The 55684-nt window shown below is 60.1% G+C and carries 55 protein-coding genes, 2 tRNA genes and 3 pseudogenes (1 of these 60 only partly in view); 23 read left to right on the forward strand and 37 right to left on the reverse strand.

The features are described from left to right. Positions 1-131: 131 nt before the first annotated feature. Positions 132-572: a peptidoglycan-binding protein LysM gene (gene lysM, locus OK411_RS02455; protein ID WP_071174080.1), complete on the forward strand. Its 441-nt coding sequence runs from the start codon at positions 132-134 to the stop codon at positions 570-572. Positions 573-682: 110 nt separating this feature from the next. Here the strand turns inward: lysM and yrfG are convergent, their stop codons facing one another. Continuing rightward, positions 683-1345, reverse strand: a complete 663-nt coding sequence (gene yrfG / locus OK411_RS02460; protein ID WP_071174081.1) for a GMP/IMP nucleotidase — start codon at positions 1343-1345, stop codon at positions 683-685. An 88-nt stretch (positions 1346-1433) separates the two neighbouring features. Here yrfG and nudE point away from each other — a divergent pair, with 88 nt between their 5' ends. Together nudE and cysQ are read left to right on the forward strand one after the other, a co-directional pair. After that, positions 1434-2003: an ADP compounds hydrolase NudE gene (gene nudE, locus OK411_RS02465; protein ID WP_264364364.1), complete on the forward strand. Its 570-nt coding sequence runs from the start codon at positions 1434-1436 to the stop codon at positions 2001-2003. Positions 2004-2010: 7 nt separating this feature from the next. Next, positions 2011-2838 carry a 3'(2'),5'-bisphosphate nucleotidase CysQ gene (gene cysQ, locus OK411_RS02470; protein ID WP_264364452.1) on the forward strand — a complete coding sequence of 276 codons (828 nt, stop codon included), beginning with the start codon at positions 2011-2013 and terminating at the stop codon, positions 2836-2838. A gap of 203 nt (positions 2839-3041) precedes the next feature. Here cysQ and OK411_RS02475 read toward each other — a convergent pair whose 3' ends face one another. Genes OK411_RS02475 through rfbC form a run of 4 tightly spaced genes read right to left on the reverse strand, consistent with a single transcriptional unit; the run spans position 3042 to position 7269 of the window. After that, a complete protein-coding gene (locus tag OK411_RS02475; RefSeq protein WP_125917390.1) occupies positions 3042-3497 on the reverse strand; it encodes a thioesterase domain-containing protein in 456 nt (151 codons plus the stop codon). Further along, positions 3494-4876 (reverse strand): sigma-54-dependent transcriptional regulator, encoded by a 1383-nt coding sequence (locus OK411_RS02480; protein ID WP_016772163.1) that lies wholly within the window; start codon positions 4874-4876, stop codon positions 3494-3496. Before OK411_RS02480 ends, OK411_RS02475 begins: the two co-directional genes overlap by 4 nt. Further along, positions 4873-6681, reverse strand: coding sequence for a sensor histidine kinase (locus OK411_RS02485; RefSeq protein ID WP_136492435.1), 1809 nt, complete (start codon positions 6679-6681; stop codon positions 4873-4875). The genes OK411_RS02480 and OK411_RS02485 overlap by 4 nt, the downstream gene beginning before the upstream one ends. Positions 6682-6723: 42 nt before the next feature. Beyond that, positions 6724-7269 (reverse strand): dTDP-4-dehydrorhamnose 3,5-epimerase, encoded by a 546-nt coding sequence (rfbC, locus tag OK411_RS02490; RefSeq protein ID WP_016772161.1) that lies wholly within the window; start codon positions 7267-7269, stop codon positions 6724-6726. A 161-nt stretch (positions 7270-7430) separates the two neighbouring features. Here rfbC and OK411_RS02495 point away from each other — a divergent pair, with 161 nt between their 5' ends. From OK411_RS02495 to OK411_RS02535, 9 genes are all read left to right on the forward strand, one after another. Then, positions 7431-10343 carry an aminotransferase gene (locus tag OK411_RS02495; RefSeq protein ID WP_264364365.1) on the forward strand — a complete coding sequence of 971 codons (2913 nt, stop codon included), beginning with the start codon at positions 7431-7433 and terminating at the stop codon, positions 10341-10343. A gap of 305 nt (positions 10344-10648) precedes the next feature. Then, on the forward strand, positions 10649-11527 hold the full coding sequence (aguB, locus tag OK411_RS02500) for an N-carbamoylputrescine amidase (RefSeq protein WP_016772158.1): 879 nt from the start codon (positions 10649-10651) through the stop codon (positions 11525-11527). After that, positions 11527-12633, forward strand: coding sequence for an agmatine deiminase (gene aguA / locus OK411_RS02505; protein ID WP_264364366.1), 1107 nt, complete (start codon positions 11527-11529; stop codon positions 12631-12633). The genes aguB and aguA overlap by 1 nt, the downstream gene beginning before the upstream one ends. 245 nt (positions 12634-12878) lie before the next feature. Continuing rightward, on the forward strand, positions 12879-13091 hold the full coding sequence (locus OK411_RS02510; RefSeq protein WP_016772156.1) for a hypothetical protein: 213 nt from the start codon (positions 12879-12881) through the stop codon (positions 13089-13091). Between the two features lie 461 nt (positions 13092-13552). After that, positions 13553-14857: an OprD family porin gene (locus tag OK411_RS02515; RefSeq protein ID WP_056787155.1), complete on the forward strand. Its 1305-nt coding sequence runs from the start codon at positions 13553-13555 to the stop codon at positions 14855-14857. 231 nt (positions 14858-15088) lie between these two features. Beyond that, entirely contained in the window at positions 15089-15835 is a 747-nt protein-coding gene (locus OK411_RS02520) for a 2OG-Fe dioxygenase family protein (RefSeq protein ID WP_016772154.1), read from the forward strand. 79 nt (positions 15836-15914) lie between these two features. Next, positions 15915-16292, forward strand: coding sequence for a GNAT family N-acetyltransferase (locus OK411_RS02525; protein WP_008080517.1), 378 nt, complete (start codon positions 15915-15917; stop codon positions 16290-16292). Further along, complete coding sequence (locus OK411_RS02530) at positions 16289-17005, forward strand: AzlC family ABC transporter permease (RefSeq protein ID WP_016772152.1); 717 nt, start codon at positions 16289-16291, stop codon at positions 17003-17005. Before OK411_RS02525 ends, OK411_RS02530 begins: the two co-directional genes overlap by 4 nt. Next, the gene (locus OK411_RS02535; RefSeq protein ID WP_041477503.1) at positions 16984-17301 is read left to right on the forward strand and encodes an AzlD domain-containing protein; all 318 of its coding nucleotides are present in this window, start codon (positions 16984-16986) and stop codon (positions 17299-17301) included. Before OK411_RS02530 ends, OK411_RS02535 begins: the two co-directional genes overlap by 22 nt. Here the strand turns inward: OK411_RS02535 and OK411_RS02540 are convergent. Further along, on the reverse strand, positions 17218-18144 hold the full coding sequence (locus OK411_RS02540; protein WP_016772151.1) for a LysR family transcriptional regulator: 927 nt from the start codon (positions 18142-18144) through the stop codon (positions 17218-17220). The two genes, OK411_RS02535 and OK411_RS02540, sit on opposite strands and share 84 nt — an antisense overlap. Positions 18145-18456: 312 nt before the next feature. Here OK411_RS02540 and OK411_RS02545 point away from each other — a divergent pair, with 312 nt between their 5' ends. Both OK411_RS02545 and OK411_RS02550 read left to right on the forward strand, forming a co-directional pair. Then, on the forward strand, positions 18457-18864 hold the full coding sequence (locus OK411_RS02545) for an MbcA/ParS/Xre antitoxin family protein (protein WP_264364367.1): 408 nt from the start codon (positions 18457-18459) through the stop codon (positions 18862-18864). Further along, entirely contained in the window at positions 18861-19541 is a 681-nt protein-coding gene (locus tag OK411_RS02550) for an RES family NAD+ phosphorylase (RefSeq protein WP_136492432.1), read from the forward strand. Before OK411_RS02545 ends, OK411_RS02550 begins: the two co-directional genes overlap by 4 nt. Here the strand turns inward: OK411_RS02550 and OK411_RS02555 are convergent. Further along, positions 19532-20326, reverse strand: coding sequence for a lipopolysaccharide biosynthesis protein (locus OK411_RS02555; RefSeq protein ID WP_413694490.1), 795 nt, complete (start codon positions 20324-20326; stop codon positions 19532-19534). The genes OK411_RS02550 and OK411_RS02555 overlap by 10 nt on opposite strands. 301 nt (positions 20327-20627) lie before the next feature. Then, entirely contained in the window at positions 20628-20756 is a 129-nt protein-coding gene (locus OK411_RS27025) for a DUF3077 domain-containing protein (RefSeq protein WP_125917576.1), read from the reverse strand. Between OK411_RS27025 and OK411_RS02565 the strand changes: the two are divergent. Then, positions 20725-20838 (forward strand): annotated as a pseudogene (locus OK411_RS02565) (helix-turn-helix domain-containing protein); the annotation flags it as partial. The gene OK411_RS27025 and the pseudogene OK411_RS02565 sit on opposite strands and share 32 nt — an antisense overlap. A 73-nt stretch (positions 20839-20911) precedes the next feature. Here OK411_RS02565 and OK411_RS02570 read toward each other — a convergent pair. The 6 genes from OK411_RS02570 to OK411_RS02595 all read right to left on the reverse strand — a co-directional run bounded on the left by OK411_RS02570 (position 20912) and on the right by OK411_RS02595 (position 25630). Beyond that, positions 20912-20987 (reverse strand) — tRNA-Thr (locus OK411_RS02570). Positions 20988-21415: 428 nt separating this feature from the next. After that, positions 21416-22651, reverse strand: coding sequence for a methyltransferase (locus tag OK411_RS02575; protein ID WP_136492430.1), 1236 nt, complete (start codon positions 22649-22651; stop codon positions 21416-21418). Next, positions 22632-23321: an ABC transporter permease gene (locus OK411_RS02580; RefSeq protein ID WP_016772145.1), complete on the reverse strand. Its 690-nt coding sequence runs from the start codon at positions 23319-23321 to the stop codon at positions 22632-22634. The genes OK411_RS02575 and OK411_RS02580 overlap by 20 nt, the downstream gene beginning before the upstream one ends. Further along, positions 23318-24013, reverse strand: coding sequence for an ABC transporter permease (locus OK411_RS02585; RefSeq protein ID WP_016772144.1), 696 nt, complete (start codon positions 24011-24013; stop codon positions 23318-23320). Before OK411_RS02585 ends, OK411_RS02580 begins: the two co-directional genes overlap by 4 nt. A gap of 77 nt (positions 24014-24090) precedes the next feature. Next, entirely contained in the window at positions 24091-24843 is a 753-nt protein-coding gene (locus OK411_RS02590; protein WP_264364369.1) for an ABC transporter substrate-binding protein, read from the reverse strand. 13 nt (positions 24844-24856) lie between these two features. Then, the gene (locus OK411_RS02595; protein WP_024011209.1) at positions 24857-25630 is read right to left on the reverse strand and encodes an ABC transporter ATP-binding protein; all 774 of its coding nucleotides are present in this window, start codon (positions 25628-25630) and stop codon (positions 24857-24859) included. A gap of 543 nt (positions 25631-26173) precedes the next feature. Here OK411_RS02595 and gabP point away from each other — a divergent pair. Next, the gene (gabP, locus tag OK411_RS02600) at positions 26174-27565 is read left to right on the forward strand and encodes a GABA permease (protein WP_125917402.1); all 1392 of its coding nucleotides are present in this window, start codon (positions 26174-26176) and stop codon (positions 27563-27565) included. A 78-nt stretch (positions 27566-27643) separates the two neighbouring features. Here gabP and vapC read toward each other — a convergent pair whose 3' ends face one another. The 18 genes and pseudogenes from vapC to OK411_RS02690 all read right to left on the reverse strand — a co-directional run. Then, positions 27644-28042, reverse strand: a complete 399-nt coding sequence (gene vapC / locus OK411_RS02605) for a type II toxin-antitoxin system tRNA(fMet)-specific endonuclease VapC (RefSeq protein WP_016772140.1) — start codon at positions 28040-28042, stop codon at positions 27644-27646. Further along, positions 28042-28272: a type II toxin-antitoxin system VapB family antitoxin gene (gene vapB, locus OK411_RS02610; protein WP_076565118.1), complete on the reverse strand. Its 231-nt coding sequence runs from the start codon at positions 28270-28272 to the stop codon at positions 28042-28044. The genes vapC and vapB overlap by 1 nt, the downstream gene beginning before the upstream one ends. 165 nt (positions 28273-28437) lie before the next feature. Continuing rightward, positions 28438-28890 carry a hypothetical protein gene (locus tag OK411_RS02615; protein ID WP_016772138.1) on the reverse strand — a complete coding sequence of 151 codons (453 nt, stop codon included), beginning with the start codon at positions 28888-28890 and terminating at the stop codon, positions 28438-28440. 6 nt (positions 28891-28896) lie between these two features. After that, the gene (locus OK411_RS02620; protein WP_016772137.1) at positions 28897-29310 is read right to left on the reverse strand and encodes a hypothetical protein; all 414 of its coding nucleotides are present in this window, start codon (positions 29308-29310) and stop codon (positions 28897-28899) included. A 28-nt stretch (positions 29311-29338) separates the two neighbouring features. After that, complete coding sequence (locus OK411_RS02625) at positions 29339-30259, reverse strand: alpha/beta fold hydrolase (RefSeq protein WP_413694486.1); 921 nt, start codon at positions 30257-30259, stop codon at positions 29339-29341. A 130-nt stretch (positions 30260-30389) separates the two neighbouring features. Then, positions 30390-31439 (reverse strand): annotated as a pseudogene (locus tag OK411_RS02630) (PDDEXK nuclease domain-containing protein); the annotation flags it as partial. A gap of 281 nt (positions 31440-31720) precedes the next feature. Further along, positions 31721-32065 (reverse strand): hypothetical protein, encoded by a 345-nt coding sequence (locus OK411_RS02635; protein ID WP_110602162.1) that lies wholly within the window; start codon positions 32063-32065, stop codon positions 31721-31723. Between the two features lie 22 nt (positions 32066-32087). Further along, positions 32088-33566: a PLP-dependent aminotransferase family protein gene (locus OK411_RS02640; RefSeq protein ID WP_264364371.1), complete on the reverse strand. Its 1479-nt coding sequence runs from the start codon at positions 33564-33566 to the stop codon at positions 32088-32090. Positions 33567-33593: 27 nt separating this feature from the next. Then, positions 33594-35018, reverse strand: coding sequence for an L-lactate permease (locus OK411_RS02645; protein WP_264364372.1), 1425 nt, complete (start codon positions 35016-35018; stop codon positions 33594-33596). A 15-nt stretch (positions 35019-35033) separates the two neighbouring features. Next, entirely contained in the window at positions 35034-35648 is a 615-nt protein-coding gene (locus tag OK411_RS02650; RefSeq protein ID WP_264364373.1) for a glutathione S-transferase family protein, read from the reverse strand. Continuing rightward, positions 35645-37426 (reverse strand): FAD/NAD(P)-binding protein, encoded by a 1782-nt coding sequence (locus OK411_RS02655; RefSeq protein ID WP_264364374.1) that lies wholly within the window; start codon positions 37424-37426, stop codon positions 35645-35647. The genes OK411_RS02650 and OK411_RS02655 overlap by 4 nt, the downstream gene beginning before the upstream one ends. After that, on the reverse strand, positions 37420-38451 hold the full coding sequence (gene sbnB, locus OK411_RS02660) for a 2,3-diaminopropionate biosynthesis protein SbnB (protein ID WP_264364375.1): 1032 nt from the start codon (positions 38449-38451) through the stop codon (positions 37420-37422). The genes OK411_RS02655 and sbnB overlap by 7 nt, the downstream gene beginning before the upstream one ends. Before the next feature lie 5 nt (positions 38452-38456). Continuing rightward, positions 38457-39431, reverse strand: a complete 975-nt coding sequence (gene sbnA / locus OK411_RS02665) for a 2,3-diaminopropionate biosynthesis protein SbnA (protein WP_160768518.1) — start codon at positions 39429-39431, stop codon at positions 38457-38459. Positions 39432-39834: 403 nt separating this feature from the next. Beyond that, positions 39835-39910, reverse strand: a tRNA-Phe gene (locus OK411_RS02670). A 91-nt stretch (positions 39911-40001) separates the two neighbouring features. Beyond that, positions 40002-40274: an oxidative damage protection protein gene (locus OK411_RS02675; RefSeq protein WP_016772129.1), complete on the reverse strand. Its 273-nt coding sequence runs from the start codon at positions 40272-40274 to the stop codon at positions 40002-40004. Next, positions 40271-41338: an A/G-specific adenine glycosylase gene (gene mutY / locus OK411_RS02680; RefSeq protein WP_039756580.1), complete on the reverse strand. Its 1068-nt coding sequence runs from the start codon at positions 41336-41338 to the stop codon at positions 40271-40273. Before mutY ends, OK411_RS02675 begins: the two co-directional genes overlap by 4 nt. Beyond that, positions 41335-43551: an AsmA family protein gene (locus OK411_RS02685; protein ID WP_264364376.1), complete on the reverse strand. Its 2217-nt coding sequence runs from the start codon at positions 43549-43551 to the stop codon at positions 41335-41337. Before OK411_RS02685 ends, mutY begins: the two co-directional genes overlap by 4 nt. Before the next feature lie 78 nt (positions 43552-43629). Next, positions 43630-43847 (reverse strand): annotated as a pseudogene (locus OK411_RS02690) (acetyl-CoA sensor PanZ family protein); the annotation flags it as partial. 228 nt (positions 43848-44075) lie between these two features. Here OK411_RS02690 and OK411_RS02695 point away from each other — a divergent pair. From OK411_RS02695 to OK411_RS02725, 7 genes are all read left to right on the forward strand, one after another. Beyond that, entirely contained in the window at positions 44076-45740 is a 1665-nt protein-coding gene (locus OK411_RS02695; RefSeq protein ID WP_024011221.1) for an OFA family MFS transporter, read from the forward strand. A gap of 273 nt (positions 45741-46013) precedes the next feature. Beyond that, positions 46014-46607 (forward strand): imidazoleglycerol-phosphate dehydratase HisB, encoded by a 594-nt coding sequence (hisB, locus tag OK411_RS02700; protein ID WP_016772125.1) that lies wholly within the window; start codon positions 46014-46016, stop codon positions 46605-46607. Further along, positions 46607-47245, forward strand: a complete 639-nt coding sequence (gene hisH / locus OK411_RS02705) for an imidazole glycerol phosphate synthase subunit HisH (protein WP_016772124.1) — start codon at positions 46607-46609, stop codon at positions 47243-47245. Before hisB ends, hisH begins: the two co-directional genes overlap by 1 nt. Beyond that, complete coding sequence (locus OK411_RS02710) at positions 47246-47509, forward strand: DUF2164 domain-containing protein (protein ID WP_264364377.1); 264 nt, start codon at positions 47246-47248, stop codon at positions 47507-47509. Positions 47510-47604: 95 nt separating this feature from the next. Next, positions 47605-48354: a 1-(5-phosphoribosyl)-5-[(5-phosphoribosylamino)methylideneamino]imidazole-4-carboxamide isomerase gene (gene hisA, locus OK411_RS02715; protein ID WP_076565146.1), complete on the forward strand. Its 750-nt coding sequence runs from the start codon at positions 47605-47607 to the stop codon at positions 48352-48354. A gap of 93 nt (positions 48355-48447) precedes the next feature. Beyond that, a complete protein-coding gene (gene hisF / locus OK411_RS02720) occupies positions 48448-49218 on the forward strand; it encodes an imidazole glycerol phosphate synthase subunit HisF (RefSeq protein WP_264364378.1) in 771 nt (256 codons plus the stop codon). Positions 49219-49291: 73 nt separating this feature from the next. Then, positions 49292-50047 carry a substrate-binding periplasmic protein gene (locus tag OK411_RS02725; protein ID WP_123444045.1) on the forward strand — a complete coding sequence of 252 codons (756 nt, stop codon included), beginning with the start codon at positions 49292-49294 and terminating at the stop codon, positions 50045-50047. On the opposite strand, the gene OK411_RS02730 is transcribed toward OK411_RS02725, so the two are convergent. From OK411_RS02730 to gpmI, 5 genes are all read right to left on the reverse strand, one after another. Then, positions 50028-51404, reverse strand: a complete 1377-nt coding sequence (locus OK411_RS02730) for a Vps62-related protein (RefSeq protein WP_264364379.1) — start codon at positions 51402-51404, stop codon at positions 50028-50030. The genes OK411_RS02725 and OK411_RS02730 overlap by 20 nt on opposite strands. Positions 51405-51521: 117 nt before the next feature. Beyond that, positions 51522-52298: a divergent polysaccharide deacetylase family protein gene (locus OK411_RS02735; RefSeq protein WP_264364380.1), complete on the reverse strand. Its 777-nt coding sequence runs from the start codon at positions 52296-52298 to the stop codon at positions 51522-51524. A gap of 2 nt (positions 52299-52300) precedes the next feature. Next, positions 52301-53620 carry a S41 family peptidase gene (locus OK411_RS02740; RefSeq protein WP_039756590.1) on the reverse strand — a complete coding sequence of 440 codons (1320 nt, stop codon included), beginning with the start codon at positions 53618-53620 and terminating at the stop codon, positions 52301-52303. Between the two features lie 31 nt (positions 53621-53651). Further along, the gene (locus OK411_RS02745) at positions 53652-54938 is read right to left on the reverse strand and encodes a murein hydrolase activator EnvC family protein (RefSeq protein WP_016772118.1); all 1287 of its coding nucleotides are present in this window, start codon (positions 54936-54938) and stop codon (positions 53652-53654) included. A gap of 313 nt (positions 54939-55251) precedes the next feature. Continuing rightward, positions 55252-55684, reverse strand: partial view of a 2,3-bisphosphoglycerate-independent phosphoglycerate mutase gene (gene gpmI, locus OK411_RS02750; RefSeq protein ID WP_016772117.1) — the final stretch only. It continues 1097 nt past the right edge of the window; the window shows 433 of its 1530 coding nt (coding positions 1098-1530); its start codon lies off the right edge, out of view — the gene reads right to left on this strand; the stop codon is at positions 55252-55254.

A 55684-nucleotide genomic window follows, 5' to 3' on the forward strand; every position in this document is an offset into this window, starting at 1 on the left:
CCGGGCGGTTGGCGGGGTGTGGCGATTCTACCGCCTGCGGCGCGGCAGCGTCATTGGTCGGACCGGAACCGGGTTTGGCTGGGGTGGTCTAGGCTTGGACGACTGACCCTTTATTACATGGAGTGAATGCGATGAGCCTTTTGAGTTTTGTCAAAGAAGCCGGTGAGAAACTGCTTGATCTGTTGACTCCCGGAAACGCCAATGCCAGCGAGCAGTTGAAGGAACATATCAGCAAGGTCGGGCTGGGCAATCCCAACGTGCAGGCGACCGTGGATGGCGACAAGGTAACTGTCACCGGTGAGGTGGCGAGCCAGGAAGAGAAGGAAAAGATTCTGCTCGCGGTGGGCAACATTGCCGGAGTAGGCAGCGTGGATGATCAGATCACTGTGACCGGACCGGTCGTCGTGGCTGCCGAGTTTGTCGAGGTCAAGGCAGGTGACACGCTCAGTGCGATCTCCCTGCGCGTCTATGGCAATGCCAACCAGTACGAGAAGATTTTCGAAGCCAACAAACCGATGCTCAAGGATGTGAACAAGATTTATCCGGGGCAGAAGCTGCGCATTCCCAAATAACACAGTCATGTAGGAGCTGCCGAAGGCTCGGGCCGCGATCGGACGATCTTTTGAATTTGACTTTAAAAAAAGCAAATCAAAAGATCGCAGCCTTCGGCAGCCTACAGGGATCAGAGCCCGGCAATGAGATCGCGGTAGTCTTCGACTGCGGCAAACTCCGCTGTGTCCTTCGGCCCTTTGCGGCTGTCCGGTTCTTTCACCGCCAGCAAGTGCGCCACGCCAAAATCCCGTGCACTGCGCAGGATTGGCAAGGTGTCATCGATAAACAGGCTGCGCGCCGGATCAAAACCGATGTCCGCCTGCAAGGCATCCCAGAACTGCGGGTTCTCCTTGGGATAGCCGTAGTCATGCGAGCTGATCAGCCGCTCGAAGTATGGTGCGAGTTCGATCCGTTCCAGTTTCAACGACAGCGAATCGCGGTGCGCATTAGTGATCATGATCACCCGTTTGCCGGCGCGTTTGATTGCATCGAGGAAGGTATCGGCATCGGCGCGCAGGGCGATCAAGTGGGCGGTTTCCTGTTTCAGTTCACGCACCGACAATTTCAGTTCCGCGCTCCAGAAATCCAGGCAGTACCACTGTAACTGGCCGGCGTGGCGCTCGAACAATGGCTGCAATTCCAGCTCGGCCATGGCCCGGCTGATGCCGTGCAGCTCGGCGTAGCGCTGGGGCAGGTGTTCGAGCCAGAAATGGTTGTCGAAGTGCAGATCCAGCAGCGTGCCGTCCATGTCGAGCAGAACGGTATCGATGTCGGACCACGGTAAAGAAGGCATGGCAACGTCTCGAACGGTGAAAGGATATCCGACGCAAACAATCGGGAAAGCCGCGTTATAGTAGCGCGTTCACGCCAAGGAGCTTTGCATGCGCCAGAAACCCACCGTACTCGCCCGCGAGATCATCGCCACCAGTCGCCTGTTTCGCGTCGAAGAACTCAAGCTGCGATTTTCCAATGGCGTGGAGCGTACTTACGAGCGTCTGGTCGGCAAGGGCGCGGGTTATGGCGCGGTGATGATCGTCGCGATGCTTGACGCCGAACACGCAGTGTTAATCGAGGAATACTGCGGCGGCACCGACGAATACGAACTGTCTCTGCCCAAAGGCCTGATCGAGCCGGGCGAGGACGTGCTGGCGGCGGCCGAGCGGGAACTCAAGGAAGAGGCCGGTTATGGCGCGCGTCAACTGGAGCATCTGACCGAGCTGTCGCTGTCGCCCGGTTACATGAGCCAGAAAATCCAAGTGGTGTTGGCCACCGACCTGTATGAAGAGCGGCTGGAAGGTGATGAGCCGGAGCCGATGCGGGTCGACAGGGTCAACCTGCGCGAACTGTCGGCGCTGGCGCAGAATCCGCAATTTTCCGAGGGCCGCGCCTTGGCGGCACTGTATTTGACCCGTGACCTGCTGAGCCAGCGCGGGGTGTTCAGCTATGAGTGAGACGTCGATGAATTTTCCCCATCCGCTGATGGCACCTGTGGTTACGCTGGCTTTACAGGCTGGCGAGGCGATTCTGCCGTTCTGGCGTGCAGGCGTCGAAGTCACGGCCAAGTCCGATGATTCGCCGGTGACGGCTGCCGATCTGGCTGCGCATCACCTTATCGTTGCCGGGCTGACGGCGCTGGATCCGAGCATTCCGGTGCTCTCGGAAGAGGACGCCGATATCCCGCAGAGCGTGCGCGCCGGTTGGCAGCGCTGGTGGCTGGTGGATCCGCTGGACGGTACCAAGGAGTTCATCAGCGGTAGCGAGGAATTCACTGTGAACATCGCGCTGATCGAAAACGGCCGGGTGGTATTTGGCGTGGTGACGATGCCGACCAACGGTCGTTTTTATGTCGGCGGTGCCGGATTTGGAGCCTGGCGTGGCGACGAAGGTGGTACTCCGACGGCGATTCAGGTGCGTGATGTGCCTGCGCCGGGCGAGGCGTTTACCGTGGTGGCCAGCCGTCGCCATTCCAGTCCCGAGCAAGAGCGTTTGCTGGCCGGGTTGAGCGCGAGCCTTGGTGAGTTGCAACTGGCCAATATCGGCAGCTCCTTGAAGTTCTGTCTGTTGGCCGAAGGTGCTGCTGATTGCTATCCGCGACTGGCGCCGACTTCGCAGTGGGACACGGCGGCAGCGCAGGGCGTGCTGGAAGGCGCGGGGGGCGAGGTGCTGGATCTGAGCGGCGAGGCGTTCAGTTATCCGCCGCGAGAATCACTGTTGAACGAGTTCTTTCTGGCGCTGCCGGCGAAGGCTGCGTGGCGCGGACGGTTGTTGGAGTTGGCCCGAGGCTAACTGCCTGATCCGCAATTCCCCTCACCCCAGCCCTCTCCCCCAGGAGAGGGAGCCGACCGAGTTGTCTGGCGCTATGCATCGACCCGGAGAATCGAGTCGATTGTGGATTCGGCGAAGCAGTTTCAGGTCGACGTAAATCTGTAGCATCCCCGTATCGGTTCCCTCTCCCTCGGGAGAGGGCTAGGGTGAGGGGCTGTTGATCTTCAACGGTGCAAAACGTACTGCCCGGTAAATCTCACCGCCTCGTCCTCGCTTCCCGCATTCAGGATCCGCGTATCCAGCGTCAACCGCGCCCGTCCGTATCGCCGATACATCGCCACAAAGCGCTTCCACACCGCGGCATCCGGTGCCGGGCAGATCGCCACGGCGTCCCCGGTCACCGGCAGCGGATAACTGATCTGCCCTTCCTGAATGACGATGTGTCCGTCGGTAATCCCTTCTTCCTTCAAACGTAGATGCAACCAGCCCCAGCCGGCCAGCACCGCGCCGCAGTAGAGGCTGCCGCCAAACATGGTGCTCTTGTGATTGACGTTGGGCGCAAGCGGCAGGTGCAGGCTCAATTGCTGCTCACTCCACTCGAGCACTTTGAGGCCCATCTCGGCGGTCAGCGGAATGTCGTGATGCAGCACCGTTTGCAGGTATTCGCTTGCGCTGCTCATTCGTTGTCTTCCCCGTGGCTGCTGTCGCCGAAATTCAGACCGTGTTTGCGCAGCTTGTCATGCAGGGTCTTGCGCGGAATACCCAAGGCTTCGGCGAGGCTGCGCACCGAGCTGTGCGAGCGCGCCAGCTCGGCGGCGATCAGCGATTTCTCGAAGTTTTCCACTTGCTCGCTGAGGCCGCCACTGACCACTTCTACCGGCGTGCCGCCGCTGCCATCAGCGCTGTTGTCCAGTGCCAGTTCAAGCCCGAGGGCGAAGCGTTCGGCGGCATTTTGCAGTTCACGCACATTGCCCGGCCAGGTGTGGCGCAGCAGCAGGGCGCGGTGTGCCGGTTGCAGCTCGTGGGGCGGCAAGCCGTGGCGGGCGCTGGCTTCATCGGCGTAGTGCTGGAACAGCACCAGTGCGTCTTCGCCGCGTTCGCGCAACGGTGGGATGCGCAGCGGCGCGACATTGAGGCGGTAATACAAGTCGGCGCGGAAGCGACCCTGATCCGCCGCTTGGCGCAGATCTTCCTTGGTCGCGGCGATGACGCGGATGTCCAGCGGGATCAACTGATTGCCGCCCAGGCGTTCGACGACGCGCTCCTGCAGCATGCGCAGCAGCTTCACTTGCACGTCCATGCTCATGCTTTCGATTTCGTCGAGAAACAGCGTGCCGCCGTTGGCGAATTCGAATTTGCCGATGCGGCGTTTCTGCGCGCCGGTGAAAGCACCGGGCTCGTGACCGAACAGCTCGCTTTCCACCACCGATTCCGCCAGGGCGCCGGCATTGATCGCCACGAACGGGCCGTTGCGACGGCTCGACAAATCGTGCAGCGCGCGGGCCACCACCTCTTTGCCGGCACCGGTTTCGCCGAGGATCAGCACGTCAGCCTTGGTCGCTGCCAGCGCACCGATCTGCTCACGCAGACGCAGCATCGGCGTCGAATGGCCGACCAGTCGCGCGCTCAATTCGTTGCGGTCGCTCAAGGCCAGACGCAGGCTGCGGTTGTCCAGCACCAGCCGCCGTAGCGCGAGGGCGCGACGGACGCTGTCGAGCAGCGCATCGCTGGCAAAGGGTTTTTCCAGAAAATCGTAAGCGCCGGCGCGCATCGCCTGCACTGCCAGCGGTACGTCGCCATGGCCGGTGATCAGCAGCACCGGCAGCTCCGGATCCTGTGCATGCAACTCGCTCAACAGTTCCAGGCCGTCCATGCCCGGCATGCGGATGTCGCTGACCACCACCCCCGGCCAGTCACGCTCGAGTTGCGCGGCCAGGCCCTTGGCTTCGGACAGCGGCAGGATTTTCAGGCCGGCCAGGTCCAGCGTCTGGCCGAGGGCCTGGCGCAAGTGCGGATCGTCGTCGATCAACACTACCTGGATGCGATTGTCGATGGTCATGCACTTCGATCCTCTGACGGTTGCAGGCTGACTCCGGGCGCGCCGGCGCGCAGGCGCAGGGTGATCAGGGCGCCGCCTTGCTTGTGGTTGGCGAACGACAGCTCGCCACCAAAGGCGCGCATCAGCGTTTCACAAATCGCCAGCCCCAGGCCCAGACCCTGGGTGCGGGTCTTGGTGGTGTAAAAGGGCTCGCTGGCGCGGCCAAGAGCTTCCATGCAGAACCCGGGGCCGTTGTCGCGAATGTACAGATTGACGCCGTCGGCGGTGGCTTCGGCACTCAGCCACAATTTGCGCGGCGGGCCTTTTTCGGTGAGCGCATCGAGGGCGTTGGCCAGCAGATTGCCCAGCACCTGACGCAAGCGGGTTTCGCCGGCCTCGACCCACAGCGTGGCTGCGGGCAAGTCGCGGATCAGTTCGACTTCCATGCTGCGCCGACGTTTGGCCAGCAATGCCAGCGCATCATCCAGCGCCGGTTGCAGGGCAACGCTTTCCGGTGCGTGGCGATCACGGCGGGCGAAGGCGCGCAGGTGGGCGATGATCGAGGCCATGCGCCCGGTCAGTTCGCTGATCAGCTTGAGGTTGCCGCGCGCGTCCTCGGTGCGCTGATGATCGAGCAGTACTTCGGCGTTTTCCGCATAGCTGCGAATCGCCGCCAGCGGTTGATTGAGTTCGTGACTGATGCTCGCCGACATGGTCCCCAGCGCCGACAATTTGCCGGCCTGGACCAGATCGTCCTGGGCGCGTACCAGCTCCTGCTGCGCATGCTCACGCTCGAGCACTTCCTGCTTCAAACGCCGGTTGAGGCCTTCCAGATCGCTGGTACGTTCAGCCACCCGGCCTTCCAGTTCGCGGCGCGCTTTGGCCTCGAACGCGATGCGCTCCAGATAATGCCGGCGACGTTGCATCATCAAACCCACCAGCAGCATCACCACCAACAGCGTGGCGCCGCCGATCGCGACCACCGTGCGCACCGGACGATCGATCAGCGTGCGCGGGGCGAGGATGCTGACGCTCCAGCCGGTTTCGGCGATGTCGTGAGTCTGCGTCAGCCAGGCGTCGGCGCTCAGGTTAAGCGGTCGGGGTTCGCGGGTCGGGTAGGGCTGGATCGCAGTGATCGCGGCGCGCTCGGCATCGCTCAACTCGCGGGTGGAACGGAAACGCCATTCCGGGCGCGACGTCAGGATGACCACGCCGTTATGGTCGGTCACCAGCAATTGTTCCGGGGTTTTGCCCCACAGGCTTTCGGTGTGGTCGAGGTCGACCTTGATCACCAGCACGCCGATGATTTTCTCGCCGCTGCGCACAGCAGCGGCGAAGAAGTAGCCGCGTTTGGCCGAAGTGGTGCCGAGGCCGAAGAAGCGTCCGAGGCGCCCGGCCATGGCTTCGCTGAAATACGGGCGGAAGGCGAAGTTGCGGCCGACGAAGCTGTCGCGTTTGTCCCAGTTCGACGCCGCCAGCGTCTGGCCGGACGTGTCCATCAGGTACATGACTTCAGCGCCGGTCTGCGCGGCGATGTTTTTCAGCAGGCGATTGGCGTTGCCTTGGGTCACGCCGTCGTCCGGCGCACCGAGCACCGCGCGCAGGGCCGGCAGGTCGCCGAGAATCTGCGGCAACACTTCATAGCGATGCAGGGTGCCGAGCAGGTTGGCCACGTACAGATCGAGGGTCTGGCGATTCTGCCCGGCGAGCTCGCTGCGGTAATAGCGCTCGGCGAGGTGTTCCAGCGGCCACAGCAGCGGCGCCAGGCACAGGGCCAACAGTGCGAGGCTGCGCCAGCGGGGTCTGCGGGGGAGCGGTGGTTTCATGTGCCGGATACGCCTGTAGGGACAGGCGCATTATGCCCGGCCTCAGGCGAAGACGTCAGCGTCCTTGAGCAGCGCAGCCGCCTGGTCCTTGGCCGACAGCTTCGGCGCTTCGTCCAGTTGCCAGTCGATGCCCAGCGCCGGGTCGTCCCAGCGAATGCTGCGCTCGGAAGACGGGTCGTAATAATTGGTGGTCTTGTAGAGGAACTCGGCGAACTCGCTCAACACCACGAAACCGTGAGCGAAACCTTCCGGTACCCATAGCTGACGATGGTTTTCCGCCGACAGGCGCACCGCCACCGATTTGCCGAAATGCGGCGAGCTGCGACGGATGTCCACCGCCACATCGAGCACTTCACCCGCGGTCACACGAACCAGCTTGCCCTGGGTGTTCTGCAACTGGTAATGCAGACCACGCAGCACGCCTTTTTGCGAGCGCGAATGGTTGTCCTGCACAAACTGCGTTTCCAGACCGGTAGCGTCCTGAAACGCCTTGGCATTGAAACTCTCGTAGAAAAAACCACGCTCGTCGCCGAACACCTTGGGTTCGATGATCAGAACACCGGGCAGATCGGTGGTGATGACATTCATGGGGATTTCCATAGACAGGTTTGAATGGGCGACATTCTTGCGCAAAGCGCTGCGGGGCGCGAGTGTTGGGTTTGAATTGGAGCGTTCATTGAAGCCGGGGGTTGCGTAACCGCCAAGGCAATGGCGATATAAGCGCCTAATAAAATTTCAGGGGTCGTTTCATGCCGCTCGCCACGTTGATTCATCGCGCCAGTTTGCCCGGTCCGCAGGTTTCAGAGGCGCAGGCGCTGCAATGGCTGGCCGAATATTACGGGTTCAGCGGCACGTTGCAGGCGCTGGGCAGCCAGCAGGATCTGAATTATCGCGTCGACGGTGGCAGTGGGCGCTTCGTGTTGAAAGTCTGTCGTGGCGACTACGCTCTTGTGGAGCTGCAAGCCCAGCACGCAGGCCTCAATTATCTGGCCGAGCACTCGGCGATCAAGGTGCCGCGCGTCATCGCAGCCAATAACGGTGCAGATCTGTTGTCGCTGCAAGCCAATGGCGAAACGGTGCATGTGCGGTTGCTGGAGTATATCGACGGCCAGCCGTTGACCGATTTCGATCATCTTGGCCAGGACGTGGTCGCCGGGTTTGGCCGACTCTGTGGCGAGATGGATTTGGCGCTGGCCGGCTTCGATCACCCGGGCCTTGAACGCACCCTACAGTGGGACGCGCGTCACGCCAGCACGTTGATCAATCATCTGTTGCCGGTGATCACCGACGCGCAGCAGCGTGCGGCGATCAGCGCTGCCGCCGAGCAGGCCGAGCGCCGTTTGCAGCCGCTGCTGGACAAACTGCCGGTGCAGGCGATTCACATGGACATCACCGATGACAACGTCGTCTGGGCGCGTGATGCCCAGCGGCATTGGCAGTTGCAGGGTGTGATCGACTTCGGCGATCTGGTGCGCACCTGGCGTATCACCGATCTGTCGGTGACCTGTGCGGCTTTGCTGCATCACGCCGATGGCGATCCGTTTGTCATCCTGCCGGCGGTCAAGGCTTATCACGCGGTCAATCCGTTGCAGTACGCTGAGCTGCAAGCGCTGTGGCCATTGATCGTGGCGCGGGCGGCGGTGCTGGTGCTCAGTGGCGAGCAACAGGTGAGCATCGACCCCACCAATACGTATAGCCGCGACAATCTCAGTCACGAGTGGGAAATCTTTCGCGTCGCGACCTCGGTGCCACTGGCGCTGATGGAAGCGGCGATTCTCACAGCCGTGGGCCAGACCGTGCCGAAGGTCGAAAAACCGGAATTTGCGCCATTGCTGCCCGGATTGGTCGGGCGCGAATTCGCTCTGATCGATCTGGGCGTGTTGAGCCCGCACTTCGAGGCGGGTAATTGGGAGCAGCCGGGCATTGATCAGCGCTTGCTGACAGAAGCCGCAGCGGTCCATGGGCTGGCGGCGACGCGTTATGGCCAGTACCGCTTGTCACGCACCCGCCCGGACAGTGCGACTGAACCGGATACGTTCCCGTTGCATGTCGAATTGCGTGTGCCGACCGGAACCGAAGTGCAAGCACCGTTCGCCGGCATTCTGAAGCAAGCGGCAAACGGTGCGCTGCAACTCGATGGCCCACAGTTCAGCGTTCGCCTGTGGGGCGTGACGCCTGTTCTTGAACATGGGGTGGCAGTGGATAGAGGCCAGAAACTCGGTGAAGTCACTGGGCCGCTGATTGTGCAGTTGTGCCGAGAAGCAGAGCTCGACGCGCCGCTGTTCTGCACGCCGTCCCGTGCATCGGCGTGGCAGGCGTTGTGCCCGTCACCGGCGATGCTGCTCGGGCTGGCCTGCGACGCCGAGCCTGAGCTGGACGCGAAAACCCTGCTCGAACGCCGCGATGCCAGTTTTGCCCGCACGCAAAAACACTATTACGTTGACCCGCCGCGCATTGAACGCGGCTGGCGCAATCACCTGATTGATATGCAGGGCCGATCCTATCTGGACATGCTCAACAACGTCGCCGTGCTCGGCCACGGTCACCCTCGGATGGCGGCGGTCGCGGCGCGGCAGTGGTCGTTGCTCAATACCAATTCGCGTTTCAACTACGCGGCGGTCGCCGAGTTTTCCGAGCGCTTGCTCAAGCTGGCGCCGGAGGGCATGGATCGCGTGTTCCTGGTCAACAGCGGCAGCGAGGCCAATGACCTTGCGATTCGCCTGGCCTGGGCCTTCAGCGGCGGGCGCGACATGATCAGCGTGCTCGAGGCGTATCACGGCTGGACGATCGGCGCCGATGCGGTATCGACGTCGATTGCCGACAACCCGAAGGCCCTGGAAAGTCGCCCGGACTGGGTGCACCCAGTGCCAGCGCCGAACACGTATCGCGGCGAATTCCGTGGCGCCGATTCGGCGCCGGATTACGTGCGCAGCGTCGAGCATCATCTGCAAAAACTGGCCGAGCAAAAGCGGCAACTGGCCGGTTTCATCTGCGAGCCGGTCTACGGCAATGCCGGGGGTATTTCTTTACCGCCGGGCTATTTGCCGCAGGTGTATGAAAAGGTCCGCGCGCAGGGCGGGGTGTGCATCGCTGACGAAGTGCAGGTCGGTTACGGGCGCATGGGTCATTTTTTCTGGGGCTTCGAAGAGCAGGGCGTGGTGCCGGACATCATCACCATGGCCAAGGGCATGGGTAACGGTCAGCCACTTGGCGCGGTGATCACTCGCCGGGAAATCGCCGAGGCGCTGGAGGCCGAAGGCTATTTCTTCTCGTCGGCGGGCGGCAGTCCGGTCAGCTGTCAGATCGGCATGGCGGTGCTCGATGTGATGGAAGAGGAAAAGCTCTGGGAGAACGCCCAAGTCGTCGGCGGCCACTTCAAGGCGCGCCTGGAAGCGTTAATCGATGAACATCCGTTGGTCGGCGCAGTGCACGGCTCCGGGTTTTATCTCGGGCTGGAACTGATCCGCAATCGGCAGACGCTAGAACCGGCAACTGCCGAGACTGCATTGCTGTGTGATCGCCTGCGCGAGTTGGGGATCTTCATGCAGCCGACGGGCGATGACTTGAACATCCTCAAAATCAAGCCACCGATGGTGACGTCGCGCCAGAGCGTGGATTTCTTTGTCGATATGCTGGATCGGGTGTTGAGCGAAGGACTGTAAGCAAGGCACATCCCCTGTGGGAGCGAGCCTGCTCGCGAAAGCTGCGTATCAGTCGCCACATGCGGTGACTGACACAGCGCATTCGCGAGCAGGCTCGCTCCCACATTTGTTTTCGGTCTTAAGTCCGATTTGTATCGATTTAATTGGCGTTCGAAAAGAGAGATTCCTTCTTTTCGGCTTCTAAAGCCGATATTTATCGGTTATAAAGTCGCCATTGCTCCGGCATGGTGATCTCTTGTCCGGTGCGCGCGTTTTCTTTTCGGTTGAATTCTTCGACCGTCAAAGCACTAGCCCGGAGATGATTCATGAGCCGTATCGTTACCGTCGCCGCCACGCAGATGGCCTGTTCGTGGGACCTGGAAGCCAACCTCGAAACCGCTGAAAGACTGGTCCGCGAAGCCGCCGCCAAAGGCGCGCAGATCATCCTCATCCAGGAACTGTTCGAGGCGCCGTACTTTTGCCAGAAGCCCAATCCGGATTACCTGCAACTGGCAACGACGGTTGAAGAAAACGTGGCCATCAAGCATTTCCGGAAAATCGCCAAAGAGCTGCAAGTGGTGCTGCCGATCAGCTTCTACGAACTGGCAGGGCGTGCACGCTTCAACAGCATCGCGATCATCGACGCCGACGGCAGCAACCTCGGGATTTATCGCAAGAGCCACATCCCCGACGGCCCGGGCTATCACGAAAAGTATTACTTCAACCCGGGCGACACCGGCTTCAAGGTATGGAACACCCGATACGCAAAAATCGGCGTGGGCATCTGCTGGGACCAGTGGTTCCCGGAAGCGGCGCGCAGCATGGCCTTGCAAGGCGCGGAAATTCTCTTTTATCCGACCGCGATCGGCAGCGAGCCGCACGACAAGACCATTTCTTCGCGCGATCACTGGCAGCGGGTGCAGCAGGGCCATGCCGGCGCCAACCTGATGCCGCTGATCGCCAGCAACCGCATCGGCAACGAAGAACAGGACGGCTACGACATCACCTTCTATGGCTCTTCATTCATCGCCAACCAGTTCGGCGAAAAAGTGCAGGAGCTGAATAAAACCGAAGAAGGTATTCTTGTGCACACGTTCAACCTCGACGAGCTGGAACATATTCGCAGCGCGTGGGGTTCATTCCGCGACCGCCGGCCGAATCTGTACGGCGCGTTGAAAACCCTCGACGGTTCCCTGGAGTCCTGATGACCACATTGAAAAGTACCCCACGCGCCGATGGCTTCTACATGCCGGCCGAGTGGGAGCCACAAACCCAGACCTGGATGATCTGGCCCGAGCGCCCGGACAACTGGCGTCTGGGTGGCAAACCGGCGCAGGCCGCGCACGCCACAGTGGCCAAAGCCATCGCCCGCTTCGAGCCGGTGACCGTTGCCGTCTCCGCCGCCCAATACGAAAACGCCCGCGCGCGCCTCGATGTGCCGAATATCCGCGTGGTGGAAATGTCCAGCGACGACGCCTGGGTTCGTGACAGCGGCCCGACCTTTGTTATCAATAACCATGGTGAAGTGCGCGGTGTGAACTGGGATTTCAACGCCTGGGGCGGTTTCGATGGCGGCCTGTATGCACCGTGGAACCGTGATTCGCAGGTCGGCGGCAAGATCCTCGAGATCGAGCGCAGCCCGCGTTACCGCACCGAAGGTTTCGTGCTCGAAGGCGGTTCGATTCATGTCGACGGCGAAGGCACGCTGATCACCACCGAAGAATGCCTGCTGAACCGCAATCGCAACCCGCACCTGAGCCGCGGAGAAATCGAAGCCGTACTCAGCGACAATCTGTCTGTGGACAAGATCATCTGGTTGCCGGATGGCTTGTTCAACGATGAAACCGACGGCCATGTGGATAACTTCTGCTGCTACGTGCGTCCGGGCGAAGTGCTGCTGGCGTGGACCGATGATCCGCAGGATCCGAACTACCCGCGCTGCCAGGCGGCAATGAAAGTGCTGCAAAGCAGCACCGACGCCAAGGGCCGCCCGTTCACGGTGCACAAAATGCCGATTCCGGGGCCGCTCTATGCGACCGAAGAAGAGTGCGCCGGCGTCGATGCGGTGGACGGTTCGCAGGAGCGCAATCCTTCCGTGCGTCTGGCCGGTTCCTACGTGAACTTTCTGATCGTCAACGGTGGCATCATCGCGCCGAGCTTCGACGACCCGATGGATGCCCCGGCCAGGGAAATCCTGCAGAAGCTGTTCCCGCAACACGAAGTAGTGATGGTGCCGGGCCGCGAACTGTTACTGGGTGGCGGCAATATTCACTGCCTTACCCAACAGCAGCCAGCGCCGCACAAAGAGTGAGTTGAGTCGTAACAGCTTGAGTTGATTCACAAATCAGCCAGGCAATGATTAGCTCGCTCAGTATCAAAGCAAGCCCTCGGCCCGTCAGGACCGCGGGCTTGTTTGTATCCGCCGGTCGACATTCGAGTCGCCTTGGCATAGCTCTTGTATTGCTCCTGATGCACTAGGGAGGGAGGGGAACTTCAACAGTTCTGTCACAAACCTTGGATAACGTAGCCGCTCACGAACGGGGAGAGAGCGCTGAAATGAACGCCGAAGTGAACGTAATCAGCGAGCGGACTGTGCATCCCATGGCCGTCAACGGCGAATCGCTCCAGCTTGTCGCGCACTGGTTGAAGTCCAATGGAACGCGTCAGATCAGACAACCTGATCCGCGCCGGATGATGATCGAGCGTTACCCCGCTGGCCTGTTCAGCGAGGCCGAGCTGGAAGCCTTGTGGGATGTGATGGAAGGATAGGAACAACAGGGATTGGTAAAAGCGCTGCCGGGATGGCGGCGCTTTTTTTCGCCTGATTTTTATCCACAGGTATTCAAAAGTAGGAGCGAGCCTGCTCGCGAAGACGTCAGCCCTGCCAATGACTTTGTTGACTGATCCAGCGCTTCGCGAGCAGGCTCGCTCCCACAGTTCAAACTCCCTGTTTAATCCGTTTTTTCTGCAACCGCCCAGCAAAAAAATTACGTTTCTTAGACGTTTTTCGCCTATTTAAAGACGATTCTTGAAATTGACACACAGTTCAGGGCGCGGCTACGATTCGGCCCAACGCCTGTGGCTAACCGCCATGACTCAAAATAAGGAGCAGGCCCGCCATGACGTTAACGTCGGCGGGCTTTTTTGTTTCGGGGTGAATACAAGAGTGCAGAAAGCGCCGTTTCAGCCGTTCGACACAGCGCGTTTCAACCCGTAATAAGGAAAACAAAATGTTGAACAAGCGAATCAGTCTGATCGCACTGGGGATGTTGAGTGCTACACAGGCCATGGCTAACGACCAGGCCGAATCCAAGGGTTTCGTTGAAGACAGCAGCCTGAAAGTACTGTTGCGCAACGCCTACATCAATCGTGATTACAAAGACGGTAACAAGGACAAGGCCGAATGGGGCCAAGCGGCCATCGGTACGTTCTCGTCGGGCTTCACTCAAGGCACCGTCGGTGTCGGCGTCGACGCTTTCGGTCTGTACGCATTGCGCCTGGACGGCGGCAAGGGCCGTAGCGGCGCCGGCGGCATCGACTTCTTCAAACAGGAAAATGACGGTCGTGCGAACCACGACATCGCCAAGGGCGGCGCAGCGGTCAAATTCCGTGTTTCCAACACCGTGTTGACCTATGGCGACCAGATGCCGGCCCTGCCGGTGCTGAGCTACGACAACGTGCGTCTGCTGCCGGAAAGCTATACCGGTACGTTGATCACTTCCCGTGAAATCCAAGGCCTGGAATTGAACGCCGGCCGTTTCACCGCCGAATCGCGCAAGAGCGATGAAGGCCGCGACAGCGGCGGTCTGAAGTCGATCAACGTGTTGGGCGGCAGCTATCAGTTCACCGAACACTTCAAAGGCGCGCTGTATGCGTCCGACGTTGAAGACGTCTTGAAGAAACAGTACGTGAATGCCAACTATGTGATTCCGTTCAACAAGGATCAGTCCCTGACCCTGGATTTCAACGGCTATCGCACCAAGCTGGACAGCTCGTACGTACGCGAAAACACCGTGCCGGGCGAAAGCATCGTCACTGGTCGCGACAACAAGATCTGGAGCCTGGCAGCCACTTTCGCCACCGGCCCGCACTCGTTCACCGTGGCGCATCAGCGTTCCACTGGCGACAGCAACCTGGGCTACGCCTATGGCGGCTACCAGAAAGACCAGGGTCGTGTCGGCGACGGTGGTAACTCCATCTACCTGGCCAACTCCTACTGGTCTGACTTCAACGCCGAAGACGAACGCAGCTGGCAGCTGGGTTATGGCCTGGACTTTGGTTCGTTCGGCGTTCCGGGTCTGAGCTACAACTTCGCTTACGTGCGCGGCGACAACATCACCACGTCCACCAGCGAAGGCGGCACCGAGCGCGAGATCTTCAACCAGTTCAAGTACGTCGTGCAAAGTGGCCCGGCCAAAGACCTGAGCGTGAAGTTGCGCAGTTCGATCCTGCGCGTGTCGCAGAAATCCAGCGAGTACAACGTCAGCGGTAACGAGCTGCGTGTATTCGTGGACTATCCGATCAACATCTTCTGATGATCGATCCGCTGTAAGAAAAATGAGAAAACCCCGATTCGTTCGGGGTTTTTTTTCGGCGGTTTTTCAGCGCAAACCGCAAATAACCGGTGTTTTTGTCATGTAAAAGTCGTTTTTCAAGCGCTGCAGATTCCGTTTCAAGCAGTGCTTCAAATGCCTGAAATTCTTTCTCATGGACGCAAATTCTCCACCCAATAGATTAGGGCGTTCAACGCAGCGGAGAATTTGGTAATGATCGTTTTGAACAGAGAAGTGGGCGAATCGCTACGGCGCGACAAGTTTGTCAACGTCCAGGGTGGTGACTTCAATCTCTACGGTCATTTTGCCGACTTCGTCAGACTGACCAAAAGTTGGGAAAACATGGAGCCTGACAGCTACTACGGTCAGGCCGAAGCCGGCATGCGTTACCGTCGTTACAGCGACTTTGAATACAACCCGAAAACCCGCGAGCTCAAGCAACTTGAGCATCGCGCCTATGTGCAATCGAAAGAGAACAACGCTTACGTCGGCGGCGTGGTGCGCCACTTCCAGGACTTTTCCGAGGAAGTGATCTCTTCGCCAGTGATGCGCAGCCTGATCGACACCGATTTCGAAGTGTACAAAAGTGTGCTGCCAGAAGAGTTGCACGATGAAATCTGGCAGTGCCAGATCCATCAGATCCGCATCGAGATCAAACCCGGCAAACAGCTGGAAATCACCCCTGAAGGCATTCACTGCGACGGCTATCCGTTCAGCGGCGTGCACTTCTGGGGGCGCAATAACGTCGAGGGCGCAGAGAGTCGTTTGTATGACATTCATCAGCAACAGCTGGCGGCGACCACCTACGAGGAAATTCTCGATACCACCTACTTCCTCGACCGCGACATGCGCCATTACGTGACCCCGGCGCGCAACACCCACACCCATGCCATGGCGTACCGGCAGATTCTGGCGATTTCCTTCTCGCGGCCCGGGACCGCTTTCGACATTGTTCGCTAATCAGATCACCCTAATCGACGGCGTCGAGTGCTCGACGCCAGTGGTGCTGCGCCGCGCCACCGCCAAGGATGCGCAACGCATGGAGCGCTTCTTCCGCCAGTTCGACGAAGTGTCGTTCTGCGAATGGCAGGACGCCAAATGCCTGCGCGGCGTGTTGATCCAGAAAACCACCACGGCGTATCTGGCGTTCGATGTGGCTGGCGAGATCGTCGGCGCGGTGCTCGGCGGCATGCTCGGCAGTCGCGGCACGATCAACCATCTGGCCGTGAGCCCGCGTTACCGCAGCCAGGGCGTGGGCCAGCGTTTGGTCGAAGCAGCGTCGTCCGACATGAAACGGGTCGGGGTGCTGCGGATGTTTCTGTTCGTCGACGATGCTAACCTCGCGGGCAAGCGATTCTGGACCGCCCAGGGTTTTTGCGAGCCTCACGGCGAACGAACATTTGAGAGGGATCTATGAATGAAAGGTCCGGCAGCGCGCCGCTGATGGCGACTCATCAGCCGTCGCGCACGTTTGCCGAAGCCAGCCCGGTGGTCGCCGGGTATTTCACCGTGTCGTTTGTCTTCGGGCTGATGGCGGTCAACGCCGGCCTGCCGATGTGGCTGCCGGTGGCGATGTGCTTGTTTGTCTATGCCGGCGCTTCGCAATTCGCCGCGCTGGCGCTGATCTCCAGCGGCGCATCGCTGACCACCATTGTGCTGACCACGTTTCTGATCAATGCGCGGCACATGCTGATGTCGGTGTACATGGCCAAAGCCCTGCGTGCATTGGGCTTGAGCCGCATGGAGCGTTGGGCTTACGCCGGTGGCCTGACGGATGAATCCTTCGCCTTTCATAGCGTCAAGCTCGGCACGGGCGCACCGGTCAACGTGCGTTACCTGATCGGTTTCAATCTGTTCTGCCACACCTCGTGGGTGCTCGGCGGTTTGCTCGGTGCGGTCTGCGCGCAGTACGCGGCGCACTTGATCAAATATCAGCTCGATTACGCGCTGACGGCGATGATGCTCTACGTGCTGGTCTCGCTGTGCAACACGCGTAACAAATTGATTGCGGCCGCTGCTGCCGTGGTCTGCATGGGCGCGCTGAGCCTGATCGGCAGTTCGCCCTTCAACGTATTTATCGCCACGTTTGTGGGCTGCGGAGTGGGTGTATGCCTGACCAAACGTTCCTGATTCTGGTGGTGGTGCTGATGATGGCGGTGACCTTCCTGCCGCGCGCCTTGCCGCTGCAGATCAACACCGACCACTGGCCGCCCTTCGTGGCGCGGGCGCTGGAATATCTGCCGGTGGCGATCGTCGCTGCGATCAGCCTCACGCCCTTGTTGATCAAGGACCGGCAGATCCAGCTCGATCGCCCGGAATTCTATGCTGCGATTCCGACGTTGCTATGTGCGTATTTCAGCAAAAACCTCTTTCTCAGTGTGGCGGTGGGGACGGCTGCGTACATTGCGCTCGGCTCGTTCATGTAGGGGCAGATCAACGACGTCGTTCAGCGCCTGGTGCGACAGCTCCGGATTGTTTACCGCCAGGCGCACTTCGAGGAAATCCTCGAAACCGGGAAAAATCGTCAGACCGTTCTTCTGCGCCGCTTCACGCGAGACCATGCCGACCGCATCCATCTGCGTGATCAACGACAGCGTCAGGGTTTCGCTGCAGGAATAGACCATGCGCTGGCCGTTCTCGTGATTGCCCAGTCCGGCGTCGAGAAAGCGCAGAAAACTGTGGGAATACGGACAATCTTCCGCAGGACGCACCTGAAACTTGTTGCCCAGCAAGGTCAGCGGATCGTTTTCCTGACCGCAATGCGCACCGACCACCTGCACCTGCACATCCGGCAGGACGATGCTCGGCAGCCCCGGCCGCTGCGGGCCGATCAGCACGGCAAGGTCGAAATCTTCGTTCTTCAGCTTGCTGAGGTTTTCCATCGACTCGGCGTAGCTGAACTCCATCTGATAATCGGGAAACACCTCGATCAGGCGTCCGATCATGCGCCGGTTGAAATCAGGCGACAGGGTGTTGTTCAACGCCACCTTCAATGTTCGCTGCCCGGGTACCTTCAGCGCTTCGACCTTTTCTTCCATCTGTCGCGTGGCGATCAACACTTTGTCGATGTAAGGCGTGAGCTCCGTGCCTTGCGGCGTCAGCGTCAGGCCCTTGTTGGAACGGCGAAACAAGCGGAAACCGAACTGCTCTTCGACCTTGTTCAACTGTGCGGCCAACGCCTGCACGGTCAGGCACGAATGCTCGGCTGCGGCCGACAACGAGCCGGTCTGCACGATGCGCATGAGGTTGCGTAAGGTCCTGCTATCCATGGGTAATGCCCTCTGAAGTGGGCTGGGTATTGTTGTTTACGAAACGACCGAAACGGCGCCATATGCCGGCTATATTCCTGCACCTGAGCATAGTTGTCGCGGATTTAGTAGCGAATTGATTTCCCCGCCGATGGCTGGAGGCTGACAGAGGATCGGGATTTTTGCTGGGATGGGGGTGATGGAGATCAAAAAATGTGTGCAAGCAGTATGGATTTTTCAGTCTGCACGGTTGTTCATCAGTGTATTAATTTTGAGTAAATGTACAGATATGTACTAACCTCAAGGCATGATGATTTCTCTGGAGGCGGCCAAATGCCAACTTCATCTACTGCGTTAAACCCACGCGAACAACTCGACGCCCCCGAAGCCGGGCGCGTTGCGTTGAAGTTCTTCTTCAACCTCATGGAGCACTGGGGCTGCAACGCCGAGCAACAACGCACCCTGCTCGGAGGAGTCGGTAACACCACGTTCTATAAATACAAACACCTGCCAAAAAGCCGCCTGCCCCATGACACCCTCGAGCGCATCTCTTATCTGATGGGCATTCACAAGGCGCTGAGCATCATCTTCAGCAATAGCCGCGAGCGCGCCTACGATTGGGTCAGCAGCCCCAACACGGCGGCACCGTTCAATGGCAAAACCGCCCTGGATTACATGCTGGCAGGCCGGGTGGTCGATATCGCCGATGTGCGCCGCTACCTCGACGGAGTGCGCGGTTGAAAGCGCCGGCGCCGGTGGATGTGCCATGGCCGCGGGCGTATCGCATCGTCAACAGCAGCTTCCCGCCGATTGCACTGTTCGAAGACGTCCTCGACCCCGAGGACCTCGAAGTTGCCTACGCCATCGAAGCACTAACCAATGATCGGCTGGTCGAACAGGCCGGCGTCCTTGCCCGCGTACGTCCCGAAGATCGCCTGTCCGGCCCCGGTTCCAGCCCGGTGATGGCCGCGTTCACTCACGTCGGCAAACGCAGCCGTTTCAGTGACGGCACCTTCGGCGTCTACTACGCCGCCAGCAGCCAGGCTGCGGCGATCGCCGAAACCTGTTTTCATCAGGAACGTTTTCTCGCGGCGACCCGGGAAGCCGATCTCGAATTGACCATGCGTACTTACTTCAATCAGGTGATCAGGCCGCTGCATGATATTCGCCATGGCTTTGATCATCTGCATCAGCCTGTTCCTGAAGCCTATGGCCCATCACAGCTGTTCGCGCGACAACTGCGCGACGCCGAGTCGTGGGGCTTGCTCTATAACAGCGTGCGGTTGCCCGGGCATGAATGCGTTGCGGCGTTTCGGCCGCCGGCGGTATCGATTCCGAAGCAGGGCAAGCATTTGCGCTATGTCTGGAGCGCAAGTGAGGGCAGAATTTCGTTTGTATTCGAGATCAGTCAGGTCTGAATTATCGCTTTGACTTCGTCGAGCGTTGTGACGGGAATGACGCTGGATGGAATTCGCGAAGAGGGCGACAAGTTGTACACGGCAAATTTACTGTCGATGACTTTGTCGGACATGAGTTTCAGAGATGGAAGAATTCTGGAATGAAAATGCTGGTCCAGCCCGCACGGGGAGATAGAGCTTCCATCAGTCTCGTAAAAACGCCCGGCCGACTGGTTCATATCCGCTCCCACCAAAATCACCTTTGAAAAGCCTGCGTGATAGGCAAGTTGGAGTGCGAGATACAAGACTGTGCGGGCATCAAAAAAACCATGGGTCAGGTTTTTGCTGAACCCGATACTGCGGTTTCGACTACCCCAAACAGCTCGATTACGTACCAGATCCTGGTTGTTGCGAAGTAGCCATTCAGTCAGGGTTGGTTTGGGCGCTTTCTTCAGAAGATAGAGATCACCTGTCGGTTCAACGGCCAGTTCCTGGGCCTGGCGAGCCCAGAGAGCTACTCGCTGACTGGTGCGCATCGCATAGGCAAACAAGTCAGGCTGTTGTAGCGAAAAACTGGTGTCGGTGCATGCGTAGAAGAACGGCTTGATGCCTGTTCCCATGAACATGGATATCGCGCCGTTCACCGTGATCATCGGGATATCGGCAAACTGTTCAATGGGAAAGTCCTTCGCGGAGTTACCCGACGCGATAATGAATACAGCGCCTTGAGCAATGTTTCGACAGTCAGAAAAGTCCCTGATTTGCGAACGTGCGGAGCCGTTTGGCGTTTCTGATGTTGAGTTCATCGATGGTCTCTTGGTCCATGTCATGCATTCAGTCCGTTGTGCTGACGTGATGAAGCGAGATGACTCTTCTATAGCGCCGCGCTTTGTAAGTGAGTGTTGCGCTCGGCGTTAGTTCCCGTTTGGCTGCTGGGCAGCCGATGGGTTGGCAAAGAACGCTCCAGTGGCTGGCGGGTTATCTGGATAGATGCAGGAGGGAAGTCGGATATGTCCGCGCACCAAGGGGCTTGAGGAAGGCCGGCATGTTTTCGGCAGGCCTGAAATGCAAAAAGCCCTCGCATCAACGAGGGCTTCAAATGGCGGTTTACATCAATGCCTTGTCTGGTGGCGCATCCATTACTTTCACCACATCATCAACCAGTGCCTTGCTTAACTCCTGCAGATACTGCGAGGCATAAGCGCGGACTTTGCAGGATTGGGAGCAGGGGCGCAGGCAACCGACGGGTGCAGTGCAGACTCTCTTGCGGGTCGCAAGTCAGCATCCTGAGGCGTTGCGGGATTTGTATCCTGCCTGATCCCCATAGTTGACTTCTTGGCTGACCCAGAAACAACAAAGCCCCTGCATTTCTGCAGGGGCTTTGTTTTGTATGGTGCCGGCACCAGGAGTCGAACCCGGGACCTACTGATTACAAGTCAGTTGCTCTACCAACTGAGCTATACCGGCGTGTGGGCGACGATTATAGCGATTGGGTAGATCCTGTAAACCCCTGAATTCAGACTATTTTTGCATTCCGGAAAAATCAGGCCCTGCGCAAATTAATGCGCAGCTTTTGTACCTCAAGCGCAGTAAGGCATTTATGCAGGGCGTACGGTTGAGTCTGGGCTTTCGGGACCCTGCAGTTATTCACTCGGCCAGCCCAATATTCGTCGGTTATGTCCTTTTGGTTGGCAGCTTATGCACAACTGAGGGGCGCTAGGACTGCTTGGGGCGAGGTTTTGTGAAGCCATTCTCATCTTGTTCGCAAATCCCTGTTTTACAGGTTTTTATTTATGTGAACAAAAAATGACCAGTGTTGTTAAGGCGACGAAACATGCGCAGATATTGGATCCACGGAAAATCCATCAACAGAGTTATCCACAGGCTGTAACGTTTTAAGCGCGTTCGGCGAGCAGCAGTAAGTTACGCGGTGTAAGTGAGGTATCGCAAAAGGTGCCGAGGCGTACGACGTATCCCTGTTCTGCGAGGAAAAGCGCCCGATCCAGATTCAGCCAGAGCTCCAGCGGTCGGCGGAACAATCCGCGAAGCAATTCCAGGTTGCGCACTTCGGCCAACCGCTGCCAACCGGCGGCTTCGAGTGTCGACCAGTCTGGCGAGCCGACTGTGGATAACTCCTTCAGCGCTGCTAGATCGAGACAATAGTCCGCAAACGGTTTATCCAGCCAGGCGCTGGGCAGGGAGGGCGTTGGCAGGTATTCATCGACGCCGCGCACTTGCCGTTGCAGCAGGTCGAAAGCCAGGCGACGAGCCATCGAGGTGTCGCGCTGACGTCGGACGCGCGCACCGGCGGTGACGGTTTCGCTCATCGGCAACGCCAGATCTTCCAGCGACAGGTGTAGGAGTGATGCCGATGCTGCGCAGGACAAGGCCTGATATTCGTGACGACTGGTGCGGTTGTAGCAGCAGGGCGCGATCGCCATTTGCCGGCAACCTGCGGCACTGGCCAGTTGCATCAAGCGCACATGAAGATCACCGCACGCGTGGAGGGCGATGGGGGTGTGGGCGGCGTTCAATACGGCCGGGGCGTCTGCCGCGAGTACATCCTGTTCGACATGCAGGGCTTGCAAGTGATGACGCTGACTCAGTGCCTGACCGCTGGCGACCAGCACCGGATCGTATTCAACGCAAGTCAATTGTTGCCCGGCACCCAACAGGCGCCGTCCCAGATGCCCTTTGCCGGAGCACCAGTCCAGCCAATGCGTCGGCTGCGAGGCAAAGGATAAGCGACCGGCAAACGCCTCGATCTGCTGCCACTTGCGCCCGGGCACATCGACATTCAAGCGATGTCCGGCAGCTTCAAGCGCACGCCCCGGCAACTCACCGACCGCACTCAACTCTGCCGACAACTTCGCCAATGAAGCGAACGGCTCCGGCGCATCGACAAGATCAGCAGGATGGTTATGCGCGCGTTCTGCATCTTCCAGCGACCGCTCGCGTAGCCACGCAGACAACTCCGGGTAGGACGCTTCCCATGGAAGTTGTAGGTGAGTGAACGGTCGAGGTTTCCACAGCGCCTGATGCTCAATCAGAAAAGCATCCAGCGCCGTGAAACGGGCGAGTAGGGCCTCGCCCGTCAGCACGTGGGAAGTATCAGCGGCCTTGGCAGGCATCGACGCGCAGCCAGCGTTCCAGCAGCTTGAAGCCGCGTACCAGCACGTAAGCCATGACCAGATAGAACACGCCGGCGGCGAAGAAGATCTCCACCGGCAGATAAGTGCGGGCGATGATCGTGCGGGCCATGCCGGTCAGTTCCAGCAGGGTCACGGTGCTGGCCAGGGCGCTGGCCTTGAGCATCAGGATCACCTCGTTGCTGTAGGCCGGCAGGCCGATGCGCGCGGCACGGGGCAGGATGATATAGAACATCGCTTTGGGCCTGGACATACCCAAGGCCCGCGCAGCTTCGATTTCACCGGGTGGAATTGCCTGAATGGCTCCACGCAGGATTTCGGCGATGTACGCCGCCGTATGCAGCGTCATGGTCACCGTTGCACACCAGAACGGATCGCGCAGGTACGGCCACAAAGCGCTTTCACGCACGGCGTCGAACTGCGCCAGACCGTAATAGACCAGGAACAGCTGCACCAGCAGCGGCGTGCCGCGGAAAAAGAAGATGTAGGCGTAAGGCAGCGAGCGCACGTACCAGCGCTTCGAAGAGCGCGCGATGCCCAGCGGAATGGCGAGCAGCAGGCCGGCAATGACCGCGATGGCGACCAGTTCCAGCGTCAGGGTCGCGCCCTGTGCCAGTTTTGGCAGCCACTTGATGATGACTTCCCAGTTCATTGCGCGCTCCTCGCAAAGCCGCGAGCGGCGCGTTTTTCCAGCAGGTGCATGCCGGTCATCGCCAGCACCGTCAGGCCGAGGTACATGATTGCCGCGACCATATAGAAGGTGAACGGTTGTTTCGACACGGTCACGCCAATCTGCGCGTGACGCATGATTTCTTCCAGACCGATGACCGATACCAGCGCGGTGTCCTTCATCAGGATCATGAACAGATTGCCCAGGCCGGGCAGGGCGATGCGCCACATCTGCGGCATGATCAGCCGGGTGAAGATCCGCCACTTCGACAGGCCCAGGGCCTGGCCGGCCTCACGGTGACCCTTGGGAATGGCCAGCAGAGCGCCGCGAAACACTTCCGTGGCGTACGCGCCGAAACACAGGCCCAGCGCGATGACACCGGCGGCAAAGGCGTTGAGTTGCAGGTCGGGATTGCCGAAGTACTCACCGAGGGCGCGCATCAGGTTGACTGTACCGAAGTAGATCAACAGCACCCAGAGCAATTCCGGGACGCCGCGCACCAGCGTCGAATAAGTGCCGCCAAGCCATTGCAGCGGCTTGTATGGGGAAGTCTTGGCCAAGGCGCCGAGCAGGCCGAGCACCAGGCCCAGGCACAGAGCGGTGAGGGCCAGTTGGACGGTCATCAGCGCACCAGCGGCGAGCGCCGGGCCGAATCCGTAGAGGTCGATAATCATGGGTTTCTGTTCAAATTGCGGCAGGCAAAGTCGGGAGCCGGCGCCGCTTGATCACGGCGCCGGTCCCACAGGTCAGATCAATAGATGCTGAACGGGAAGTACTTGTCGTTGATTTTCTTGTAGGTACCGTCAGCGACGATTTCCTTCAGCGCGGCGTTCAGCTTGTTGCGCAGTTCGTTGTCGCCCTTGCGCACAGCGATGCCGATCTTGTCGCTTTCTACGACCGGATCACCTTTGAACTCGTAGTTATTGCCGGCGTCGGTTTTCAGCCAGTCATAGTTGGCGTACTTGTCGGCAAGGATCGCGTCGACGCGACCGGAGGTCAGGTCGAGGTAGGCGTTTTCCTGGGTGTCGTAGAGGCTGACCTTGATGTCGTCACCGTAGGTGTCTTCCAGCCAGGTGCCGGCCAGCGTTGCGCGCTGGGTGCCGATGGTCTTGCCCTTGAGCGAGTCCTTGTCGGTCTTGAAGTCGACGTTTTTCGGCGCGATGAACTGCAGCTTGTTCGAGTAGTACGGGTCGGTAAAGTCCACCGCGGCTTTGCGCTCTTCGGTGATCGACAGCGAGGAAATCAGGAAGTCGAATTTCTTCGCGTTCAGCGCCGGAATGATGCCGTCCCAATCAGAGGTGACGACGGAGCATTCGGCTTTCATCTTCGCGCACAGGGCGTCGCCGATTTCCTTGTCGAAGCCGACCACTTGGCCGCTGGCGTCTTTATTGTTGAACGGCGGGTAGGCCGCTTCGATGCCCATCTTCAGGGTTTCAGCCATGGCACCGGCGCTGAACGCGAGGGTGACGGCGGCGGCCAGGAAGACCTTTTTGAAATTCTGCATGCATGTTGCTCCGTTAGCGGTTGCTGGACATGAATTGTTTGCAGCGCGCCGAAAGCGGGTTGTCGAACACCTGCTGTGGCGATCCTTGCTCTTCTATAAGGCCCTGATGAAGGAACACCACTTCGCTGGAGACCTGGCGGGCGAAGCCCATTTCGTGGGTCACGAGCAGCATGGTGCGGCCTTCTTCGGCCAATGCGCGGATGACACTAAGTACTTCCTGAACCATTTCCGGGTCAAGCGCGGAGGTGGGTTCGTCGAACAGGATCACCTTCGGCTGCATCGCCAGCGTACGGGCGATGGCTGCCCGTTGCTGCTGGCCACCGGACAATTGCGCCGGATAGGCGTGGCGCTTGTCGGCGATGCCGACCTTGGCCAGCAACGCTTCGGCGACTTCGATGGCCTCGGCCTTGCTCTGGCCGAGCACGCGGCGCGGGGCCTCGATGACGTTGTCGAGCACGCTCATGTGCGGCCACAGATTAAAGTTTTGAAATACAAAACCAATTTCCGAGCGCAGGCGATTGATCTGTTTGCCGTCGGCGGCGACCAGTTCGCCGTTCTTCGCGGCCTTGAGCTTGAGTTCTTCACCGGCCACGAGGATCTGGCCCTGATGCGGGTTTTCCAACAGGTTGATGCAGCGCAGGAACGTGGACTTGCCGGAACCGGAAGAGCCGAGGATCGAGATCACGTCGCCGTCGCGGGCGGTCAGCGAGATGCCTTTGAGCACCTCCAGCTGTCCGTAGCGTTTGTGCAAGTTGCGGATTTCAAGCGCGGGCGTGGCCTCAGCCATGTGCGTTCCTCATATATGTTGCGCTCCTGCTGTTGGCGGGCCTTCCTGGCGAGGCGGCCAAGCTAGCATAGCGTTTCAATGGCAGCCAACAGCGCTACGAGCGGTAAACGGGTGGCATGTGGCGGGTTGTCGCATCGGCGCAGCAGACTGTCGCCCCATCAACAACCGAACGGGTGTTTGATCATGCAAACCCGTGGGTGCCGCGTAAAAAAAGGCGCGATGTTGCCAGCTTTGGCGGGGTGTTGGAAGCGCTATCCGGCCGAACGTTCCTTATTCGCCCTTTTTCTGTGCGTCGCACACTTTTTCTGTGTGTTTCTGGTGCGCGGATTCGTCTTGAAAGTGAGTCGCCGGGTAACGTTCTGGCGAATAGCCATTAAAGTCAATGACTTGCATCGGATGCCGGAGCCCCCGGCCCTCAAGGACTTGAAACATTTTGGCGCAAATATTGCGTGCAGAATAAGGAACAGGCCGTTGGATTCTTTTTACGAGAAAGAATTTTCAGACGCGCCGGACGCACTCGCTTTTCTTGCAAAGGTAGTCTCTATGAGCAGTACCCCAAGCTCCACAGGCCTCGAACAGGGGCTCAAACCGCGTCATGTGACCATGTTGTCGATCGCCGGTGTGATCGGCGCCGGTCTGTTTGTCGGCTCCGGCCACGCCATTGCTGCCGCCGGCCCGGCCGTGCTGCTGGCTTACGCCGCCGCCGGTACGTTGGTGGTGTTGGTGATGCGCATGCTCGGCGAAATGGCCGTGGCTTCGCCGGACACCGGTTCGTTCTCGACTTACGCTGATCGCGCGATCGGTCACTGGGCCGGTTTCACCATCGGCTGGCTGTACTGGTGGTTCTGGGTCCTGGTGATTCCCCTGGAAGCCAACGCCGCCGCGACCATCCTGCATGCGTGGTTCCCGGGCGTGGACATCTGGGCTTTCGCGCTGGTCATCACCATGCTGCTGACCGTGACCAACCTGTTCAGCGTGAAGAACTACGGCGAGTTCGAGTTCTGGTTCGCCCTGATCAAGGTGCTGGCGATCATCGGCTTCATCGGCCTCGGTCTGGCGGCGATTTTTGGCTTCCTGCCGACCAGTCAGGTCAGCGGTGTGTCGCATCTGTTCGACAGTGGCGGCTTCTTGCCCAACGGCATGGGCGCTGTGCTGGGCGCGATCCTGACCACCATGTTCTCGTTCATGGGCACCGAGATCGTCACCATCGCGGCGGCGGAATCGAAGGACCCAGGCAAGCAGATCTCCAAGGCGACCAACTCGGTAATCTGGCGGATCGGCCTGTTCTATCTGGTTTCGATTTTCATCGTGGTGGCGCTGGTGCCGTGGAACGATCCTACCCTGGCCAACCTCGGCTCCTATCAGACCGTACTTGAGCGCATGGGCATTCCCAACGCGAAGATGATCGTCGACATCGTCGTACTGGTGGCGGTGACCAGTTGCCTGAACTCGGCGCTGTACACCTCGTCGCGCATGCTGTTCTCCCTCGGCAAGCGCGGCGATGCCCCGGCCATGTCGACCCGCACCAACAAGAGCGGCACGCCTTACTGGGCGGTGATGCTGTCCACCGGCGCTGCGTTCCTCTGCACCTTCGCCAACTATGTGGCTCCGGCAGCGGTGTTTGAGTTCCTCCTGGCCAGCTCCGGCGCCATCGCCCTGCTGGTGTACCTGGTGATCGCCTTCTCGCAACTGCGCATGCGCAAACAGCGCATGGCGCGCGGCGAAAAAATCGTCTTCAGCATGTGGCTGTTCCCGGGTCTGACCTGGGCGGTGATCATCTTCATTGTCGCCGCGCTGACCATCATGCTGTTCCAGGAAGCCCACCGCGTGGAAATCCTCGCCACCGGTCTGCTGAGCCTTATGGTGGTAGCGGCTGGTCTGCTGGTGTCGCGCCGTCGCAAGCTGGAGAAGCGTGGTGCGGTGGCGTTGAACTGAGTCGTAACGCGTGATGTAAAAACGGCCGCTGTCAGGGATGACTAGCGGCCGTTTTTGTTTCTGAGCTTTCCAGTCAGGTTAAACCCAGTCCTCGATTCGCAAACCGGAAACGCGTTGAAACTCCCGTACGTTGTTCGTCACTACAATGAGTCCAAGTGAGCGTGCGTGGCCAGCGATCATTTGGTCGTATGGCCCGATCGGCGTTCCAGCCTTCGCGAGTTCAGATCGAACCATCCCGGCCTGTGCGGCTGCGTCGTTATCGAAAGGCAAGACATCCAGTCGCGCGACAAATCCTTCAACAATTGCCAGATTTTTCTCCGGGGCCGCCGACTTTTCAGCACCGTAAATAAGCTCCATAAGCGTGATAGCGCTGATGCACAACTGCCCGGAATGTCGATTGAAGGCTTCCCGGACAATTTGTGGTTTGTTCTTGATGGTGAAGATGCAGATATTTGTATCCAGCATGTACTTGATCATCAGAACGACTCGCGCTCCTGTTCAGTGGGTTGCTCACGGTTAGCCATGAAATCAGGGCTGACGCTGTCGCCATCAAACCAGCTATCCCAGCTTTCTCCAGCAGGCGTAATGACGCGTGTTCTGCCAATCGCGATGACTTCCACTCGTTTAACGTCGGCGGGCATCGCAACTGCCTTTGGCAGTCGGACTGCCTGACTTCTGTTGCTCATGAAAATTGTGGTCTGCTCCATATTCGAGCTCCCGGGTCTGTTCCTGTGATTAGCTCAGGATAGATCGTGCTTGGGATATGTCAATGGGATATACATCGTCACCGGACAAAGAGTAGCTAGGTCATCCAAACAAAAACGGCCGCTGTCAGGGATGACTAGCGGCCGTTTTTTGTTTCTGAGAAGGGCTTATTCGCTCTTGTCTTCCTGGGGCTCTACCGACTTGCCATAAGCATCCAGCGCCACGCCGAAATCCGTAATGAACTGCGGCTCGCTCAGCCAGGCCTGGGCCTGTTCGATGGTCATGCCGTCGGCCCACATGCGGTAGTCGATGAGCATATCGGCGGCCAGGTGGGTGGCGGCCATGCCTTCGTTGTCGGCGTTTTCCATGTCGAGCAGTTCAGGATGGTCGACGATGATGAAGGCCAGTTCGCGCAGCAGGGTCAGCAGCATTTCGTTGCGGCTGACGGCTTCGGCGTCGCGCATTTTACTGAACATCGCCAGGGTGTATTCCGGGATCGGCTCGGCGAGGTGGCCGAGATCTTCGTCCTGATCCAGCGGTTTGCGCCCGACCATGCGGATCTGCTTGGCTTTGGCCTTGGCGCGTTTGGCGCGTTTCTGTTGCTTGTTCAGGGATGCCATGGGAGCTCAGTTCTTCTGTTGGGTTTGTGCGGCGATCGCGTCGGATGCCGCTACATAGTCAGCCTGGAATGCCGGGGATTCGATCCAAGCCAGTGCGCCAGCCTCGTCGGTTTCCTGCGACCACTGGCGATACTCGATCAGCGCGGCGAGGATGAAATCCATCGCGCCTTCTTCACCTTCCTGCTCATAGACCAGTTCCAGCAGCGGATCTTCAAGGAACGCGGTGCACATGGCTTGCTGGCTGATCTTCTCGGCGTCGATCATTTTCTTGAACAGCTCGGTCAGGTCCACCGATTCGAAATCGATGCGGTCGTCGTTCGGGTCGAGCTCGACCGGCGCTTCGGCACGCTTGGTGCGGTTCTGCTTGGCCTTGGCTTTGGCCCGGGTGGCGCGTTTTTGCTGCTTGTTGGCGGAGGCCATGATGTGTTCCGTCGTGCGTTGAGAGGGCTCAGCTGCGTGGCACTTGTCGGCCGGGTGTATCGGCGGCCAGTGCGCCGGTCTGCAGCCAGGTCAGAGCAATGGGCCATAGTGTGGCTTGGTATGCGCTGCGAAAAAAGCCGAAATGTCCGACTTGTCGTTCGCCGATGTCCTGCGGCGCAATGCGCAGATGGGTTTTTGCCGCGTTGCTGAAGTAGCCGAGCAGGCGTTCGATCGCCGGGATCGTTCCGTAAGGATCATCGCTGAGGCTGATGGCGAGGGTCTGCGCGCGGACGCCATCGAAGGGCAGGGCGCCCGCCTTTTTCATCAGCACCCGACCGCTTGGACGATCCTCGAACCGTGCAGTGGGTGTGCTCCAGTCGCGGACTACGGCGGTTGGCGTGTCCTCCAGCCAACCTAGCCGTTTGCCGGGGAAATAGCCGCAGAGCAGCGCCATCAAAGGCATGACTACATGCCACTTGCCGAACATCCGCCAGCGCTGTTCAGGGGCGTAATCGCGCCAATAAGCGAACTGCGCACCGACGGTTACCAACCGTCGGATCACTTTGCCCGACTCCGCCAAGCCCGCCGCGCAACCGCCGAAACTATGGGCGACCACATCGATTGGCTGACCGGGAAACTCCCGCTGCGCGCGTTTGAGTATCGCTTCGAAATCCAGAGCGCCCCAGTCAGTCCACGAAGCGCGCAGCCCTTTGATCGATTCGCTGCGTGATTCGCCAATGCCCCGGTAATCGTAGGTCATCACATCGCAGCCATGGCTGAACAGGTAGGCCGCGAACCGTGAATAGTGCCGACAGCGCACCGAGGTGGCGGCGTTGATGATGACCACCGGGCGCTGAGGATCGGGCGAACTGTGGCGCCAGGTGAAGCCGCCGAGTGCGTAGCCGTCGTCGGCAGTTTCCTTGAAGGACGTGCCTTCAGATGCAGTCAAAACTGGTTGGCTCAACTCTGCGTCTTCCAACTCGAATGGGGGCTTGCTGCCCATGGCGCTTGACCTCGGCGGTTAGGTGCCAACCATAGTCGCCGCGCTGATCAAGAACAATCCGGCCGGTTCGTTCACTGGATTGAATGAGCATGCGTTCTTCGATCAATGCCTGTTCGCGGTTGAGTTCAGCACGTAACTCTTCTTCGCTCGGCAGTATCGTCTTGTAGCTGCTGGCGAACAGTTGCTCATTGCCTTTGAGCATGGAATAGCGCGCCACCGAGTCATTGCTTTCCGCGCTCAGAATGATACCGACGGTTGGCTTGTCACCTTCGCTGCGCTTGAGCTCGTCGTACATGCGCACATACATGTCCATCTGCCCGACATCGCGGGCGCTGAGCTTGCCGCGTTTCAGGTCGATGATCACGAAGCACTTGAGCAGGTAGTTGTAGAACACCAGATCGATATAGAGGTCGACGCCGTCAGTGCTGATGCGTTGTTGGCGGGCGACAAAGGAAAAGCCTTTGCCAAGTTCAAGCAGAAAGCTTTGCAAGTGGTCGATGAGTGCTTGTTCGAGTCCGCTTTCCCTGACTTTGCCTGCCGAGGGCAGGCCGAGGAATTCGAGCATGACCGGATCGCGAATGAATTCCCGCGGATTGCATTTCATCGCGTCGATGTTGGTCGTGGCTTCCTCGACCACCTCGGCTTTGTCCGGACTCATCAGCAGGCGCTCGTAGTAGAGCGTCAGGATCTGACGATCGAGGGCGCGGCTTGACCAGTTGAGGTCGGCGCATTCGTTCATGTACCACAGGCGCGCTTTCTCGTTCTCGACGCGTAGCAGGCGGCGGTAATGGGTCCAGCTCAATTCGGAACGCACTGCGTTCCAAATTGGAAAAGACTGATAAAAGCTACGCATATATCGCAGATTGCGCTCATCAAATCCCTTCCCGAATTGCCCCGTTAGATCCTTCGCCAGCAGCGCGAGCAACTGCTGGCCATAACCGGCACGCTGAGCGCCTTTCTGTTCGAAATCGACGATATGCCGGCCGATTTGCCAACAGGTCTGCACCTGAATCGTATCGACCGCGCGTAGCACTTTTTGCCGCGCCTGGCGAATCAGCTCGCCCAGTTCGCCCAGCAGTGAATCGATTTTATGGTCTTGTGTATCAGCAGGTTTGAGCTGGCTCATCGGGTCTTCCGCATTCTGGAAACAGAGACGCAAGCATGCCGGGGAAGGCGGCGCAGGTATGTCGGGCGAACCTGCGAGTTCGGAAGGAAGGGCGGGACAGGCGTTGCAGGACATTGCCACCGGAAGGCGCGTAACAGGGTAAATGTCCGTAGTCCATTTCGTACTTTTTGCCCAGTCAATCGCCGCAGAGTTGGCGGCGCTGCGGTGAGCGATCTGGTGTTGCGCTGGAATGAAAGGAACAGGCAGGTAAGAGGCTGCTTCAGAAAAGCGCCCCAGTTGCATCATCGCGAGCGCTTGCCCTTCGGCCTCTGCTCACGCACCCGCCCTTTGCGATAAATCCACAGCCCGAACACACCGATGGCCAACATGAACGCGGTCCAGAAGCTCTGCCAGACGAACTCGAACCAGTATCGCCGAGGTTGCAGTGCCAAGGTGTAGGTGCTGCGCGGTCCGCGATTGTTGGTGGTGATGGAACCGCTGACCCAGCTCTCGATAAGCATGTAGATCGACAGACACACGGCAAAGGCGATCAGCACTCCCGCGAGCACCGTCAGCCAGAATGTCCAGCGGCTCGGGCGATACGGCGGAGGATGCGGCAAGCGAATACGGGTTCTTTTCTGATTCATAAGCAGGGCTCGCGCAAGCCGGTCAGGTAACTGCCAGCTCTTGCAGGTGATCAGTCGGCATCTGCCGCAGGCTCGTCGGGCGTGCGGCAAGATGGGCGCATTCAGCGATCACCTTGAGAATGCCGATCACCGCCGGCGTCAGCGCAGTGCCGAGGCAGATGCGCACGCCTGTGGAAGCCTGGCCGTCGGCGAAAAAGATGCCGCTGCCAGCCACGTGGCAACCACGCTCCGTGGCCAATTGCTGCAGCGTCGGCATGTCGGTGTGTGCCGGCATTTCGATCCAGTGGATGAAGCCGCCGCGCGGTGGGACGTAGAGGGTGCCGATCGGGAAATCCGTGCGCACCAGCGCTTCGACAAAACTCGCCAGCGAAGAGAGTTGCGACCTCAATCTGGCGCAGTGCTCGTCCATGTAGCCACGGCCGATGAATTCATTGAGAACATTTTGCGCCAGGCTGGAAACGGCCAGGTTGCGCGAAAACATCTGCGCGAGGATGGCATTGCGGTATTTGCCGGCCAGACACCAGCCGACGCGATAACCCGGCGCGATGGTTTTCGAAAAGGACGAGCAGTAAATCGTCTGGCCGCTGCTGTCGTAGCTCTTGAGGGCGCGCGGTCGATCAGCTTCGGGCACCAGGTCGAAGAAGATGTCGTCTTCGATGATCGGCACATCCGCTTCCCGGGCGATCCTTGAAAGTCGCGCGCGCGCTTCGTCGGGCATGATGAAGCCACGCGGATTCTGCAGCGTCGGATTGAGAAAAATCACCGCGACTTTTTTCTGTTTCAGCGCTTCCTCCAGATGATCGACATCCAAGCCCGTGCGGCCGTGGGTGCGGATCGGCAAGGCGCGCATGCCCAGGCGTTCGATGGTCTGCAGGATGCCGTAATAGGTCGGGGTTTCGATGGCGACTGTAGCGCCTTTCGACGCGACGGCTTCCAGGGCCAGTTCCAGAGCGATGGTGTCGCCCGACGTCACCAGAATATCGTCCGGCCCGCAGACTACACCGCGAGTCAGCATCAGCCCGGCGATGCGCCGTCGCAGCGCCGGCAGGCCGGGTGGCGCGACCAGACCGCTCAGCGCGTTGTCAGTCCTGGCGGCCAGCACCGAGAGGCATTTGTTGAGCAACACGTTGGGCGTGAGATCGCTGTGCAGAACCGCCGAATTCAGCGATGCAGTGGTGCGCGACGCTGCTTCGGAGAGCATCGCGACCACCGCATGATTGACGTTGACGGTGACACTGGAGAAATCGAAAGCGCCGGATGGTTTTGCCCGCCCTGACGCCGAGACGAAGTAGCCGACGCGCGGCACCGTCGTGACGTAGGCCTCGGCCTCGAGGTCGGCCAGCGCCCGCTGCACCGTGGTGATGCTGGTCTCGAACATCCGCGCCAGAACGCGGATTGACGGCAGTTTCGCTTCGGCCGCCAGGTCACCGCTGTCGATCTGGCGCATAATCCAGTCCTTGACTATCCGCCAGCGCTTGTCCGGCAAATCAAACCTGTCCATAAGTTCTCTGTGATGATTCGAAACAATTCACAGAAAGTAGAGCAAAACGATCCCCGTTGCAGCAACTATGACGATGTTCAGCGCCACCAGACCGAAGGCGAAGCGGATCAGGCTGTTTTCTTCCTGGCGGTTGGCCCCGGCAAGTCCGGTGATCAACGACAGAATCGACAGCGAGCCAAGTGCGCCATGGCCGGCGGCGCTGTTGACCATTGCCGCCAGCCACGCCCCGTGTTCGCTGCTCAGCGCGGCAATGGACGGCATCACCAGCGTGTTGCCGCCGACGTTGGAGCCGGTGACATAACCGGCAATCCCCGCCAGCAGAGCGATCGTCGGCGCCAGCGAAATACCCGACATGGATTGCAACGCGCTTTGCGCCTCGACAAGGAATCCGGCGTTGACCATCACCTGGGACAGCAACAGGAACAGGAAGATTGTCGTGACCGGAAACTTCGCCCGGTTCAACAGCGCTTGCCACGGGAAACCCGCTCCCGCGGTTTGCCTGAACGCCATCAGCACGGTCACGATCAGCAGCGCCAGCCCTGGAGACGCCAGCGGCTTCCATGAAACGTGTTCGCCCCTGACAACCCACAGGCCATCCCAACCCGACAGCACGAACAGTCCGCGCGACGCCACAATCACTCCCAGCAAGGCCAGATAAGGCCATGCCGCGCTCGGCCAGCGCACCAGTTTTTTCCGTTGCGCCCAGGAGATGCCCAGGCCGACGCAAGCCACGGCCAGCCCGGCCAGCACACCGGAAACTTCCGGGCCGAGCCACAGGTTGACGCCAAACAGCACGGCAACGAACAGGGCCGTCACGACAAGCAGCCCCAGCCACGCTGTGATCCTGCGGATGCCGGCCTGCCACAAGGCCAGCGACGCCAGGCAGAGGAACACCGGCGCGCTGATCAGCGCCGAATGGCTACCGAGGGTTTGCGCCGGCAAATGCGCCAGCAAGGCACCGATCACCGTTGCCAGACCCAGCGTGCCCCACGGCATGATCACCATGCCGGCGAGAGCGATTTTCATCCCCGACTGGCGAGTGAAAAGCCCCATCAGCAGCGGCACCGTGGCGATCAGCGAAACGCCGAAGCCGGTCATCGCTTCCAGCAGCGGCGCCAGTCCCAGCACGATGAAAATCACCTGCGCCGGCGGTGTCCAGCCGAGTTCCTTGACCCACGCGCCGATGGCCTGTGGCGCGCCGCCGCGCTCGACCAGAATGACGAAGGCCAGCCCCGGGACGATGACGCACGCGGTGCTGAGAAACAGGATCGTGGTGTCCTGAAATATCGCCGAGGAGATCGCCGCCGACACCGGCCCGGCAGCGCCCAGTGCCCACAGCACCAACACCAGCACCACACCGGCCAACGCCGCCTGTACCGGCGGACGCCGGACGATCAGGATCAGCGCGATCACCAGCGCGATCGGTGACATTTGCAACAAGAGAGAGCTCATAGCGGTTTCCTTGGCTTAATCGTGCGTCTGTCCGCTGTACTCGGTCGCCCGCATGGACGCGCGCTGGCAGAACGTCTGATACCACTCGCTCAGGCGAGCCTGCGCCGAGAAGTCCGAGAGTTGACGGAAAGCGATCCAGTCCAGGGCCGTCGCCAAGGCGATGTGGCCGACGGTGATCGGGCCATTGAGGTCGACGTGCTCTTCGATGAAGCGATACGCCTCCTTGAGTTTGTAGGCCTGGCCGTCCGCGTACGCCGGATAGCGCAGGGCTTCGGGGCGCCGCTCGACTTCCCAGCGCAGCTTGATGCCGACATCGCACATGCCCTGCGCCAATGCCTGCAGGCGCAGCGCCTTGTAGCGCTCGGGGCCGCTTGTCGGGATGAATTTACGGCCGTTGCTCAGGTCATCGAGGTATTCGCAAATCACGATGGAATCGAACAGTGCGCTGTCGTCGGGCAGCATCAGCACCGGCACTTTGCCCAGCGGATTGGCCTGGTAGATGGTCGCGTTTGGCGAAGTCGGACTGGTTTCGTGATGAATCACCTCCAGGCTCGACGCCATGCCGAGTTCGTGAGCCAGCACCAACACCTTGCGGGCGTACGGCGAATGCGTCTGATAGTAGAGTTTCATGCGCGAGTTCCTGTCTCAAGGATGGCGGTGGCGACTCGATGGGCGTCCATGAACAGCCGCGAAGGTGCGCCCGCCGAGGTGACGTAGTGGTTGTAATAACAGGAGCCTTCAGCGAGCGGGCCCAGCACCCAGATGTCATGCACCGCTTCGCCGCTGTTCGACCTTGGGTTGCACGCCGCGTCGACATCGATGCCGTCGATGCCCGGCACATCGGTGCGTGGACGCACAAGGCCCAGGCGCGCGAGGTCGCGCACAGGTGCGCAGTCGCTGTGGGTGACGCCGCTGCTCTGGACGTAGCCGGCGACCCGCTTGAAGTGTTCGATAGCCGGGCGTGAGCCGGGCTTGAGAAAGGTCAGCAAACCGGCATCACACAGCGCGAGCAGATCGGCGTGGCGCTCCTTCTGCGGGCCGGCGACCAGACGGTTGATCGCCTTGTGCCAGCGGCCATAGAACTGCCGATGCGAGTCTTCGGTGAGCCCGTCGAAATCCACCGCCTCACGCAGCCGGTCACGCAAGTCGCGCCAGACTTCAATGGCGGCTTTGATCGGCGATGCGCCGCGTCCCAGGCGTGCTTCATGCAAGTCGGCTTCGAGGGTGTCGTAAATCCATGCGTGATAGTTGTAAGGCGTGACGCTGTCGGGCAGTGCGTGGCAGATCAGCTCCAGCGGATTGATTGCCCCGGCAATCGCTTCGAACTCGCGCAGCAAAGCTTCGCAGGCGACAACACCTGCTGGGCCGGCAACGCTGACCGTTCTGAGCTGCTCAAGCAGCTGTTGTGGCGCTGAGGGTTTATGCAGGACGGCGACCCCAGCGGCACGCATCTCCAGCAGCATCAGCGGCAGAATGTCCCGTTCGAAATCCAGTCGGCGGTTGTGCGCGTTGACCCGCAACGACTCGATGCGCTCGCTCGTGAGCAGCACGGCGCTATGGCGGGGGCAGCCGATCAAGCCATTGGGACGCGTGCGAAACGGCAGCCCGTCCCGCGACTGGATGAAGATCACCGGCTCCTGACCCGAAGGCTGGTAAGTGTGACTGCCATCGGCCATGGGTTTGTAGATTCCGCCTCTGCCAGCCGTCAGCGCCGCCAGGGTGTCCATGGCGCCCAGGCCCAACCCTTCGATCAACACCGTTTCGCCGGGCTCAACGGTGGTGAGGCTGCCCGGCAGCGGGTAAACGTTGTCGACCCGGTTCTGCCCCGCCAGGCGCAAGCGCCCGGTGTGGCCAACGGTCAGCACCAGACGATCCACCGTCACCGCAGCGCCGTCGGCGGTTAGCAGAAGGTATTGCTGATTCTCGCGGCGCTCGACCGCCGTGACCTGATGCCGATGCAGATTGACCGTTACCCAGGCGGGTGCGGTCGCGAGGATCCGCGTGAAGGCGTCGGCCAGATAGGCGCCGAGCAGGTGCCGTGGCAGAAAATCCTCCGGCTCGACGTCGCGACCGCCGCCGGCGAGCAGGCCGCTGTCGGGGTCAACCTTGACGCGCTGTGCTCGGCACCACGCGAGAAAGTCCGGCCCTGGCCGTTCCCGGGCGTCGGTCAGATCACCGAACGCTGCTGCGTCGGGAAATACCCCGAGCTGACCGGCGACGGTGTTGAGCAACAGGTAGTCCGGTTGATCGGGCCAGTGCGCGCCGCTGCCGAGCACGTTGGGCTCGAAGATGTCGATGAACACCGGTTGTTGCGGGCGTTCCTCGGCGCGGCTCAACAGGCGCTCGAATACCGACAATCCGCGCGAACCGCAGCCGATCAGGCCGATGTGCACAGGCGCCTTCACCATCTGCGCTCCTCGCCAAAAAATGACGGGATGACAATTGCCGTACCGGCCGCCACCGCAATGTCGTGGATCATCCGGCCAATCGCGAGATCGAGAATGCCCATGCCGAATGGCGAATAGATCAGCGGTTTGTCCTGGGCGACATGCAGGTCACCGCGAATCAGCTGCGCCACTGTGCCGGTGACAAAGTCGCGATGGCCGTATTGCTGCTCGGCCAGATGCGGTGAGGTATTGGCCTTCAGGCAATGGGTGATGTCGTCGAAGTAGTTGTAACTTTCCTCGATGATTTCGGCGCCGATATCCCGCAGCGAGATGTTCAGAACAATCTGCCCCGGGCGGAACGTGCCCTGGCCTTTTACGTACGGCTCGCCCGCGCTGGTGGCGAACACCACGATGTCGGCAGTCAGCGCTTCTTCGAGCGACAGCAGGCGTACATCCGGCAGGCCCAGTTGTTCACCGAATTCCGCGAGTGCTTGCGCCGATTCCGCGTTGAGATCGTGAATGCCCACGCTGTCGAAGGACCAGTCGTCGGCGACGAAAGTCTCGAGGATATTTCTTGAGATTACCCCGCCACCAATGATCGAAAGTGTCGCCGCGCGGCGGTTCTGGCCATTCAGCCACCAGGCACCCAGGACTGCCGACGCTGCCGTGCGCACGGCACTGATCAGCGCACCTTCAAGCAGCGCGTAGGGGTAACCGGTCTCGGGATCGTTGAGAATCAGCACCGCAGATGCGCGCGGAATGCCCGACTTGATGTTGTCGGGATAACTGGCAATCCACTTGATTCCGGAGACGGATTGATCGCCCTCGCTGTCGACGATGGCCGCCGGCAGCGCAATGATCCGGTTCGCCGGTTGCGCAGGGAAACGCAGGAAATAACTGTCGGGGTTAACGGTTTCGCCACGCTCGTGGGTCAGGTAGGTCTGCGCCACCATGTCGATGGTTGCATGCCGCAGCCCGTTGAGGATGTCTTTGACGACAGCGCCGGGGATGACGTGGAACGGCTGGATCGGATTCTGTGTGGTCATGAGGATTACGCCGAGAGTGCCAGAGCGATTTCAGGGAAGAGGGGCTGCAGTGCGGTTGCGCCGATCCGCTGGGTGACCCAGTCGTCGGAATAGATGGTTTCGAGATAGCGCTCACCCATGTCGGGGGAGATCGCCACCACGACATCGTCGGGCCGGATATGCGGCGCCCACTGGCGGATGCCGGCGAGCACAGTGCCGGTGGAGCCGCCGAAGAGCAGGCCGTAGCGTTGCGCCAGCCAACGGCAGACCTTGATCGTCTGTTCCTCGGGAATCGACAGGAAGTCGTGAATGCCCGACGACTCGAATATCTCCGGAAGGCGGCTGGTGCCGAGCCCCGGGATATGGCGCGTACCGCCCGGCAGGCCGAATGTCACCGAGCCGACGGTATCGACGGCAATGACTTTGGTCTGCGGATGATGTTCGGCGAAGTAGTTCTTGCAGCCCATCAGCGTGCCGGTGGTACCCGCGCCGACGAACAGGTAATCCACCTGGGGAAACTTGCGCGCGATGGACCTGGCAGTCGCTTGATAGTGGGCGAGGGGGTTGGTCGGATTCTTGTACTGGTTGAGCCAGATGTAGTCGGCATTGTCAGCGACCAGTTGTTCGATCAGGCGAATCCGCGAATTCAGGTAACCGCCGTTCTCGTCACGCTGATCGACCATGAGCATTTGCGCGCCAAGGGCGTGAATCAGCTTGCGGTTCGGCGCGGAAATATTCGGGTCGATCACGCAAACGAACTGGTAACCCTTGGCAGCGCAGACCATGGCCAGCGCAACGCCGAGATTGCCCGATGAGGATTCGATAAGGCGGGTCTTGTGGTTGATCAGTCCGCGGACCTCAAGATCAGTGATCAGCGCGTGCGCGGTCTTCAGCTTGATGGAGCCGGCGGGATTCAGTCCTTCGATTTTCAGCTGGATCGTTGCGCTGCAAAGATCGCCGATCTGCACATAACTGTCTTCATTGATGAGTTGCTTGATCATACGTCGTCCGTTTCGCTCTTTTGCCGGGCGCACGGGGGCGCCAGCATTCATCCTGGAATGTTTGAAAAGCAATAACTGCAGTTCGCCTGTGGGTTGGGTTCAGATTTTTTTGCTGGACAGGAAGTGACCTTGCGGGCGACGCCGATCGATTCAAAAAATCAGGGTTTTGCGCTCTGAGGGCTACAGGAGTCCAGAGTGTTGCGGGGCGCAAAGTAGAGCCAGTCATTGGCTCGCCAAGGCTTGCGTGAAGTATTGGCGAAACGCCATCTGCGCGGAGAGATACAGATTTCGGGTTTTTTCCAGTACAGCTGGAATCCGGGTGTATCGAAGGGGACGAGGGGAGGGGAATCAAATCGCAGGCATAAAAAAACCCTGAATCTTGCGATTCAGGGTTTTCGGTATTTGGTGCCCAGAGACGGAATCGAACCGCCGACACGGGGATTTTCAATCCCCTGCTCTACCGACTGAGCTATCTGGGCAACGGGGCGCATTAAAAGGGTTTTTCGGATTTACGTCAACGACTTTTTGAAAATTTCTTAAATTAATTCCGTCGCTTACGAAATATACCGGTTATTCGGCTGGCGGCACGTAGCCTTCGGCCTTGGCGTATTCCTCGCCGGAGAAGTACTTGTCCATTTCGCCCTGCAGGTATTTGCGATCTTCGGCGTTCATCATGTTCAGGCGCTTTTCGTTGATCAGCAGGGTCTGGTGTTTCTGCCAGTCGGCCCAGGCCTTGGCCGAGACGTGGTCGAAAATGTCCTGGCCCTTGGCACCCGGGAATGGGGCGCGTTCCAGCGCGGGCAGTTCTTCTTTGTACTTGCGGCACATTACGGTGCGGGTCATGGCGATTCTCCTGCATTCAAGACGGCGGCCGCGCGCTCAAGCAAGGTCTTGACCGGGGCAGCAAGGCCCAGGCGCGGCGGGGTGGCGAGGTTATACCAGAGCCAGTCGGCCTCGGCCACGTGATGGCTGGCTTCCTGTACCTGAACCAGCCACGGTTCGATGGACAACTGGAAATGGCTGAAGGTGTGAACCAGGCTCGGCAGCGCCTGCTGCTGGCCCATGGTCAGCGAGTGCTGATCGGCCAGATGTTGCAGATCTTCCAGGTCGTCCAGTTCCGGCAGGCTCCACAAACCGCCCCACAGTCCCGTCGACGGGCGGCGATAAAGCAGAATCGCACCTTCGCCGTTGGCCAGCATTGGCATCAGCGTGCGTTTCTGCGGGATGGCCTTGCGCGGCTTGGGAATCGGATAACGGGTTTCCAGGCCAAGCATGTGCGCTTCACAGCCACGCTTGAGCGGGCACAGCAGACAGCTCGGCTTGCTGCGCGTGCAGAGTGTGGCGCCAAGATCCATCATCGCCTGGGTGTAGGCGTTGACCCGATCGTGCGGGGTGAAGCGCTCGGCGTTGGCCCAGAGTTGTTTGGCCACCTTCGGTTCGCCGGGGTAGCCCTCTTGCGCGGTGAAGCGTGCCAGCACGCGTTTGACGTTGCCATCGAGGATCGGCGCGCGCAGGCCCATGCTGATGCTGGCGATCGCCCCGGCGGTGGACAGGCCGATGCCCGGCAGCTCGGTGAGTTTTTCCACGTCGCGCGGGAATTCGCCAGCGTACTGGCTGACGACGATCTTCGCGGTCTTCTGCAGGTTGCGTGCGCGAGTGTAGTAACCCAGCCCGGTCCACAGGTGCAGCACCTCGTCTTCCGGCGCTGCGGCCAGCGCTTCGACTGTTGGCAGCGCCGCCATGAAACGCTCGAAATAGTTGAGCACGGTGCTGACCTGAGTCTGCTGCAACATGATCTCGGACACCCAGACCCGATATGGATTGATGTCCTGCTGCCACGGCAAATCGTGGCGGCCATGGCGGTCGAACCACTCCAGCACCGCCGTGGAAAATTGCTCTGCTGTCATCGCTTGAACAGCCCCTTCAACGCGTCTTTCAATTCCGGGCTGACTTTATCGCCCAGTTTTTCGTTGATTTTCTCGCTGAGCTTGTTGCCAGCCATCTTGCTGGCGACCTGACCGAGACGGTCATTGTCGACGCGGCAGGCCTTGGCGCCCAGTTCCAGCGGGCCACGGCAGCGCAGTGGCCACTCGATGCCGACGAATTTCTCGCCTACCTGACAGGCCGGGTCGGGCATGGCGCTGGTGTCGCCCTCGACGATGATGCCGACGCGGTAATCCATACCCAAAACGCGCAGGTCGATGTCGCCGTCACCGTTGACGGTCATGCCGGGGATGCGCACTTTCAGGTCGGGGTTGCTGGCGACGCCGTTACGTACAGTCAGGTTGCCCTTGAGCTCCTCGAATGGTGTGTCCTTGCCACGTGGCTCGCCGCTGAGGGATTTGCGATTGAGGGTGGCGATGCCTTTGCACAATTGCTGTTCAAGATTGGCGTTGAGCAGCACGCCGTTGTTGATGACGAAACTGGCGTTGCCGTTGAGCGTGTCGATCAGCGCCTGCTGGCTGTTGCCGCTGCCGGTGAGGCTGCTGGTCAGCGTTACCAGACCTTTGACCGGCGGATTCTTGCCTTGGCTTTCGATGATTTTTTCCGCCGGCACGCGGTTGAGCCGGGTCTGCAGGTTGAGCACCGGCGCGCTTGGGCGCACGTCGAGTGTGCCGTTGGCGACGAAGCCGCCGTTGTACAGATCACCGCTCAGGTTAGTCAGCGTCAGCAGGCCGCCCTGGCCGGTGGCTTTGAGCGCGGCGTTCTGGATCGGCAGTTTGTCGAGGGTCAGTTGGCCGAAAGTCAGATCGGCGTCCACGTCGAGTTTGGCCAGGCGTTCGACCGGCAGCAGACGCTCGGTGCTCCAGGCGGTTGTGCTCGGTTTGTCCGGCAGCGGCGTGGTACCCGCGACGGCGCCGGCCTCGGTGCTGGCGACTTCGGCCTGACGGGTTTGCGTGGCGTTGTTAGCCTGAGCCGATTTCGGTGGCAGGTAGCGGTCGACGTTGAACGTGTCGGCCTTGAGAATCGCGCGCAGCGACTGTTTGGCGAAGTCCTCGATGGCGATGCGGCCGCTGAAGCTGCTGTCATCGAGTTTCAGGTTGATGTTGTCGAACGACAGACTGGTCGGAGTGGCAGCAACGCGGCTGACCAGTTCGACCTTGCTCAGGCTGCCTTCGCCCATCGCCGGCAGTGTCTGGCCGATGCTGTCGACGAATTTCGCCAGATCGAACTGGGCAATGGAAATGCCGCCGCTGATCTGTGGCGTCTTGTCGAGGTCGTTGGCTTTCAGCTCGCCCAGGGCGCGCAGCTGGTTGGCGGAAATTTTGATGCCGGTCCATTCGGCGACGTTCGCTGCCTTGTCCAGCAATAACTGGCCCTGAGCAGAGAAGGTCATGGTTTTGCCTTGCAGCGGATCGCCAGCGAGTTCGCCGGTCAGCTTCAGGTCTTCGAACTTGTAGCGCTGCAAGGCGCGCTCGAAGCGCAGCTCGCCGTTGAGCTCGGTGCGCACGCGCAGCACCGGTTGGTTGGTGCCAAGGAACGCGGTGGCTTTCACCGGGATATTGGTCGAATCGTGTACCGGGCCGGTGCTCAGTTGAATGCTTTCGGCGCTGAACTGCTTGCCGGTCAGCTCATCGGTGTATTCAACGCGGGCGTTGTTGACGGTCAGGCTGTCGATGTCGAGGCGGATCGGTTGCGCCGGTTTTTCCACGGCGACGGTCGGCTCGCTGGCGGTCGCGCCCGCTGTGGCGGGTGGCGTCGAGCCTGGCGCCACAGGCACCTTGCCGATGTCTTCCCAATTGCCGTGGCCGTTTTTGTCGCGGTTCAGGCGCAGGTTGAGGCCTTCGACGCGCACGTCGCTCATCTGCACTTCGCGGCGCAACAACGGCAGCACGCGCACGGACAGGCCGAGCATCTGCAAGTCGGCAAACGGTTCGGCAGGTTTGGCCAGGGTGGCGACGCTGGCTTCGTGCAATTCCAGGCCGAGCCACGGGAACAGGCTCCAGCCGATATCGCCATTGAGCGTCAGCTCGATGTGGGCCTTGTCGCGGGCAATCTGGCGAATCTCGTCTTTATAGTCGTTGGGATCGAAGAGGTGGGTCAGGGCAAAGCCTGCCGCCACAATGATCAGCAACAGCCCGAGAAGTACCAGACCCAGGATTTTGCCGAACGCTTTCATGGGCGAGTCCTTGTAGTTAGTCGAATTGGTCATATGGCCGGGGAGTATAGCGCTGCCGGCACCCGGTTCGGTGTGGCGTCATCTGCCGAGGGTCGGCGGCGGCACCTGCAACTTCGCCACCGGGCCTGCGCTTGAGGATGCCCGGCGGGCGTCAGAGGGTGCAATCCGGCCCCCGCTTGCGACGCCATTTTTTGCGCTTGGTTCACCCGTCGTTCAGTCACGCCAAGGCGACGGGTAACTTTTCGCACGCATAAATGGGACAAGTAGCAAACGGCGTGGTGCCTTTGCAGACGCGGGGTTGGCGGCTTCCCCAGTCGTACGAGAACAGATGACTTGAAAAAAGGTGATATCAGTTTGGTTTTTCTGTCACCTGAGAATGGTAACCTTCGCCAGTTCGTCCGCCCGTCTGCGACTAAACGTCGCGCCTTCAAGGAGCTTCACCTAAAAAAACGGTCATGCCTGCGTGCATAAGGCCGAGGGTGAGCAGTGGCTGGCGAACCATACTAACAATTGGGGGATACATAATGAGCACGAGCATCACGGCGGACGGCCTCAGAGCCGACCAGCCTGCGTTCCTGTCCAAGGAACGCATCATCGCCAAGCCCGGTTTCAACCGCTGGCTGGTTCCACCGGCCGCTTTGGCCATTCACCTGTGCATCGGCATGGCCTACGGCTTCTCGGTGTTCTGGTTGCCGCTGTCCAAGGCACTCGGCGTTACCGCGCCGGTGGCTTGCGCGCCGGACATGAGCTTCATCGCACAGGTATTTTCGTCGAACTGCGATTGGCCGATCTCCATGCTCGGCTGGATCTACACGCTGTTCTTCATCTTCCTCGGCTGCTCTGCAGCGATCTGGGGTGGCTGGCTGGAACACGCCGGGCCTCGTAAAGCGGGCGTGGTCTCGGCCTTGTGCTGGTGCGGCGGTCTGCTGATTTCCGCGCTGGGTATTTATACCCACCAGATCTGGCTGATGTGGATCGGCTCCGGCGTGATCGGAGGTATCGGTCTGGGCCTGGGCTATATCTCGCCGGTGTCGACCCTGATCAAGTGGTTCCCGGACAAGCGCGGCATGGCGACCGGCATGGCGATCATGGGCTTCGGTGGCGGCGCGATGGTCGGTGCACCACTGGCGACTGCACTGATGAGCCACTTCGCATCGCCAGAAGGCGTGGGCGTATGGCAGAGCTTCGTGGCCATGGCGGCCATTTACTTCGTGTTCATGATCGGTGGCGCATTGTCCTACCGCGTGCCGCCAACCGGCTGGAAACCTGAAGGCTGGACCGCTCCGGCGAAGAAAGCTTCCAACGCCATGATCACCAACCGTCACGTCCACGTGAACGTAGCGTGGAAAACCCCGCAATTCCGTCTGGTCTGGCTGGTGCTGTGCCTGAACGTGTCGGCGGGTATCGGTATCCTCGGCATGGCTTCGCCACTGTTGCAGGAAGTGTTCGGCGGCAAACTGCTGGGCGTCGATGTGCCGTTCGGTCAACTCGACGCTGGCCAACTGGCCTCGATCGCGGCGATCGCAGCGGGCTTCACTGGTCTGCTGAGCCTGTTCAACATCGGTGGCCGCTTCTTCTGGGCCTCGTTCTCCGACTACCTGGGCCGCAAAAACACCTACTTCGTGTTCTTCGCCCTGGGTTTTGCTCTGTACGCGCTGATTCCGAACATGGGCCATCTGGGCAACGTTGCACTGTTCGTGGCGGCGTTCTGCATCATTCTGTCGATGTACGGCGGCGGTTTTGCGACGGTGCCGGCGTATCTGGCCGACCTGTTCGGTACGCAGATGGTTGGTGCGATCCATGGTCGTCTGCTGACGGCTTGGGCTGCGGCTGGCGTGCTGGGTCCGGTATTGGTGAACTACCTGCGTGAGTATCAGCTGAGCATCGGCGTGGAACGCGCTGCGGCTTACGACATCACCCTGTACATCCTCGCCGGCCTGCTGGTGCTGGGCTTCCTGTGCAATCTGATGGTGCGCCCGGTGGCCGACAAGTACTTCATGACCGACGCCGAACTGGCCGCCGAACAGGCGCTGGGCCACGACAAGGGTGCCGATGCCAGCACCGTTCTGGAGTGGAAAGCGGCGCCGGGCACCAAGCCTCTGGCGATCGCGGCATGGCTGGTGGTGGGTATTCCGTTGGCGTGGGGTGTGTGGGTGACCCTGCAGAAGACGGCGGTACTGTTTCACTAAGGTGTTAGCTGAATAAACACCGACCCTGTGGGAGCGAGCCTGCTCGCGAAGACGGAGCACCAGTCGACATCAATGTTGGCTGGCGTGCCGCATTCGCGAGCAGGCTCGCTCCCACATTCTTTTATGGCATGCCTGTACTGGCTTGTATGGACATGTCTACCCGCGACAGCCGGGCGTTCTATCCGTCAGGCATCTCACCTCTCGTGTTTCTGTTTGCCTCCTGCGTGCCTATAATGGCTGCCTTTTTCGCCCAATGATTTTGCGGAGCTGGTGATGGCCGAACGTAAGGCGTCTGTCGAGCGCGACACTCTGGAAACCCAGATCAAAGCCTCGATCAACCTTGATGGCACCGGAAAGGCCCGATTCGATATCGGTGTACCTTTTCTTGAGCACATGCTGGATCAGATCGCCCGTCACGGGTTGATCGACCTGGATATCGAATGCAAGGGCGATCTGCATATCGACGACCACCATACGGTGGAAGACGTCGGTATCACCCTCGGCCAGGCGTTTGCCAAAGCCATCGGCGACAAAAAAGGCATCCGTCGCTACGGCCATGCCTACGTGCCGCTCGATGAAGCGCTGTCGCGCGTGGTGATCGATTTCTCCGGTCGCCCGGGCCTGCAGATGCACGTGCCGTACACCCGCGCTACCGTCGGCGGTTTCGACGTTGACCTGTTCCAGGAGTTTTTCCAGGGCTTCGTCAACCACGCGCTGGTCAGCGTGCACATCGACAACCTGCGCGGCACCAACACCCACCACCAGATCGAAACCGTGTTCAAGGCTTTCGGCCGCGCACTGCGCATGGCCGTCGAGCTGGACGAGCGCATGGCCGGGCAAATGCCGTCGACCAAAGGCGTTCTGTAATGCAGACGGTTGCAGTTATCGACTACGGCATGGGCAATCTGCACTCGGTGGCCAAGGCTCTTGAGCACGTCGGCGCTGGCAAGGTGCTGATTACCAGCGATGCGAACGTGATTCGCGAAGCCGACCGTGTGGTATTCCCGGGCGTTGGCGCGATTCGCGATTGCATGGCGGAGATCCGTCGCCTCGGCTTCGACTCGCTGGTCCGTGAGGTCAGCCAGGATCGGCCGTTCCTCGGAATCTGTGTCGGCATGCAAGCCCTGCTCGATACCAGCGAAGAGAACGCCGGCGTCGACTGCATCGGCCTGTTTCCGGGCGCGGTGAAATTCTTCGGCAAGGATCTGCACGAAGACGGCGAGCACCTGAAGGTCCCGCACATGGGCTGGAACGAGGTGAAGCAGAACATCAGTCACCCGTTGTGGCATGACATCCCGGATCTGGCGCGTTTCTACTTCGTGCACAGCTACTACATCGCCGCCGCCAATGCGCGGCAGGTGGTAGGCAGCGGTCATTACGGTGTCGATTTCGCCGCAGCGCTGGCCGACGGTTCGCGTTTCGCCGTGCAGTTCCACCCGGAGAAAAGCCATACCCACGGCCTGCAACTGCTGCAGAACTTCGCTGCGTGGGACGGTCGCTGGTAAATGGCTGTCAAGAAATCCAGACCGCCGATTCTGACCCTCACTCCCGAACAGGAGAACGAGGCCAATCACAAGATCAAGCGGTTCATGGAGGATCGTTTCGAACTGGACCTGGGTTCGTTCGAAGCGGCAGAAATTCTTGAGCTGTTTACCCGCGAGATTGCTCCGCACTACTACAACAGGGCGATTTTCGATGTGCAGACCCACCTCAAGGAACGGTTTGAAAGCATCGAAAGCGACCTGTGGGCGCTCGAAAAAAGCAGCTGAAAGCTACAAGCTTCAAGCTGCAAGAGTGAAACGAACACACGCATGCTTGCAGCTTGTGGCTTGCAGCTTGCAGCTCTTTTGACGAAGGAAAAAGCATGCTGATTATTCCCGCTATCGATCTCAAAGACGGTGCCTGCGTACGTCTGCGCCAGGGCCGCATGGAAGATTCCACGGTGTTCTCCGATGACCCGGTGAGCATGGCTGCCAAGTGGGTGGAGGGCGGTTGCCGCCGTCTGCATCTGGTCGACCTCAACGGCGCGTTCGAAGGCCAGCCGGTCAACGGCGAAGTGGTCACCGCGATCGCCAAGCGCTACCCGACCCTGCCGATCCAGATCGGTGGCGGCATCCGTTCGCTGGAAACCATTGAGCATTACGTCAAGGCCGGCGTCAGCTACGTGATCATCGGCACCAAAGCCGTAAAAGATCCGGCGTTCGTTGCTGAAGCCTGCCGTGCGTTTCCGGGCAAGATCATTGTCGGTCTGGATGCGAAAGACGGTTTCGTCGCCACCGACGGCTGGGCTGAGATCAGCACCGTGCAGGTCATTGACCTGGCCAAGCAGTTCGAAGCCGACGGCGTGTCCTCGATCGTTTATACCGACATTGCCAAAGACGGCATGATGCAGGGCTGCAACGTACCGTTCACCGCTGCGCTGGCCGCTGCCACCAGGATTCCGGTGATCGCTTCCGGCGGCATCCATAACCTGGGTGACATCAAGTCGCTGCTCGACGCCAAGGCACCGGGCATCATCGGCGCGATCACGGGCCGCGCGATCTATGAGGGCACTTTGGATGTTGCAGAGGCTCAAGCTTTTTGTGATGGCTACGCGGCCAGCTCCAAGTTGTAAGCTGCAAGCTGCAAGTTAGAAACTCGACCGCGATCGGCTCTTTCCTGCAGCTAGTAGCTTGAAGCTTGCAACTCTTAATCGGAGATTAAGCCCATGGCGTTAGCCAAACGCATCATCCCTTGCCTGGACGTGGACAACGGCCGGGTCGTCAAAGGTGTGAAGTTCGAGAACATCCGCGACGCCGGTGACCCGGTGGAAATCGCCCGTCGCTACGACGAGCAGGGTGCCGACGAGATTACCTTTCTCGACATCACCGCCAGCGTCGATGGCCGTGAAACCACGCTGCATACCGTCGAGCGCATGGCCAGTCAGGTGTTCATTCCGCTGACCGTCGGCGGTGGCGTGCGTACCGTGCAGGACATCCGCAACCTGCTCAATGCCGGCGCGGACAAGGTGTCGATCAACACCGCCGCCGTGTTCAACCCCGAGTTCGTTGGCGAAGCCGCGCAGCATTTCGGCTCGCAGTGCATCGTCGTCGCCATCGACGCCAAGAAAGTCTCCGGCCCCGGCGAAACCCCGCGCTGGGAAATCTTCACCCACGGCGGGCGCAAGCCGACCGGCCTCGACGCGGTCGAGTGGGCGAAGAAAATGGAAGGCCTCGGTGCTGGCGAAATCCTCCTGACCAGCATGGATCAGGACGGCATGAAAAACGGCTTCGACCTCGGCGTGACCCGCGCCATCAGCGACGCGCTGGGCATTCCGGTGATCGCTTCCGGTGGCGTCGGCAATTTGCAGCATCTGGCCGACGGCATTCTCGAAGGCCATGCCAGTGCGGTGCTGGCGGCAAGTATTTTCCACTTCGGCGAATACACCGTGCAGGAAGCCAAGGCCTACATGTCGCATCGCGGCATCGTCATGCGCTAAAGCGTACAGGCCAGTGGACAGCATGGCGCGCCCAAGGCACTCTTGGGCACGCCATGGATTCCGGTAGCCCGACATGATCAAACGCCTGCTTGTTGTTCTCGCCAGCGCCTCGTTGTTGTTCATCAGCAATGCCCGGGCCGAAACCAGTCCCGACACCGATCTGGTGCTGCTCACCGAAAATTTCCCGCCGTACAACATGGCGAAGAATGGCAAGAATTTCGCCCAGGGCGACAACATCAACGGCATTGCCACGGACATCGTTCGCGAGATGTTCCAGCGCGCCGGCCTCACCTACAGCCTGACCCTGCGTTTCCCCTGGGAACGTGTCTACAAGCTCGCCCTGGAAAATCCCGGTTATGGGGCCTTCGTCATGGCGCGCCTGCCCGATCGCGAAAGACTGTTCAAATGGGTCGGCCCGATCGGCCCGGATGACTGGATTCTGCTGGCCAAGGCTGACAGCAAGATCACCCTCGACACCCTCAATGACGCGCGCAAATACAAGATCGGCGCCTACAAGGGGGATGCGATTGCCGAGACACTCACCAAGCAAGGCCTCAAACCGGTGGTGGTGCTGCGCGATCAGGACAACGCTAAAAAGCTGCTCAATGGCCAGATCGATCTGTGGGCCACGGGTGATCCTGCCGGTCGTTATCTGGCACGGCAGGATGGCGTGACCGGTCTGAAGACCGTGCTGCGCTTCAACAGCGCCGAGTTGTACCTGGCGCTGAACAAGGATGTTTCCGATGACGTCGTCGCCAGGTTGCAGACCGCGCTGGATCAGTTGCGCAAGGAAGGCGTGGTCGATGAAATCATGGCGCGCTATCTGTGACCACATCCAGATCAGGCGATGGCAGCGCTTCTACGCTGGTGCTGTCGGTGCCTGTCTCAGCGGGGATATCCGACGTCAGCGATGGGCACGAACTGACTGACTCGATGGATTGCGGCGGGTATTGCGTCAGCAGAACGCTGGAGTCGTCGGTATAGCCGAAATCGACCGCCACTTGAGTACCGTCTTCCCTCACCAGTTCGTAATGGCTTTGCATCTGATAGACCGCTACGGCTGATTGTTTTGGCACCATGGCAATCACGATCTGCGGTCGCAGCTCGTGCCAGCCGTTGGAAGACGCTTCAGTGTGGGTCAGGGCCTTCGGCAGGCAAGCCGAGAATCTGGTCATGCGGATGTCGCTCAGAGGCGCGGATGGCCAGGCTTTTACAATTTCCATCGCGGTGAAACTATGGAACATCCGCATCGTCACGGCGCTCTGCGCGCGCGGCGCAGTCCATTTTCTCGCGCGGTATGTGTCTGCCTCATTGCGCTCATAACCGATGAGCACGTATTGGTCGGTCCTTTTGAGTGCGTAGTAAGGTGAGTTGCGAAACTGCTCACCGGGATGCGCATGGTCTCGCACCGCGAACCAGGGCAGGCGGGCAACATGTGTGACTGTGGCGGGTTCGCTTTCGGCTGGCTTGGCATAGCCACCGAGAACCGGAACCTGCGGTGGTTCGCTCAGTTGCACAGGGATCTGCATGCGCAACGCGTACGCCGATGAAGGTGCCGCAGGCTTGCTGTAGCCCTGAATGCCGGCGAATGTGCCCGCTGCAAACAGGATTTCGCCTGCTGCCGCAGTCGGCGGTTCGATGGTGTAGGCACTGAAACTCATTTTGGCGCCGCTACCTTTGTCATTCCAGATCAACTCGCCGAGGTTCGCCGCGACGACGAGGTCGACCCTGACGCAACGCACTGAGTTGAGCGAAGGTTTGCAATGATCGGTGGTGCAGACTTGTCCCAAGGCGACGTAACCGACAGGTGCCAAAGGGCGCCAGATCGACAGGCGCGCAACATTGGGCGCCCCGGTTTCTTTCCAGACCAGTTCAAAATCGATCGGACGCGCCAGTGCCTTGCCTCTGGCGTTTTCGACTCCTTTCAAATCCCTCTCGCAGACCACGGCCGCGACTACTTCGCCGTTGATATTGGCATCGCCGGGGATCAGCATATCGCCCAGCGGGAAATAGCCCGGCAGTGCATCCGGAGCGGGGGCAGGGCGCCAGAAGGTGGCGGGTTTCGCTTTCGAGCCGTTGCTGCTCCAGACCCGATTGAATTCCGTGGTGAAGTTGATCAGCAGGCTGTCCTGGATGATCGGTTCCATTTGCCGTGGCAGCGCTGCGATATTGTCTTCGATAGTCATGATGATTCCTGATAGTTGAAAGCGACGCGAGGGCGTCGCGACCTGTTGCAGGTCGCACTATCGGAAACGGGGACGGTTATCGGGTGGTAACTATGTATGTGCCAGCGTCACAGGGTTTTACCTATAAACGCCATCCTTGCCATACCCAGCCATGGCGCGGTTGCTGCGCACGCTGATCATCTGCCGGATATCGATCCAGTCGATGCCTTGCGCTTTAAGCTTGGGTAATTCGCGCTCCAGCACCGCCAGGGTCTGCGGATACGGATGGCCGATCATCACCGCTGAACCCTGTTTGTGCGCCAGGGCGATCGCTGTCTGCAACTGAGCGGCAATGGCCGCTTCGGTGCGCTCATCATCGAGAAACACGTCTCTGGAAACGCTGGCCAGATCGATTTTCTGCGCCTGCTGCGCAGCGACCGTTTGAGCGCTGGTGCGGCTGTCGACGAAGAACTTGTGCCGACGCTGCAATTCGCCCATCAACCACGCCATCGCCGCAGGCTGCGCGGTCATGCGGCTGCCCATGTGATTGTTGATGCCGGCGGTGAACGGGACTTTTTCAAACGCGGCATTCAGGCGTTTCTGCAGCTCTTCGATGGGCAGTTCGGGGTGCCAGGCGTACGGCCCGGTGGCCGGATCCATGGGCATGTGCAGGATGACGATCTTGCCGGCGCGATGGGCTTCGCGGGCAAATTCGGTGGCGTGGGGGGTGTCGGGCATGATCGCCGCCGTGACCGGGCCGGGCAGGGCGAGCACGCGGCGATCCCGGGGCAGGTTCTGCCCCAGGTCATCGATGATCAATGTCAGGTAGGCTTTGTGCGGCGAGGAGCTGGCGGGCTCTGCTTGGGCAAAACCCGCCAGACAGCACAAAAGGACGCAGAGTGCGCGGAGCAACATCCTCAGCGGCCGGAGGTGATGCTCAGGCCTTTGAGCAGGCTCAGGGCCTGGGCCAGCTGGTAATCGTCATCCTGCGGCATCGCTTTGGCCTTGCCGCCGGAACCGCTCGGTTTGTCGGCGCCGCCGTTGCCGTTGCCCAAATGACCTTGCAGATCGGCTTCCTTGAAGTATTCGCTGTCGGCTTCGTTGGTGATCTTCGCGCGGCGCACTTCGATGTCCGGCACGATGCCCTGAGCCTGGATCGAGCGGCCGTTCGGCGTGAAGTACAGCGCGGTGGTGATCTTCAGCGCGCGGTCGTTGTTCAGCGGCAGCACGGTCTGCACCGAGCCCTTGCCGAAACTGGTGGTGCCCATGACCACGGCACGTTTCTGGTCCTGCAGGGCGCCGGCGACGATTTCCGAAGCCGAGGCGCTGCCGCCGTTGATCAGCACGACCATCGGCACCGCTTCGCTTTCGTCCTTGCCGGTGGCGGAGAAGCGCAATTCGGAGTTGGCAATGCGGCCCTTGGTGTAGACGATCAGGCCTTTGGTGATGAAGTGGTCGACCACTTCCACTGCCGATTGCAGTACGCCGCCCGGGTTGTTGCGCAGGTCGAGAATGATGCCGTTGAGCTTCTTGCCGTTGTCCTTGCGCAGTTTGGCCAGAGCCTTGGAGACTTCTTCGCCGGTCTTGACCTGGAACTGGGTGATGCGGATGTAGCCGTAGCCCGATTCCAGCAGTTGCGCCTTGACGCTTTTCACCTGAATCACTGCACGGGCCAGGGTCACATCGAACGGCGTGCCGCCATCGCGAACCAGGGTCAGGGTGATTTTCTGGCCGATCTTGCCGCGCATCTTGTCGACGGCTTCGGTCATGGTCTGGCCGCGGGTTGGCTGGCCGTTGATCTTGACGATGAAGTCGCCAGCCTGAATGCCGGCCTTCGACGCCGGGGTGTCGTCGATCGGCGAGACAACCTTGATGAAGCCGTCCTCGGCGCCGACTTCGATGCCCAGGCCGCCGAATTCACCGCTGGTGCTTTCCTGCAGCTCGGTGAAATCTTCCGGGCCAAGGTAGGCCGAATGCGGATCGAGGTTGCTGAGCATGCCCTTGATCGCGTTTTCCAGCAGGGTCTTGTCGTCCACAGGTTCGACGTACGCGGCTTTGATCCGGTCCATGACCTCGGCGAAGGTGCGCAGCTCTTCCAGCGGCAACGGCGCCTTGGCGGTCGCGGCAGTGCCTGCCGGAGCGACGGTCGGGGCCGGTTGCGCGGCGAACGCCAGAGGCGCGCCGATCACCAGGGCGATCGTCAGGGCCAGCGAGGTAAGGCGGGACAAATGCAGCATGTCGAACGAACTCCTGAATTAGATGGTGCGCTTATCCTTGCGCACGACACCATTGCGCCGGATCACTCGGGTGACCCTGCTGACGAATTGCGAAATACAGCGCTGGCGTGTCCTGACCGCCACTGTTACCGACAGTGGAAATCGACTCGCCAGCCTTGACCACATCACCCGCCGACTTGAGCAGCGTCTGGTTGTGGCCGTAAAGACTCAGAAAACCGTTGCCGTGATCGAGAATCACCAGCAAACCGGCACCGCGCAGCCAATCGGCAAACACCACGCGCCCACCGTGTACGGCGTGCACCTGGCTGCCGGCGGAAGCGCTGATCATCACGCCATCCCACTTGGTGCGGGCGTCGTCGCCACGGCTCTCACCGAAGCGTGCGAGTAATCGACCATCAACCGGCCACGGAAGTTTTCCCCGGGTCGCAGCAAATGGCCCGCCAAACGTTTCGCCGCTGCTCGATACCAGCGCGCCGGGGCTTGATCTGGCGGGTTTTCGTGGGGCGTCGCTGTTATCAGCCTGCGCCTCACGCAAACGCTTTTTTTCCGCTTCCTGCTGGGCGATCAGCGCTTTCTGCCGCGCTTCCTCTGCCTCACGAGCCTGGCGGGCCAGGGTTTCTTCAATGGTTTTAAGGACTTTAGACAGGTCTGCCTGATCCTGCTCGCGGGCGGCGAGTTTCTGGTCGCGGGCCTTGACGTCGTCATTGAGTCTGGCAAGAACCTGCTGGCGTTCCTTGCGGACTTTCTCGAGTGCTTCGCGCTGCGTGTCGAGGTCGCTTTTCTGCACCAGCAACTGCGCTTGCTGCAGGCCGATGTCTTTTTCGACATTGGCCAACTGGCGCAGGGTTTCGTTGAAGTTCTTCAACTGCTCCAGGCGTGCCTGGCTCAGGTAGTCGTAATACGTGAGGGTGCGGGCGAACTTCTCGGGGTTCTGCTGATTGAGCAGCAGCTTGAGGTATTCCTGGCGGCCGTTCTGGTACGCCGCTCGGGCCTGAATGGCGATCAGTCGCTGCTGTTCAGTGCGCGCGCTCTGGAGTTTTTTTTTCTCTGCATCGAGCCGCTGTAGCTCGGATTCGCTTTTCTGCAGTTCTTTCTGCAGCGCGTCGACCTGCTTCTGCAGCTTGCCCATCTCGGTTTCAGTGCCCTTGAGCTCTTTCTGCACGCCGGACTTTTCTTCCTGCAGCTTGCCCAAGAGTTTTTTCAGCTCGGCGATATCCTGACGCGTGGCGTCCAACTGCTGTTGGGTTTGCGCGCGCTCGTCGGCGAAGGCCGGCTGGAGCAGACAGGTCAGAGCAAGGGCGATCAGGACGCGAAGCATAGGGGCGGGCGGCACCAGGGTAGAGGACGGCCTAGTATGCCCGCCCGAGGCTGCAAAAAAAACGCCCAATTGGGGCTGCGTGATAACTGGACAGAAAAACACCGCAAACCAATGCAGGAGTGACCTGTGGCGAGGGGATTTATCCCCGTTCGGCTGCGCAGCAGTCGTAAAACCAGCACACGCGGTGTACCAGAGATACCGCGGTGTTCGATTTCAGGGCGGCTGCGTCACCCAGCGGGGCGGTGCGACGGTTCGCTAAATCCCCTCGCCACAAAGTCATTTGCAGCAGGTTTCGCCGTTTTCTGGATTCGCGTTACACCAGGATCGAAGTCCCGGTCATCTCCGCCGGTTTTTCCAGACCCAGCAGCATCAGCATGGTCGGTGCCACGTCCGCCAGCACGCCGCCTTCGCGCACTTTCAGGTCGCGCTTGCCGACGTAGATGAACGGCACCGGCTCGGTGGTGTGCGCGGTGTGCGCCTGACCGGTGGATTCATCAGCCATTTGCTCGACGTTGCCGTGGTCAGCGGTGATCAGTGCTTCGCCGCCGACCTTTTCCAGCGCCTCGACGATGCGACCGACGCAGGTGTCCAGGCACTCGACCGCTTTGACCGCCGCGTCGAACACGCCGCTGTGGCCAACCATGTCGCCGTTGGCGTAGTTGACCACGATCACGTCGTAGCGCTGGTTTTCGATGGCGTCGACGATACGGTCAGTGACTTCCGGGGCGCTCATTTCCGGCTGCAAG

The sequence above is a fragment of the Pseudomonas sp. RG1 genome (assembly GCF_025910115.1).
GTDB classification, from domain to species: domain Bacteria; phylum Pseudomonadota; class Gammaproteobacteria; order Pseudomonadales; family Pseudomonadaceae; genus Aquipseudomonas; species Aquipseudomonas atacamensis.

What these genes read in the sequence shown, in the direction of transcription:
- OK411_RS02520 (WP_016772154.1), top strand. Translation starts at nt 15,089, where the DNA reads ATGATCGTTTTGAACAGAGAAGTGGGCGAATCGCTACGGCGCGACAAG.
- OK411_RS02620 (WP_016772137.1), bottom strand. Translation starts at nt 29,310, where the DNA reads ATGGCCTCCGCCAACAAGCAGCAAAAACGCGCCACCCGGGCCAAAGCC.
- OK411_RS02530 (WP_016772152.1), top strand. Translation starts at nt 16,289, where the DNA reads ATGAATGAAAGGTCCGGCAGCGCGCCGCTGATGGCGACTCATCAGCCG.
- OK411_RS02590 (WP_264364369.1), bottom strand. Translation starts at nt 24,843, where the DNA reads ATGCAGAATTTCAAAAAGGTCTTCCTGGCCGCCGCCGTCACCCTCGCG.
- hisB (WP_016772125.1), top strand. Translation starts at nt 46,014, where the DNA reads ATGGCCGAACGTAAGGCGTCTGTCGAGCGCGACACTCTGGAAACCCAG.
- OK411_RS02655 (WP_264364374.1), bottom strand. Translation starts at nt 37,426, where the DNA reads ATGGTGAAGGCGCCTGTGCACATCGGCCTGATCGGCTGCGGTTCGCGC.
- OK411_RS02745 (WP_016772118.1), bottom strand. Translation starts at nt 54,938, where the DNA reads ATGCTTCGCGTCCTGATCGCCCTTGCTCTGACCTGTCTGCTCCAGCCG.
- aguA (WP_264364366.1), top strand. Translation starts at nt 11,527, where the DNA reads ATGACCACATTGAAAAGTACCCCACGCGCCGATGGCTTCTACATGCCG.
- OK411_RS02640 (WP_264364371.1), bottom strand. Translation starts at nt 33,566, where the DNA reads ATGGACAGGTTTGATTTGCCGGACAAGCGCTGGCGGATAGTCAAGGAC.
- OK411_RS02585 (WP_016772144.1), bottom strand. Translation starts at nt 24,013, where the DNA reads ATGATTATCGACCTCTACGGATTCGGCCCGGCGCTCGCCGCTGGTGCG.
- OK411_RS02645 (WP_264364372.1), bottom strand. Translation starts at nt 35,018, where the DNA reads ATGAGCTCTCTCTTGTTGCAAATGTCACCGATCGCGCTGGTGATCGCG.
- mutY (WP_039756580.1), bottom strand. Translation starts at nt 41,338, where the DNA reads ATGACAGCAGAGCAATTTTCCACGGCGGTGCTGGAGTGGTTCGACCGC.
- vapC (WP_016772140.1), bottom strand. Translation starts at nt 28,042, where the DNA reads ATGATCAAGTACATGCTGGATACAAATATCTGCATCTTCACCATCAAG.
- OK411_RS02555 (WP_413694490.1), bottom strand. Translation starts at nt 20,326, where the DNA reads ATGAACTCAACATCAGAAACGCCAAACGGCTCCGCACGTTCGCAAATC.
- OK411_RS02575 (WP_136492430.1), bottom strand. Translation starts at nt 22,651, where the DNA reads ATGCCTGCCAAGGCCGCTGATACTTCCCACGTGCTGACGGGCGAGGCC.
- sbnB (WP_264364375.1), bottom strand. Translation starts at nt 38,451, where the DNA reads ATGACCACACAGAATCCGATCCAGCCGTTCCACGTCATCCCCGGCGCT.
- OK411_RS02685 (WP_264364376.1), bottom strand. Translation starts at nt 43,551, where the DNA reads ATGAAAGCGTTCGGCAAAATCCTGGGTCTGGTACTTCTCGGGCTGTTG.
- rfbC (WP_016772161.1), bottom strand. Translation starts at nt 7,269, where the DNA reads ATGAATGTCATCACCACCGATCTGCCCGGTGTTCTGATCATCGAACCC.
- yrfG (WP_071174081.1), bottom strand. Translation starts at nt 1,345, where the DNA reads ATGCCTTCTTTACCGTGGTCCGACATCGATACCGTTCTGCTCGACATG.
- OK411_RS02650 (WP_264364373.1), bottom strand. Translation starts at nt 35,648, where the DNA reads ATGAAACTCTACTATCAGACGCATTCGCCGTACGCCCGCAAGGTGTTG.
- gabP (WP_125917402.1), top strand. Translation starts at nt 26,174, where the DNA reads ATGAGCAGTACCCCAAGCTCCACAGGCCTCGAACAGGGGCTCAAACCG.
- OK411_RS02525 (WP_008080517.1), top strand. Translation starts at nt 15,915, where the DNA reads ATGGAGCGCTTCTTCCGCCAGTTCGACGAAGTGTCGTTCTGCGAATGG.
- OK411_RS02495 (WP_264364365.1), top strand. Translation starts at nt 7,431, where the DNA reads ATGCCGCTCGCCACGTTGATTCATCGCGCCAGTTTGCCCGGTCCGCAG.
- OK411_RS02730 (WP_264364379.1), bottom strand. Translation starts at nt 51,404, where the DNA reads ATGACTATCGAAGACAATATCGCAGCGCTGCCACGGCAAATGGAACCG.
- OK411_RS02510 (WP_016772156.1), top strand. Translation starts at nt 12,879, where the DNA reads ATGAACGCCGAAGTGAACGTAATCAGCGAGCGGACTGTGCATCCCATG.
- OK411_RS02675 (WP_016772129.1), bottom strand. Translation starts at nt 40,274, where the DNA reads ATGACCCGCACCGTAATGTGCCGCAAGTACAAAGAAGAACTGCCCGCG.
- OK411_RS02710 (WP_264364377.1), top strand. Translation starts at nt 47,246, where the DNA reads ATGGCTGTCAAGAAATCCAGACCGCCGATTCTGACCCTCACTCCCGAA.
- OK411_RS02515 (WP_056787155.1), top strand. Translation starts at nt 13,553, where the DNA reads ATGTTGAACAAGCGAATCAGTCTGATCGCACTGGGGATGTTGAGTGCT.
- OK411_RS02475 (WP_125917390.1), bottom strand. Translation starts at nt 3,497, where the DNA reads ATGAGCAGCGCAAGCGAATACCTGCAAACGGTGCTGCATCACGACATT.
- vapB (WP_076565118.1), bottom strand. Translation starts at nt 28,272, where the DNA reads ATGGAGCAGACCACAATTTTCATGAGCAACAGAAGTCAGGCAGTCCGA.
- OK411_RS02595 (WP_024011209.1), bottom strand. Translation starts at nt 25,630, where the DNA reads ATGGCTGAGGCCACGCCCGCGCTTGAAATCCGCAACTTGCACAAACGC.
- OK411_RS02725 (WP_123444045.1), top strand. Translation starts at nt 49,292, where the DNA reads ATGATCAAACGCCTGCTTGTTGTTCTCGCCAGCGCCTCGTTGTTGTTC.
- OK411_RS02540 (WP_016772151.1), bottom strand. Translation starts at nt 18,144, where the DNA reads ATGGATAGCAGGACCTTACGCAACCTCATGCGCATCGTGCAGACCGGC.
- sbnA (WP_160768518.1), bottom strand. Translation starts at nt 39,431, where the DNA reads ATGATCAAGCAACTCATCAATGAAGACAGTTATGTGCAGATCGGCGAT.
- OK411_RS02695 (WP_024011221.1), top strand. Translation starts at nt 44,076, where the DNA reads ATGAGCACGAGCATCACGGCGGACGGCCTCAGAGCCGACCAGCCTGCG.
- lysM (WP_071174080.1), top strand. Translation starts at nt 132, where the DNA reads ATGAGCCTTTTGAGTTTTGTCAAAGAAGCCGGTGAGAAACTGCTTGAT.
- OK411_RS02740 (WP_039756590.1), bottom strand. Translation starts at nt 53,620, where the DNA reads ATGCTGCATTTGTCCCGCCTTACCTCGCTGGCCCTGACGATCGCCCTG.
- OK411_RS02535 (WP_041477503.1), top strand. Translation starts at nt 16,984, where the DNA reads ATGCCTGACCAAACGTTCCTGATTCTGGTGGTGGTGCTGATGATGGCG.
- cysQ (WP_264364452.1), top strand. Translation starts at nt 2,011, where the DNA reads ATGAATTTTCCCCATCCGCTGATGGCACCTGTGGTTACGCTGGCTTTA.
- hisA (WP_076565146.1), top strand. Translation starts at nt 47,605, where the DNA reads ATGCTGATTATTCCCGCTATCGATCTCAAAGACGGTGCCTGCGTACGT.
- OK411_RS02635 (WP_110602162.1), bottom strand. Translation starts at nt 32,065, where the DNA reads ATGAATCAGAAAAGAACCCGTATTCGCTTGCCGCATCCTCCGCCGTAT.
- OK411_RS02545 (WP_264364367.1), top strand. Translation starts at nt 18,457, where the DNA reads ATGCCAACTTCATCTACTGCGTTAAACCCACGCGAACAACTCGACGCC.
- nudE (WP_264364364.1), top strand. Translation starts at nt 1,434, where the DNA reads ATGCGCCAGAAACCCACCGTACTCGCCCGCGAGATCATCGCCACCAGT.
- hisH (WP_016772124.1), top strand. Translation starts at nt 46,607, where the DNA reads ATGCAGACGGTTGCAGTTATCGACTACGGCATGGGCAATCTGCACTCG.
- aguB (WP_016772158.1), top strand. Translation starts at nt 10,649, where the DNA reads ATGAGCCGTATCGTTACCGTCGCCGCCACGCAGATGGCCTGTTCGTGG.
- hisF (WP_264364378.1), top strand. Translation starts at nt 48,448, where the DNA reads ATGGCGTTAGCCAAACGCATCATCCCTTGCCTGGACGTGGACAACGGC.
- OK411_RS02735 (WP_264364380.1), bottom strand. Translation starts at nt 52,298, where the DNA reads ATGTTGCTCCGCGCACTCTGCGTCCTTTTGTGCTGTCTGGCGGGTTTT.
- OK411_RS02615 (WP_016772138.1), bottom strand. Translation starts at nt 28,890, where the DNA reads ATGGCATCCCTGAACAAGCAACAGAAACGCGCCAAACGCGCCAAGGCC.
- OK411_RS02485 (WP_136492435.1), bottom strand. Translation starts at nt 6,681, where the DNA reads ATGAAACCACCGCTCCCCCGCAGACCCCGCTGGCGCAGCCTCGCACTG.
- OK411_RS02480 (WP_016772163.1), bottom strand. Translation starts at nt 4,876, where the DNA reads ATGACCATCGACAATCGCATCCAGGTAGTGTTGATCGACGACGATCCG.
- OK411_RS02580 (WP_016772145.1), bottom strand. Translation starts at nt 23,321, where the DNA reads ATGAACTGGGAAGTCATCATCAAGTGGCTGCCAAAACTGGCACAGGGC.